Below are 57,671 nucleotides of genomic sequence, written 5' to 3' on the forward strand. Positions count from 1 at the left end.
GCGCCGAGTTCACGGGCTTCGTCGTCGACGATCTTCGCGGAGATACCGGGCAGCGGGGCCATCGCGGAACCGGGCTTGGTGGCGGTGATGCCGGGCAGCGGCGAGATCATGATCGCGCCGGTCTCGGTCTGCCACCACGTGTCGACGATCGGCGCGGTGCCGCCGCCGATGACGTCGCGGAACCAGCGCCATGCCTCCGGGTTGATGGGCTCGCCCACCGAACCGAGCAGCCGGATCGACGACAGGTCGTGCGCGTCGGGGATCTCGCGGCCCCACTTCATGAACGTGCGCACCAGCGTCGGCGCGGTGTAGTAGATGGAGACGCCGTACTTCTCGATGATCTGGAAGTGGCGGTGCTCGTCGGGGGAGTTGGGGGTGCCCTCGTAGACCACCTGCGTGACGCCGTTGCTCAGCGGCCCGTAGACGATGTAGCTGTGTCCGGTGACCCAGCCGATGTCGGCGGTGCACCAGTAGACGTCCTCACCGGCCTTGTGGTCGAACACGTTGTGGTGCGTGTACGACGCCTGCGTCAGGTAGCCGCCGGAGGTGTGGATGATGCCCTTGGGCTTACCCGTGGTGCCGGACGTGTAGAGGATGAACAGTGGGTGCTCGGCGTCGAAGGCCTGCGCCTCGTGCTTGTCGGACGCCTTCTCGACGGTGTCGTGCCACCACAGATCCCGGCCGTCGGTGATGTCGACGTCGGCACCGGTTCGCTTGACCACCAACACGTTCTGCACGGACTCGGCGCCCGCGACGGCCTCGTCGACGGCCGGCTTGAGCGGGGCGGCCTGGCCGCGACGCCACTGTCCGTCCACGGTGACGACGAGCTTGGCAGCGGCGTCGTCGATGCGTGAACGCAGCGCGGTTGCCGAGAATCCGGCGAACACCACCGAGTGGGTCAGGCCCAGGCGGGCGCACGCGAGCATCGTCACGATCGCCTCGGGGATCATCGGCATGTAGATCGCAACCCGGTCACCCGCGACGAGACCCAGCTCGGTGAAAGCGTTTGCTGCGCGGCTGACTTCGGCGAGCAGGTCGTTGTAGGTGATGTCGCGGCTGTCGCCGGGCTCACCCTCGAAGTGGATCGCGACGCGGTCGCCGTTGCCGGCGAGGACGTGCCGATCGACACAGTTGTAGGCGACGTTCAGCTCGCCGCCGACGAACCACTTGGCGACGGGGGCGTCGGACCAGTCCAGGACCTCGGTCCACGGCGTCGCCCAGTCCAGCCGGCGTGCCTGGGTGTCCCAGAAGGCGAGCCGATCCCGATCGGCCGCGGCCTGCAGTTCGGGGCCGGCATTCGCGGCGGCCGTGAACTCTGCGCTGGGCGGGTAGACCTCGTGGGCGTCGGTAGCACTGCTCGTCATCTCGGCTTGCCTTCTTTCGGTCGAGTCCTCGGGCGGAGCCTCGGGAAATGTCACTGCGACGGTTCTCGCACGTGTGAGGGTAGTCACACGTGACCGGCGTCGCAGGGTCGCCTCCCGCGGAGCGGTCGCTGCCTGCGACTACCGGTCGATTCTCTGCGACGGATGGTTCGCGCGCACGGTTTGCACCCGGACATCTCGCCGCGGATTCGGCGACGCGGCTCGGTACGACGTTGCGATCGGGCTTCGAAACGGTGCCGATCCGACCGGGGGCCACCGGACCCCGGCGGCCGCGATCGAAGGCTGTCTATCGTCGCAACCACCAACCGAGCACTTCGGGAGGTGGGCAGTGGCTGTTCGACGACGGATCGCACGCGCCGCGGTGTCGGCGCTGGTGGTGGCACTGGCCGCGTCGCTGCTCGCGGCGTGCACCGGCGGGGTGGGTTCGGGCACGGGCATCGTCTACGCGTGGAGCGGCGAACCGCAGAACCCGCTGATCCCGACGGACACGAGTGAGAACACCGGTGGTCGGGTCCTCGACGCGCTGTTCGCGGGCCTGGTCTCGTACACCGCCGACGGCGGGGTCGAGAACGAGGTGGCGCAGTCGATCGAGACGGCGGACGGGCAGAACTACACCGTGACGATCGAGGACGGGTGGACGTTCACCGACGGCACCGCCGTCACGGCGCGGTCGTTCGTCGACGCGTGGAACTATGGCGCCCTGTCCACCAACGCACAGTTGCAGTCGTCGTTCTTCGACCCGATCCAGGGCTACGACGACGTCGCGGTCGCGAATCCCACGGCGATGACGATGTCCGGGCTTCGGGTGGTCGACGACCGCACGTTGACGATCACGCTGAAGCAGCCGGAGGCGGCGTTCCCGATGCGGCTCGGGTTCGCGGCGTACTACCCCCTGCCGCGGGCCGCGTACGCCGACATGGCCGCGTTCGGGCAACATCCGATCGGAAACGGCCCGTATCGGCTCGCCAACGACGATGCGTGGCAACACAATGTGCGCATCGATCTGCTGTCCAACCCGGACTATCGCGGCAATCGTTCCGCCCGCAACGAGGGCGTGAGCTTCGTGCTCTACAGCAATCTCGACACCGCGTACACCGATCTGTTGTCGAACAACCTGGACGTCCTGGACGGGGTGCCGTCGAGTGCACTCGACACGTTCCAGGACGATCTGCCGGGGCGCACCGTCAACCAGCCGTCCGCGACGATCGAGACCTTCACGATCCCGGAACGCCTGCCGCGCTTCAGCGGCGAGGAGGGCAGGCTGCGCCGGCAGGCCATCTCGCAGGCGATCGACCGACAACAGATCACCGACCGGCTGTTCGCTGGCACCCGGACACCGGCACGGGACTTCACCAGCCCCGCCGTGCCCGGCTGGACCCCCGACCTGGTGGGAGTCGGCAACCTCGACTTCGCGCCCGACCGCGCCCGACAACTGTGGGCGCAGGCCGACGCGATCGCACCGTGGAGTGGGACGTTCGCGATCGCCTACAACTCCGACGGCGGACACCAGGACTGGGTGGACGCCGTCTGCAACAGCATTCGCAACACCCTCGGCATCGACGCCCGGGGTGCGCCGTATCCGACGTTCGCGCAGTTGCGGACCGAGGCCACCGAGCACACGATCCGGACGGCGTTCCGGTCCGGTTGGCAGGCCGACTACCCGCAGCAGTACGGGTTCCTGGCGCAGAACTATCAGACGGGAGGCAGTTCCAACGACGGCGAGTACTCCGACCCGGAGTTCGACGCCCTGCTGCGCGCGTCGGCGGGCGCGACCGATCCGGTCGAGGCGCAGCAGTTGATCGACCGCGCCCAGGAGATCCTGCTGCGGGACCTGCCTGCCGTGCCCAACTGGAACCGCAACGCGTCCGGCGGGTGGTCCGAGTACGTGACCAACGTCCGGATCGGATGGGACGGTGTGCCGCTCTACTACCTGGTCGAGAAGAAGTGACCGATGCTGCGATACACCGGCCGCCGTGTCCTGCAGATGATCCCGGTGTTCCTCGGGGCCACGTTCCTCATCTATGCGCTGGTGTTCCTGCTGCCCGGGGATCCGGTCGCCGCGCTGGCGGGTGACCGGGCGCTCACGCCGGCGGTCACCGAGCAGCTGCGCGCGCGGTACCATCTGGACCAGCCGTTCCTGGTGCAGTACCTGGAATACCTGAAGGGCATCCTCACCCTGGACTTCGGGACGTCGTACTCCGGGCGTCCGGTCAGTGAAGTTCTGGCACAGGCATTTCCGATCACCCTGAAGCTTGCGGTGATGGCGGTGGCGATCGAGACGGTGCTCGGCGTGGGGGCCGGACTGCTCGCGGGCCTGCGGCAGGGTGGCCTGTTCGACAGCACGGTGCTGATCCTGAGTCTGGTACTCATCGCGGTCCCCGTGTTCGTGATCGGGTTCCTCGCCCAGTTCTTCATCGGAATCCGTTGGGGCCTGGCCCCGCCCACGGTGGGCGCCGACACCAGCGTCGCGCGACTGTTGCTGCCCGCGTGTGTGCTCGCGTCGGTGTCGTTCGCGTACGTCCTGCGGCTCACGCGCACATCGGTCGCCGTCACCCTCACGGCCGACTACGTGCGGACCGTGACCGCGAAGGGGCTGTCCCGGCCGCGGGTCGTGTGGGTCCATGTGCTGCGCAACTCGCTGATCCCGGTGGTCACATTCCTCGGCGTGGACCTCGCGGCGCTGGTCGGCGGTGCCGTCGTCACGGAGGGCATCTTCAACATCAACGGCGTCGGCGGGACGATCTACCAGGCCGTCATCCGCGGTGAGGCGCCGACGGTCGTGTCGTTCGTGAGCGTGCTGGTGGTCGTGTACCTGGTGGCGAACCTGCTCGTCGATCTGTTGTACGCGGTGCTGGATCCCAGGATTCGCTATGTCTGATCCGTCCGGGGGCGGCGGCATGTGGGCATCGGCCTGGCAGCGACTGCGGCGGCGGCCGATGTTCTTCGTCGCGTGCCTGATCCTGTTCGTCGTGGCGGCGGTGGCGCTGTTCCCGTCGGTGTTCACGGACGTCGATCCGCACTACTGCACGATCGCGGACAGCCTCGCACCGCCGCGCGCCGGGCACTGGTTCGGGTTCGATCGTCAGGGTTGTGACGTGTACGCGCGGACGGTGTACGGCGCGCGGCCGTCGGTGACGGTGGGCGTGTGCGTCACGGTCGCGGTGACGGTGACCGGTGTGCTGTTCGGTGCGTTGGCCGGCTACTACGGCGGCTGGGCCGATTCGCTGCTGTCGCGCGTCGCCGACATCTTCTTCGGGATCCCGCTGATCCTCGCGGCGATCGTGCTGATGCAGTTGTTCGCCGACCGCACCATCTGGACGGTGGTTGCGGTGCTGGCGCTCTTCGGGTGGCCGCAGATGGCGAGAATTGCTCGTGGAGCGGTCATTTCGGCGAAATCGCACGACTACGTCCTCGCGGCGCGGGCGGTGGGAATGACTCGTCCGGGGATCCTGCTGCGCCACGTGCTGCCCAACGCGCTCGCCCCGATCATCGTCGTGGCCACGATGTCGCTGGGCACGTTCATCGTTGCGGAGGCGACGCTGTCGTTCCTCGGGATCGGGTTGCCGCCCAGCACCGTGTCGTGGGGCGGCGACATCAGTACCGCGCAGGTGACGCTGCGGCGGGGCTCGCCCATCCTGTTCTATCCGGCCGGAGCCCTGGCCGTCACCGTGCTGGGGTTCGTGCTGCTGGGGGACGCGCTGCGGGACGCCCTGGACCCGACCACGGCGAGGCGACGATGACCGATCCGGTGCTCGCGGTCGAGGGCCTCGCGGTGACCTTCGGGTCGGGTGCGGGCGCGGTGCACGCGGTGCGTGGCGTCGACCTGACGGTGCATCCGGGCCAGACGGTGGCTGTCGTCGGCGAATCCGGTTCCGGCAAGTCCACGCTCGCGCATTCGATCATCGATCTGCTGCCCGGCTCGGGGCGGGTGACCGGGGGCCGGATCCTGTTCGACGGCGTGGATCTGGCCCGGGCGTCGAAGCGCGAGTTCGTGCGCGTGCGCGGGAACGGGATCGGATTCGTGCCGCAGGACCCGGCCACCAACCTCGATCCGGTGTGGACCATCGGATTCCAGGTACGGGAGACGCTGGCCGCCAACGGGATTGCAAAGGGGCGAAGCGGGCGCCGGCGGGCGGCCGAACTGCTCGGGGAGGCGGGCCTCGACGACGCCGAGGCGCGGGAGGGGCAGTATCCGCACGAGTTCTCGGGCGGTATGCGTCAGCGGGTGTTGATCGCGATCGGCCTCGCGGCGCGTCCGCGCGTGCTGATCGCCGACGAGCCGACCTCGGCGTTGGACGTGACGGTGCAGCAGCGCGTCCTCGACCACCTCGCGGAGTTGACGGGCGAACTCGGCACGGCGGTGCTGCTCATCACGCACGACCTGGGCGTCGCCGCCGAGCGTGCCGAGCACGTGGTGGTGATGCGCGCGGGGTCGGTCGTCGAATCCGGTCCGGCCGAACGGATTCTGCAGGACCCGGAGCATCCGTACACGCGCCGGCTCGTGGCCGCGGCGCCGTCGTTGTCGGCGGGGTCGGTGCGGCCTCGTCCGCCGGCGCTGAGTGCCGCACCGCTGCTCGTCGTCGCCGGCCTCCGCAAGGTGTTCCGGCATCGCGGCGCGCGACGCGGCCGTCACATGGACGGCGGCGTCGTCACCGCCGTCGACGACGTCTCGTTCGCCGTCGAGCGGGGCACCACGACCGCGATCGTCGGCGAGTCCGGATCCGGTAAGTCGACGGTCGCGCGCATGGTCCTCGGACTCCTGACACCCGACGCCGGTTCGGTCGTGTTCGACGGCACGGACATCGCGGCACCGGAGCACCGGGAGAAGGGCTTCCGACGCCGGGTCCAGCCGGTGTTCCAGGATCCGTACGGCAGCCTGGATCCCACGTACTCGGTGTTTCGCATCGTCGAGGAGCCGTTGCGGGTGCACCGGATCGGTGGGCGCGGCGACCGAGTCGACCGAGTGCGTGAACTCCTGGATCGGGTCGCGTTGCCGGCGGAGATGATGCGACGCTTCCCCGCCGAGCTGTCCGGCGGTCAACGCCAGCGGGTCGCGATCGCGCGGGCGCTGGCGCTCGGGCCGGATCTGGTGGTGTGTGACGAGGCGGTGTCGGCGCTCGACGTCGTGGTCCAGGACCAGATCCTGCGGCTGCTCGACGAGCTGCAGCGCGAGCTGGGTCTGACGTACGTGTTCATCAGTCACGATCTGGCCGTCGTGCGCCGGATCGCCGACCGGGTGGTCGTGATGCACGAGGGTCGGGTGGTCGAGTCCGCGCCGACGGAGGAGGTGTTCGAGCGCCCCGGCCACGAGTACACCCGGCGGCTGCTCGACGCGATCCCCAGCGGCCGGCGGCCGCGACCGGACCGCGGAGGGGCGGGCGGGGCGGCGGGGTAGCGTCTGCAACCGTGAGTGATCCCGTGACTGATCCCCTGCAGCCGCTGTTGGACCTGCCCGGTGTGCGCGAGGCAGCGGACCGCGCGCGCGACGCGCTCGGCGAGGTGCATCGGCACAAGACGAACCGCCGAGGTTGGCCGCAGACCGCCACCGAGGCGTCCGTCCGCGCCGCCCGCGCGTCCGCGTCGATCGACGGCGGGTCGACCGAGCTGCCCCTCCCCGGGACCGTCGGCGATCCCGTGCTGTCCGGTGCGTTGCGCGTCGCGCAGGCCCTGGACAGGGATTCGCTGACGGTCATCCTCCCCACCTGGCAGCGCGCCCCGCTACAGGCCCTGGCCCGCCTGCACCTGCTCGCGGCCGCGGACCTCGTCGACGATCCGGAAGCGCTGGGACGCCCGCGCAGCGATCCGGGAGTGGGGGAGCGGCTGGACATGCTGGCCCAGCTGATCACCGGGGGCACCCGGGTTCCGGCGCCAGTGCTCGCAGCCGTCGTCCACGGCGAGTTGGCCGCACTCCGACCGTTCGGGGTCGCCGACGGCATCGTCGCCCGCGCTGCCTCTCGACTGGTGGCCACCTCAACCGGACTGGACCCGCACAATCTGGGTGTGCCGGAGGTGAGTTGGATGCGGCGGGCTCCGGCGTACCGGGACGGCATCACCGGATTCGCATCGGGCACGCCGGAGGGCGTGGGCAGCTGGGTGATCCTGTGCTGCGGCGCGCTCGAGGCCGGAGCGCGGGAGGCGATGTCGATCGCGGAGGCCGCCGCCGGCTGAGGTGTGATCGGGCGCGGGATCGTGCCCGCACATGCGAAGCGGGTGGTGTCACCGACGATGATCGGTGCCGCCACCCGCTAGCACGGACTGCCGGGTTACCAAGCGTGCAAATGTGGGTTGTGTGTCAACGGCCTCGGCGTGGGCTCGGGCGGTGCCGGGTCGTCCCCGCAACCAGTGCGGAGTCCTCACCGTCAGTCATCCGAGTCACGCAGGCCCACAACGCTTCTGCCCTTATAGTGGCTTGCTGCTTCGCGTGGGTGCCTGGTGTCCGTGCTGGGAAGTCCGTTTGGGGGATCGATCCTTCTCTTCCGGATCGGTCCTGGCCTGTGGCCTTCCGTAACTCCTTTGTACCCCGTGCTCCGACCCACTTCAAGTGGCAATTTTCCTTTGTGGCAGATGCGCGTTCATCGCTTCCGGCGTCGCATGCTGTAGGTGAACACGCCCGCGACGGCGGCGCTCGAGAGCACCGCCGCGGCCGCCGCTACGGTGGTGCGTGACGGCGACTGGAGCCGGGCGCGCAGCGAAACCGGATTGGAGAAAGACAATACGGGCCAAGCGCTTTCGGCGGCTGCTTTTCGCAGAGCCCTGTCCGGATTGACCGCGGTCGGGTGGCCGACGGCCTGCAGCATCGGTATGTCCGTCACCGAATCCGAGTACGCGTAGCACCGCGACAGGTCGTAGCCGTGCCGGTCGGCGAGCGCGTGCATCGCCTCGACCTTGCCGTCGCCGTAGCAGTAGAACTCGAGCTCGCCGGTGTACCGGCCGTCCTCGACCACCATGCGGGTCGCGGTGCTGTGCGTGGCGCCCAGGGCCTCGGCGATGGGCGCCACCACCTCCTCGCCCGACGCCGACACGATCACGATGTCGTGGCCGCGGAGCTTGTGGTCCGCGATGAGATCGGCCGCCTCGGCGTAGATCAACGGATCGACGATGTCGTGCAACGTCTCGGCGACGATGCCGCGGATCTGCTCGACGTCCCAGCCGGCCGTCATATTCGTCAGATGCGTACGCATCCGCTCCATCTGGTCGTGGTCGGCGCCGGAGAGGAGGAAGAGGAACTGCGCGTAGCTGCTCTGCAACACCGAGCGGCGGGTGATGAGCCCCTGCGCGAAGAACGGCTTGCTGAACGCCAGTGCGCTCGATTTGGCGATCACGGTCTTGTCCAGATCGAAGAACGCGGCCACGCGGCCGCGTTCGGTGAGTTCGCTCGGGGAGGCGTTCACCTGACCGAGGATAGGCGAGGGGCTGCGCGCCGCGATCGACGACACGGGATGTGGCGGGGCGGGCGGTGAGGTCTAATCGGACGTTCCGGGCGGGCCTGCGAATTGATGAACTTGCAAATAAACCTGGATCTGGGTGTATTATTGCTTCTACCTGGACGCGATCCAGGCGTGTTCAGCCCGACCCCCCGGGGCTGAACTCTGACGACCCCCGCCTCCTCCCCCCCTGGCGGGGGTCGTCCCCTAACTTCTCCTTTCCCGGTTCGAAATCGCGGTGATGACGCGCGCTCGCCGTCCGTCCGCGGTTCCGGATCCTGTGGTTCACCAAGGTTTCCGTCCGGCGTTATCCGGGGCATTTTCGCAGCGTTCCGTCGGGATTCCCGGGTTCCCGGCGTGCGGCCGCGGGCGGCAATCCGCTGCCGGGCGCGGTAATTCGGCCTCATCCGTGCCGATCGAAAAATTGTACGTCTGTACCAGAATTCATCCACAGCCCCCGATTCTGTGCACATTCCCCGAAACCTGCTTTTCTGTCGGGTCGGTGGTGCGCAGGCTTGCTGTCATGGACATCGATTCCCGCGCGCCGTCTGCCTCCGGGCGGCCCGGAGTGCTCGCGTTGGTGAGTGCTCGCGCCGTGGTGCAGACCCTGCGCTCGGTCGCGGCCGCCACCGATCAAACATTTGACTCGATGTCGGGGCTGCCCGGACGGCGAGCGTGGGAGCAGGCGGACCTGGTGGTGGTGGACACGACCGCGGCGCGGGAGTGCGCGGCGCGACTCCCGCGCCGCGACCGGGTGCTGCTCGTCTGCGACGGTCCACCCACGCTGCCCGACTGGCAGGCGGCCACGGCGGTCGGTGCCGAGAGTGTCCTCGGCGTCCCCGAAGACGAGGCCGCGCTCGTGACGGTGTTCGGCGATCGGGGTGCTGGACGGCAGGGCGACGGCACCGTCGTCGCGGTGATCGGCGGCTGCGGTGGCGCCGGCGCCTCGACGCTCGCGGCAGCCGTCGCGGTCGAATCGGTCGGGTCCCGGGCTCCCCGGCGGACACAGCGGCACGGGCCCGGAAGGAACACCGCATCGTCGACCTCGTCGACGATCCTGCTGGACGCGGACCCGATGGGCGGGGGAGTGGACCTGCTCCTGGGTCTCGAGAACGCGCCGGGGCCGCGGTGGTCGGGCCTGACCGTCGAGGGCGGGCAGGTCTCGGCCGAGGCCCTGCACGCGGCGCTGCCGTCGCCCCGTCCCGGCGTCGGTGTGCTCGCGTGCGACCGCGGCCGCGCCCACGTCGCTGGGCCCACGCCGGCCGCGGTGACGGCAGTTGCGGAAGCCGGCCGCCGGGCCGGCGAACTGGTGGTGTGCGACATCCCTCGGCAGGCGTCGGCGGCCAGTGACAGTCTGCTCGACATCGCCGACATCGTCGTGGTCGTGGTGCCGGCCACGGTGCGGGCGGGTCTGGCGGCCGAACGGGTCCTCGCACGGATCGCCGAGCGAAACCCCAATCAGGGCATCGTTGTTCGGGGTCCTGCTCCGGGCGGACTGCGCGGCGCCGACCTCTCCGAGACGCTCGGGGTGCCGTTGATCGCCGCGATGCGACCGGAGTCACACCTCGATGCGATGCTCGAACGGGGCGGACTCGACCTCGGCTCCCGGTCTCCGCTGGGCGCGGGGGCGCGCGCGGTACTCGACCTGCTCGGCGCCCGGCCGGGGCGGTGGTCCGCGTGAACGCGGTCAATACGCTCGAGTCCGCCGATCTGCTCGAGCGGGTGCGTGACCGCCTCGCGCTCACCGAGGGCGAGCTCACGCCGGCGACGGTGGCGGCGGCCATCCGCGCCGAATCGGGTGGGGTCCTCGGGGACACCGACCTGCTGGCCGCGCTGCGGATGTTGCAGACGGAACTCACCGGCGCGGGCCCGCTCGAGGCGCTGCTCGCGGTGCCCGGTGTCGCGGACGTCCTGGTGACGGCGCCCGACGAGGTGTGGATCGACCGCGGCACCGGACTCGAGCGGACCGCGGTGACCTTTCCCGACGAGGCCGCGGTCCGGCGGCTCGCGCAGCGGCTGGCACTGTCCGCGGGGCGCCGTCTGGACGACGCGCAGCCCTGGGTCGACGGCCGCCTTCCGTCGATCGGCCACGGCGACTTCGGGGTTCGCCTCCATGCCGTGCTCGCGCCGGTCGCGCAGGGCGGCACCTGCGTCTCGCTGCGGGTGCTTCGGCCCGCGACCCAAGGGCTCGACGAACTCACCGCAGGCGGTGCGGTGGACCCTGCGGCACGCGCGCTGCTCGACGCGATCGTGCGGGCGCGGCTCGCGTTCCTCGTCACCGGCGGAACCGGTGCCGGCAAGACCACCATGCTCGCGGCCATGCTCGGACAGGTCGGTGCCGCGGAGCGGATCGTGTGCGTCGAGGACGCCGCCGAACTCGCACCCGCGCACCCGCACGTGGTCCGCCTGGTCGCACGCGCACCGAACGTCGAGGGGGTCGGCGAGGTCACGGTGCGGGACCTGGTCCGGCAGTCCCTGCGTATGCGGCCCGATCGCATCGTCGTCGGTGAGGTCCGTGGTGCGGAAGTCGTCGACCTGCTCACCGCGCTCAACACCGGCCACGACGGCGGCGCCGGGACGGTGCACGCCAACTCTCCAGGGGAGGTCCCGGCGAGGCTCGAAGCTCTCGCGGCGCTCGGTGGGCTGGATCGGCAGGCCCTGCACAGTCAGCTGGCCGCAGCCGTCCAGGTGGTGATGCATGTCCGGCGGGATGCGTCGGGAGGCCGCAGGCTCGTGGAAATCGGGGTCCTGGAACGGGATTCGTCGGACGTCGTTCGCTTCGTCCCGGCGTGGACGTGGGAATCCGGCGCGGGACCGGGATCCCGGGCGTTGCGCGAGCTACTGGACGCCAGGTGTGCGCAGTGATCGCGGCAATACTGTGCCTGGCGGTGGCGATTCTGGCCGCCCCGAGCGGAAGCACGCGTCGGCGGCTGCGATCGATGTCGTCGGTCATGCCCAAGCCTTCGACTCCGTCGTGGATGTCGCGGCTGAGGCTCTCGCCGTTCGATCTCGCGCTCGCAGGGTGCATTCCGCTGGCCGTACTGGGCACGCCGACCGCCGCAGTCGCGGCGGCGGTCGGGGCGGCCACTGCGCGGGGACGCCGCCGCCGGCGCTCCGCATCGGCGCACCGGGAGCGGGAACGACGGAGCGTGCTGGCGGGCCTGGATGTCGTGATCGGTGAGCTGCGGGTCGGGGCGCATCCCGCTGCGGCGTGCGAATCTGCCGCGCAGGAATGCGACGGGGCGGCCGCGGAGGCGTTCCGGAGCGCGGCCGCGCGCGCCCGACTCGGTGGCTCCGCGGCGAGCGGCCTAGTGGCGAACGGGGGCGTCGTGGCCGATGACCTGCGGCGTATCGCGGATGCGTGGGCGGTCGCCGAGGCCCACGGTCTCGCGTTGGCCGAGCTTCTCCATGCCGCACGGACAGACCTGTTGGGACGCAGCCGATTCCGTACCCGTGCCGAAGCGGGATTGGCGGGGGCGCGGGCCACCGCGGCGGTCCTGGCCGGGCTGCCGGCCCTCGGAATCGGGCTCGGTCAACTCATGGGTGCGTCCCCGGTGCGGGTCCTCCTCGGTGGGGGCCTCGGCGGCGCGCTGCTCGTGACCGGCACCGTGCTGGTCGCGGTCGGGTTGCTGTGGACAGACCGCATCGTCGGCCGGGTGGTGAGCTGATGTGGCCGGCGTTGATCCTGGTGGCGGCGGCGGTCCTCGTCGTACCCGGATCGGGTCGGGCACGACGGCGGTTGTGGGCGTCCGGGGTGCCGAACATCGGAACATCGAACACCGGAACGGCGGACGTCCACATCCCGAACGCGGGCGCGACCGGTGGTCCGGCGGACCCGATGGCGGTCGCGGGCGCGTTCGACTTGTTGGCGGCATGCCTCAAGGCGGGGCTGCCGGTGTCGACGGCGGCCGCCGCCACCGCGCGGTCCGCACCGAGCCCGCTCGCGGATTCCTTGCGGCGTACGGCGGATCTGTTGGCGCTCGGTGCCGATCCGGCGACAGCGTGGGATGTCGTCGCGGCGGAACCCGCGACGGAGGCGCTCGCCCGGATGGCGCGGCGGTCGGCGCGATCGGGTGCCGCACTGTCGGCGGCGATCGGGGAACTGGCCGCGCAGCAGCGCGGCGATGCCGAGGACGCCGCGGTGGCCGCGGCAGAGCGGGCCGGCGTCCTCATCAGTGGTCCGTTGGGACTGTGCTTCCTGCCCGCGTTCATCTGCCTGGGAATCGTCCCGGTGGTGATCGGGTTGGCCGGTCAGGTGCTCCAGGGTGGGCTCCTGTGACCGGGGGAGGGGTGTCCGGCGCGGAAGGGCCGTGCCGGAATCGATCGAAAGGGAAGTCCAATGTGGGGGAAGAAGTTTCAGGAGATGCAGGCGCGACTCGTCCTCGCGGCGACTGCGGACGACGGCATGTCGACCGCGGAGTACGCGATCGGCACCATTGCCGCCGCTGCGTTCGGCGCCATTCTCTACACCGTCGTGACCGGAGACTCGATCGTCTCCGCGCTCACCGGCATCATCGACAAGGCGTTGGCCACGTCGGTGTGACGGCGCGGTCCGTCCTGCGGCGGGAGGACGGTGCGGTCACGGTGGAGGCGGCGATCGCGATCGCCTCCATCGTGACCGTGGTGGTGCTCTGTGTCGGGGCGATCGTCGCGGTCTCGGCGCAGGTGCGATGCATCGACGCGGCCCGGGAGGCGGCGAGGCTGGCCGCCCGCGACGACCGCGCCAACGCAGTGTCCGTGGCCGGCCGGGTCGCGCCATCCGGTGCGGAGATCACGCTCGACGACGACGGGGAGTTCGTCGTGGCCACCGTGCGGGCGCGCGCATCGCTGCTGCCGCTGGTCGAGTTGTCGGCCGAGGCGGTCGCGGTCCGCGAACCGAGGGTGACGGACGGGTGACGCGTCTTCGGGAGGACGAGTCCGGCGGTGCGACGGTGTTCGCGTGCTTCGCGCTGGCGGCGCTCGTCGCAGTCACGGCCGGACTCGTACACGTCGGCGGGGCGGTCGCCGCTCGTCATCGGGCGCAGGCGGCCGCGGATCTGGCGGCGCTCGCGGCGGCCTCCGCGCTGTCCGACGGCGACGAATCGCCCTGCGAGGCAGCCGTGTCGATCGCAGTCCGGATGGGCGCCACGGTGCCGAAGTGCACGGTGAGCGGCTGGGACGTGGTGGTCGGGGCGGAGGTGCGGGTGGGATCGGTGTCGTTCGTCGTCGGCCCCGCTCGCGCAATCGCGCGGGCCGGACCGGCCGAGTGAGCGCGTCAGGCCACCGTGCGGTCCGGGTCCACCGCCGCCAGCACCGCGGCGAGAACCCGGACCGCGCCGTCCTTGTCGAGCGGATGGTTGCCGTTGCCGCACTTGGGGGAGTGCACACACGAGGGGCAGCCGGCGGCGCACTCGCACGAGTCGATCGCGTCCCGGGTCGCGCTGAGCCAGCGGACCAGTTCGGCGTGGCCGCGGTCGGCGAACCCGGCCCCGCCGGGGTGGCCGTCGTAGACGAACACCGTCGGCAGGCCGGTGTCCGGGTGCAGCGCCGTCGAGACGCCGCCGATGTCGCCGCGGTCGCACGTTGCGACCAGTGGGAGCAGCCCGATCGCGGCGTGCTCGGCGGCGTGCAGCGCGCCGGGGACGCGATCGGCACCGATGCCCGACTCCTCCAGCAGTTCCGGTGTGATCGTGTACATCACGGCCCGGGTCTGCAGGGTCTGGGCGGGCATGTCGAGTTCCACCGAGTCCAGCACCTCGCCGGACGACAGCCGGCGCAGGTAGCCGACCACCTGGTGCGTCACCTCGACCTGCACCAGCGCGACGCCCACGTCGCCGTACGGCTTGTGTTCGGCGACGTCGCTGATCGCGATGTCTGTGATCTCGCGGGCAGATGTGGTCCAGTCCGGATCCTCGGAATGCACCAGGGCAATGCCCTCGTCGAGATCCAGATGGTCCACGACGAACGACTCACCCTGGTGGATATGGACGGCCCCCGGGTGCGCGGTCGCCGGGGCGCGGCCGGTGTCGACGGTGCCCAGCAGTCGCCCGGATTCGCCGTCTACGATGGCGACCTGGCCGCCGATGCCGCCGCGAATGTCGAGGTTGCTGTGCGGATCGGACTCGGCGGTGACGAACCAGCCGTGCGCCCGACGCCGGATCAGGCCCTGCGCGGCCAACTCGGTCAGCACTTCCGTCCCGCCGAAGTCGGTGACCTCGGCATCGGACAACGGCAGCTCCAGCGCCGCACACAACAACTGTGGGCCGAGGACGTACGGGTTGGTCGGGTCGGTCACGGTCGCCTCGACCGGACGATTCAGCAGCGCCGACGGGTGGTGCACCAGATAGGTGTCGAGTGGGTCGTCGCGCGCGACGAGCACCACGAGCGATCCCTCGCCGCGCCTGCCGGAACGCCCGGCCTGCTGCCAGAACGAGGCGACGGTGCCGGGGAAGCCGGCGACGACGACGGCGTCGAGTCCGGCGATGTCCACCCCGAGTTCGAGAGCGTTCGTCGTGGCGACGCCGAGTAGCCTGCCGTCGGCCAGCGCGGTCTCGAGCTCACGGCGGTCCTCGGCGAGGTATCCGGCGCGGTAGGCGGCCACGCGCCCGGCCAGGTCCGGGTCGATCTCGGTCAGCGCTCGACGGGTGCCCATTGCGGTGAGTTCCGCGCCGCGGCGCGACCGGACGAAGGTCAGCGTGCGGGCGCCTTCGACGAGCAGATCCGCCATGATGCGCGACGCCTCCGATCCCGCGGCCCGTCGGACCGGTGCGCCGTTCTCCCCGGTGACCGAGGTGAGCAGCGGCGGCTCCCACAGCGCGATGGTGCGGGGCCCGTGCGGTGAGCCGTCCTCGGTGACCTCGGCGCACGGGGCGCCGATGAGCCGAGACGCGGCCGCGCCGGGATCGGCGGTGGTCGCGCTGGCGAGGACGAACACCGGGTTCGCTCCGTAGCGTGCCGCAATGCGACGCAACCGACGCAGCACCAGGGCGACGTTGGATCCGAACACGCCGCGATAGGAGTGACACTCGTCGACCACGACGTACCGCAGATTGCGGAACAGGTGCGACCAGCGTTGGTGTGAACGCAGGATCCCGATGTGCAGCATGTCCGGGTTCGTGAAGATCCAGCGGGAGTTCGCCCGCGCCCACTGGCGGACCTCGGTCGGGGTATCGCCGTCGAAGCCGCTCGGGTGGATCGACCCGAGTTCGGGTTCGGACTCGGTGAGCGCGATCGCGGCGCGCAACTGATCGGCGCCGAGTGCCTTGGTCGGGGACAGATACAGCGCGGTCCCGCGGGAATCGCCCGCCAGGGCGGTGAGGACCGGGAGTTGATATGCCAGCGACTTACCGGACGCGGTACCCGTCGCGACGACGACGTGTTCGCCGGCCGCTGCGATCGAGGCCGCCTCGGCCTGATGGCTCCACGGTTGTGGAATACCGGCGGCCCGCAACGCGCGTACTGCGGCATCGGCAGCCCACTCGGGCCATTCGGCGAATCGGGAAACCCGCGGCGGAAGTTCGGCGGTGAACGTCAGAGGTTGTTCGCCCGCCGGTGTACCTGCCAGTACACGCTCGAGAAGTGTCCGCCCGAACGAGTTGTCGCCGTTTTCTCCCGTGTCGCGGGAGTGGGGCGAGGGGTTCACGGGGCCTCTTCCGGAATTGTCGTCGGTCGGCGTCCTGGGCGCGTTGCGCGCGCTGGACCTGCGGTTTTGATCCTATCCGCGGCCGGGGCTGGGTGTTCGGGAGGGGTGTACCCGACAGTAGTTGGAGTGGCACTTGGTGCAAGATCAACTATTTGCAGTTTTTGTTCGTCTTTCGACTGTTGCGGGCGCGTCGGACGTGGTTGACTATGACCTGGTCGCAGCTTCTGTGTTCGTTTAAACGCCCGCAGGATCGATGTTGCGAGCGCGGTGCTTATGCGTTCCTGAGGGGGAATCGAGAAAGTACAGCGGTCGGAACCGGCCCGATGGACCGGAAGTGCTGTCCATCGAATCCGGTGTAAGAAAGAGAAGGAAAAGCATGGCACAGGGCACTGTGAAGTGGTTCAACGCGGAAAAGGGCTTCGGCTTCATCGCACCCGAGGACGGCTCCGCTGACGTCTTCGTCCACTACTCGGAGATCCAGGGCAGCGGCTTCCGCACCCTCGAGGAGAACCAGCGCGTCGAGTTCGAGGTCGGCCAGGGCACCAAGGGTCCGCAGGCCACCGGCGTTCGCGCGATCTGATCTGTTCACCAACTGAACGATTGATTCAAGGTCGGTCCTACTGACCGCTGCCTGACTCGTCCCCTGCCACCGGCAACGGTGGTGGGGGACGAGTTCGTTGTGGGGTGATTCCCCGTCCCGCGTGGCAGATGCGCGATCCGCGGGAATGACGCGGGATCTTGGCCTACTGTCCACCTTGTGGCTCAGCTGTCGTTCTTCTCCGCCGAGTCGGTGCCGCCTGCGGTCGCCGACCTCGGTGGCCTGCTCGCGGCGCAGGGGCAGGTGGTCACCTCGAAGGAGGGGGCCCGGGTATCCGTCGTTGTCGACAGCAGGTGGCGGGCCGAGGCGATCGCCCAACTGATGCGGGACGCAGGCCTGGACGCCGAGATCAGTACATCCGAGGAGGGGCGCCCGCTGGTGCGCACGGCCCCGGTTCCGCAGCTGGCGGATCTGGCGACGCAGTGGACACGCGGCGCCGTCAAAGCGGTACCGGACGGTTGGATTCCGGGATCCCGGGAGCAACGAGCGTGGGTACTGGCATCGGGACGGGTCGAGGCGGACGGCCAGCGTTACGTGCTCGGCCTCGACCCGCACGCCCCCGACACGCACGTGGTGCTCGCCCAATCGCTGATGCGGGCGGGGGTGGCGCCGACGATCGTCGGAATTCGGGGGGCCTCCCCGGGATTGCGCATTTCGGGTCGAAGACGGCTCATGCATCTCGCCGAGAACATCGGTCTGCCGCCCGACGATGTCGATGCCCGACGTAACTGGCCGCACATTTGAGCGAACGGAGCGGGACGGATATGCGCGTTCATCTTCCTGGTGTGACACCCTGTAACTGACCGGACCCGGTATAACGGGGGCGGAGACGAGATTCGCATCAGGTGCGCAGCGGCACTGATCGAGCATGAAAGGTGCGGACAGCTGGTGGCATCACGGGAGAAGAGCACGGCGGACGGAGCGTCCGCCACGCGCCGCCTCGTCATCGTCGAGTCACCGACGAAGGCCAAGAAGATCGCGCCCTACCTCGGCAAGAATTACGTCGTGGAGGCCTCGGTCGGGCACATCCGCGACCTGCCGCGTGGCGCCGCCGACGTACCCGCGAAGTACAAGGGTGAGCCGTGGGCCCGGCTCGGTGTGAACGTCGACCACGACTTCGAGCCGCTGTATGTGGTCAGCCCTGAGAAGAAGTCGAAGGTCACCGAGCTCAAGAGTCTGCTGAAGGACGCCGACGAGCTCTACCTCGCAACCGACCCCGACCGCGAGGGCGAGGCCATCGCCTGGCATCTCCTCGAGACGCTCAAGCCCAAGATCCCGGTCCGTCGGATGGTGTTCCACGAGATCACCGAGCCCGCGATTCGCGCGGCCGCCGAGGACACCCGCGATCTCGACAACGATCTGGTCGATGCGCAGGAGACTCGCCGCATCCTCGACCGTTTGTACGGCTACGAGGTCAGCCCGGTGCTGTGGAAGAAGGTCATGCCGCGGCTCTCGGCGGGCCGTGTCCAGTCTGTTGCGACGCGCGTCATCGTGCAGCGCGAACGTGAACGGATGGCGTTCCGGTCGGCGTCGTACTGGGACATCTCGGCCACGCTCGACGCGGGCGCCGAAACCAGCCCCCGCAACTTCGGTGCGCGTCTGGTGGCGGTCGACGGCGCTCGTGTCGCGGCCGGTCGTGATTTCGGACCCGACGGCAAGCTCAAGTCCAGCGGCGTCACCGTGCTCGACGAGGCCTACGCGCGCCGGCTCGCGGAGGCGCTCGAGGGCGTCGACCTGGTCGTTTCGTCCGCAGAGGACAAGCCGTACACCCGTAAGCCGTACGCGCCGTTCATGACGTCGACGCTGCAGCAGGAGGCCGCGCGCAAGCTGCGCTTCACCTCGGAGCGGACGATGCGGATCGCGCAGCGTCTGTACGAGAACGGCTACATCACCTACATGCGAACCGACTCGACCACGTTGTCGCAGTCGGCGATCTCCGCGGCCCGCGCGCAGGCCACCGAGCTGTACGGCGCCGAGTACGTGCACTCGAGCCCGCGTCAGTACACCCGCAAGGTGAAGAACGCGCAGGAGGCACACGAGGCGATCCGCCCCGCCGGCGACGTGTTCCAGACCCCCGGCCAGCTGCATTCGCGTCTCGACAACGACGAGTTCCGCCTGTACGAGCTGATCTGGCAGCGCACGGTCGCGTCGCAGATGGCCGACGCTCGCGGCACCACTCTGACGCTGCGGATCACCGGCACCGCCGGCACCGGCGAGGAGTGCACCTTCTCGTCGTCGGGTCGCACCATCACGTTCCCGGGCTTCCTCAAGGCGTACGTGGAGAGCGTCGACGAGGAGGCCGGTGGCCAGTCCGACGACGCCGAGTCGCGCCTGCCCGCGCTGACGCAGGGCCAGGGGGTGACCGCCACCAAGCTCGACCCGGACGGCCACACCACCAACCCGCCGGCCCGCTACACCGAGGCCAGTCTCATCAAGTCCCTCGAAGAACTCGGGATCGGCCGACCGTCGACGTACTCGTCGATCATCAAGACCATCCTCGACCGCGGCTACGTCTACAAGCGCGGCAGCGCGCTCGTTCCGTCGTGGGTCGCGTTCGCGGTGATCGGCCTGCTCGAGTCGCATTTCGGTCGGCTCGTGGACTTCGACTTCACGGCTGCGATGGAGGACGACCTCGACGAGATCGCCGGCGGCCGCGAACAGCGCGGCAACTGGTTGTCGGGGTTCTACTTCGGCGACACGGCGGCGGCCGACGACTCGATCGCGCGCGCTGGCGGCCTGAAGAAGATGGTCGGTGAGAACCTCGAGGACATCGACGCACGCGAGATCAACTCGATCCGGCTGTTCGACGACGCCGAGGGCCGCGAGGTCCACGTGCGGGTCGGCCGTTTCGGTCCGTACCTCGAACGCATGGTGCAGAACCCGGACGACCCGGACGGCGATCCGATCTCGCAGCGCGCCAACCTGCCCGACGACCTGCCGCCGGATGAGCTCACCCCGGAGTACGCGGAGAAGCTGTTCTCGACCCCGCAGGAGGGACGCAAGCTGGGCGTCGATCCGCTCACCGGGCACGAGATTGTCGCGAAGGAGGGCCGTTTCGGCCCGTACGTGACCGAGATCCTGCCCGAGCCCGCCCGGGAGCCGGAGCCGGACATCGTCCCGGTCGAGACCTCAGCCGACGGCACCGTCAAGACCAAGGCCGCCGCGAAGAAGGCACCGGCAAAGAAAGCCGCGAAGAAGGCTGCCGGCCCCAAGCCGCGCACCGGCTCGCTGCTCAAGTCGATGGATCTGGAGACCGTCACGCTCGAGGATGCGCTGCGCCTGCTGTCGCTGCCGCGCGTCGTCGGTGTCGATCCCGAATCGAAGGAAGAGATCACCGCGCAGAACGGCCGCTACGGGCCGTACCTGAAGAAGGGCACCGATTCTCGTTCGCTGGAGAACGAGGAACAGATGTTCACGGTGACCCTCGAGGATGCGCTCAAGATCTATGCCGAGCCCAAGCGGCGCGGACGCCAGGCTTCGGCGGCGGCCCCGCTGCGCGAACTCGGCAACGATTCCGCGACCGGCAAGCCGATGGTGATCAAGGACGGCCGCTTCGGCCCGTACGTCACCGACGGCGAGACCAACGCCAGCCTGCGCAAGGGCGACGAGGTCGAGTCGATCACCGACGAGCGTGCGTCCGAACTGCTGGCCGACCGTCGGGCCCGTGGTCCGGTGAAGAAGAAGGCCGCGGCGAAGAAGGCGCCGGCCAAGAAGGCTGCCGCGAAGAAGACGGCGGCCAAGAAGGCGCCCGCGAAGAAAGCTGCGGCGAAGAAGACCACGGCCGAGAAGCCGTGACCCGACTCGTCGGCACGGATCGTTAGGCTCGGCGCGTGGCGGGTGTATTCGATCGACTGGTCGGCCAGGAGCATGTCGAGGCCGAGCTGACGGCTGCCGCCACCGCCGCGCGCGGGGGCGACGCCGGTTCGCGGATGACGCACTCGTGGCTGTTCACCGGCCCGCCCGGCTCCGGCCGCTCGGTCGCGGCGCTCTGCTTCGCGGCGGCACTGCAGTGCACCTCCGACGGCGCACCGGGCTGCGGCCACTGCCAGGCCTGCACCACGACGATGGCCGGCACCCACGGTGACGTCCGGCGGGTGGTGCCCGAGGGACTGAGCATCAGCGTCAGCGAGATGCGCGGCATCGTGCAGACGGCGTCGCGCCGGCCCAGCACCGGGCGGTGGCAGGTCGTCGTGATCGAGGATGCCGACCGGCTCACCGAGGGCGCCGCCAACGCGCTGCTCAAGGTTGTCGAGGAGCCGCCGGACCGTACCGTGTTCCTGCTGTGCGCGCCGTCGGTCGACCCGCAGGACATTTCCGTCACTCTTCGGTCGCGTTGTCGGCACGTTCCGCTGGTGACGCCGTCGGTCGACGCGATCGCCCAGGTTCTGCGCGAACGCGATCAGCTCGACCCCGAAACCGCAGACTGGGCGGCGTCCATCTGTGGTGGCCATGTCGGGCGTGCCCGACGCCTCGCGAGTGACGAGGACGCGCGGTCCCGCCGCAAGCGGGCGCTGTCACTGGCGAAGGCGGCGATGCGGCCGGGCACTGCTTATGCCGCGGCCGAGGAACTCGTCCAAGCCGCCGACCTCGAAGCCAAGGAGCTCACCGCCGAACGGGACGAGCGGGAGACCGAGGAACTGCGGACGGCGCTGGGTGCCGGCGGCACCGGCAAGGGTGCGGCCGGTGCGCTGCGCGGTTCGGCCGGTGTACTCAAGGATCTGGAACGACGCCAGAAGTCGCGGGCCACGCGAACCGGCCGGGATTCGCTCGATCGCGCGCTGATGGATCTTGCAGGTTTGTACCGCGATGCACTGGCCTACTCGTTCGGGTCGGGCGCGACGCCCAACCATCCGGACATGTCCGAGCAGGCCGCCGACCTGGCATCCCGGACGTCGCGGGAAGGATTGCTGCGCTGTATCGAGGCGATCCTCGACTGCCGGGAGGCGCTGGACATGAACGTCAAGCCCAAGTTCGCGGCCGACGCGCTCGTGGCGCGACTGGGCGCGGAGTTCGCGTAGAGACCCCGATTTGCTTTCGGGGCGGGGGTACACGCTAGACTCGCACGCGCCGAGAGGCACGCTGCCTTAGCTCAGTCGGTAGAGCATTTCACTCGTAATGAAAAGGTCGCGAGTTCGATTCTCGCAGGCAGCTCCGAAAGGGCCCCTCACCTGGGAAACCAGGTGAGGGGCCCTTTTTCGTCGGTGAGCGCGCACGCCGATCCGGGCTCCGGTGGAAGGAGCGGAGCCGGCCGTGCCCGCCGCGGACGCCATCACCACCGATGCGGTCCTCTGTCGGCGGACAATGGAGTGCACGGGAGGGTCCAGTCCCGACAGAAGGGTTGGCAGTGCTGATCGAGATCTTCTGGTTGATCTTGTTGATCGGTGCGCTCGTGATGCTGATCCCGACGGCGAAACGGGCGTTCCGACGAAACGATGACGACTGACCTGTCCGAACCGCTCGACAAGGGTGGTCGAGACCCGCCATGCTCGGAAGGTGAGCGAATCACTGAAGGTCCGCGTCCGGGAGAAGCTGTTGCGGCAGCTGGCGGAGAACGGCGGACACCCGGTCGAGGAGTTCGAGGGAGACGATCCGCGACTCGTCGCGATCGACGGCGACCTGGCCGCACTCGACGAAGTTGCGGAGGACGACCCTCTCGTCGAAGAGTTGGCCGCCAAGTACTGGGTCCCGTAGTCCCTCAGTACGCGATTGGCGGGCCTTTCGGGCCGTTCGGGGCCTCTGACCAGGCGGTTTGGCATTCGGTGACAGCTTCGCGTAACTTATTCCAGGTCAGAGCGACACGGACACCGACCCGGACCTGAGGGACTGGGAAAACGAGGTTGTACGGAGAGCGCCTGGCGAATCTGCTTCGATCGGTTCTGGTTCACGGATTTGCGTCCGGGTACGGATCTGGTTAGGCTGGAACAGTTGCCCCGAAACGAGGAGCCTGAGGGTTTCGAGTGGTGGTGTGCGTGTGTTCTTTGAGAACTCAACAGTGTGTCGATGAATGTCAGTGCCAATTTTTTGGTACCTCGCATCCTTTTTGGGTGCGGGTTTGCTGATCGTTCCATTCTTCCGTCTGGGATGGTCAGCGCAACAGCTAGTTTGAGTTTATTTTGCTAGTGATTTGACTCGATGTCTATGACTGATTGCCGGCTTTGGCTGGCCAATCTAGAGTCTTCAACGGAGAGTTTGATCCTGGCTCAGGACGAACGCTGGCGGCGTGCTTAACACATGCAAGTCGAGCGGTAAGGCCCTTCGGGGTACACGAGCGGCGAACGGGTGAGTAACACGTGGGTGATCTGCCCTGCACTTCGGGATAAGCCTGGGAAACTGGGTCTAATACCGGATATGAGCCTCCACTGCATGGTGGGGGTTGGAAAGGTTTACTGGTGCAGGATGGGCCCGCGGCCTATCAGCTTGTTGGTGGGGTAATGGCCTACCAAGGCGACGACGGGTAGCCCGGCCTGAGAGGGCGACCGGCCACACTGGGACTGAGACACGGCCCAGACTCCTACGGGAGGCAGCAGTGGGGAATATTGCACAATGGGCGAAAGCCTGATGCAGCGACGCCGCGTGAGGGATGACGGCCTTCGGGTTGTAAACCTCTTTCAGCAGGGACGAAGCGAGAGTGACGGTACCTGCAGAAGAAGCACCGGCCAACTACGTGCCAGCAGCCGCGGTAATACGTAGGGTGCGAGCGTTGTCCGGAATTACTGGGCGTAAAGAGCTCGTAGGCGGTTTGTCGCGTCGTCTCTGAAAACCAGCAGCTCAACTGCTGGCTTGCAGGCGATACGGGCAGACTTGAGTACTGCAGGGGAGACTGGAATTCCTGGTGTAGCGGTGAAATGCGCAGATATCAGGAGGAACACCGGTGGCGAAGGCGGGTCTCTGGGCAGTAACTGACGCTGAGGAGCGAAAGCGTGGGTAGCGAACAGGATTAGATACCCTGGTAGTCCACGCCGTAAACGGTGGGCGCTAGGTGTGGGTTTCCTTCCACGGGATCCGTGCCGTAGCTAACGCATTAAGCGCCCCGCCTGGGGAGTACGGCCGCAAGGCTAAAACTCAAAGGAATTGACGGGGGCCCGCACAAGCGGCGGAGCATGTGGATTAATTCGATGCAACGCGAAGAACCTTACCTGGGTTTGACATATACCGGAAAGCCGTAGAGATACGGCCCCCCTTGTGGTCGGTATACAGGTGGTGCATGGCTGTCGTCAGCTCGTGTCGTGAGATGTTGGGTTAAGTCCCGCAACGAGCGCAACCCTTGTCCTGTGTTGCCAGCGCGTAATGGCGGGGACTCGCAGGAGACTGCCGGGGTCAACTCGGAGGAAGGTGGGGACGACGTCAAGTCATCATGCCCCTTATGTCCAGGGCTTCACACATGCTACAATGGCCGGTACAGAGGGCTGCGATACCGTGAGGTGGAGCGAATCCCTTAAAGCCGGTCTCAGTTCGGATCGGGGTCTGCAACTCGACCCCGTGAAGTCGGAGTCGCTAGTAATCGCAGATCAGCAACGCTGCGGTGAATACGTTCCCGGGCCTTGTACACACCGCCCGTCACGTCATGAAAGTCGGTAACACCCGAAGCCGGTGGCCTAACCCTTGTGGAGGGAGCCGTCGAAGGTGGGATCGGCGATTGGGACGAAGTCGTAACAAGGTAGCCGTACCGGAAGGTGCGGCTGGATCACCTCCTTTCTAAGGAGCATTCTCCTTCTCGGACTCACACACTGGTGTGAGGGGAGTAAGGCAGAGGCCGTTTAGTGAACACATGTTTCACTGCGGTTGCTCATGGGTGGAACACTGACAAGCATTCTTCTTCGCTACCGCTGGCCACTGTGCCCGGCGGGAAGAGAGTTATATCGGCATACTGTTGGGTCCTGAGAGAACACGCGAGTGTTTTTCTCCAGGAAGAAACGATCCTGTTCGGATGTCAGGCAGACCGCGCTACTTCGGTGGTGGGCATGGTGTTGACGCGAGTTCGAGCGGGGTGTGTTGTTTGAGAACTGCACAGTGGACGCGAGCATCTTTGTTGTAAGTAATGAAGAGCGTACGGTGGATGCCTTGGCACCAGGAGCCGATGAAGGACGTAGGAGGCTGCGATAAGCCTCGGGGAGCTGTCAACCGAGCTGAGATCCGAGGATTTCCGAATGGGGAAACCCAGCCACAGTGATGTGTGGTTACCCGCGCCTGAATATATAGGGCGTGTGGAGGGAACGTGGGGAAGTGAAACATCTCAGTACCCACAGGAAGAGAAAACAATAGTGATTCCGTGAGTAGTGGCGAGCGAAAGCGGAAGAGGCTAAACCATGGATGTGTGATAGCCGGCGGGCGTTGCATTCGTGGGGTTGTGGGATCCATTTTGTCAATTCTGCCGGGTTGGCCAACAGTAAGAAATCATCGTGTTAGTCGAAGTGGTCTGGAACGGCCTGTCGTAGAGGGTGAGAATCCCGTAGACGAAAACATGGTGACTGTTGTAGTGGACACCCAAGTAGCAGCGGGCCCGTGAAATCTGCTGTGAATCTGTCGGGACCACCCGATAAGCCTGAATACTCCCTGGTGACCGATAGCGGACTAGTACCGTGAGGGAAAGGTGAAAAGTACCCCGGGAGGGGAGTGAAATAGTACCTGAAACCGTGCGCTTACAATCCGTCAGAGCCTTCGAACACTTCGGTGTTGGGGGTGATGGCGTGCCTTTTGAAGAATGAGCCTGCGAGTTAGCGGCATGTCGCGAGGTTAACCCGTGTGGGGTAGCCGTAGCGAAAGCGAGTCCGAATAGGGCGTCCGTAGTGGCATGTTCTAGACCCGAAGCGGAGTGATCTACCCATGGCCAGGGTGAAGCGACGGTAAGACGTCGTGGAGGCCCGAACCCACTTAGGTTGAAAACTGAGGGGATGAGCTGTGGGTAGGGGTGAAAGGCCAATCAAACTCCGTGATAGCTGGTTCTCCCCGAAATGCATTTAGGTGCAGCGTCGCGTGTTTCACTCTGGAGGTAGAGCTACTGGATGGCCGATGGGCCCCACAAGGTTACTGACGTCAGCCAAACTCCGAATGCCAGAGTGTGAGAGCGCGGCAGTGAGACTGCGGGGGATAAGCTTCGTAGTCGAGAGGGAAACAGCCCAGATCGCCGGCTAAGGCCCCTAAGCGTGTACTAAGTGGAAAAGGATGTGGGGTCGCGAAGACAACCAGGAGGTTGGCTTAGAAGCAGCCACCCTTGAAAGAGTGCGTAATAGCTCACTGGTCAAGTGATCCTGCGCCGACAATGTAGCGGGGCTCAAGTACACCGCCGAAGCCGCGGCATTCACATAACACCCATTTCCTCCTGCGGGGGGTTGTGCAGTGGTGTGGATGGGTAGGGGAGCGTCGTGCAGCCATGGAAGCAGCGGGGTGACCTAGTTGTGGAGGCTGCACGAGTGAGAATGCAGGCATGAGTAGCGAAAGACGAGTGAGAAACTCGTCCGCCGAATGACCAAGGGTTCCTGGGCCAGGTTAATCCGCCCAGGGTGAGTCGGGACCTAAGGCGAGGCCGACAGGCGTAGTCGATGGACAACGGGTTGATATTCCCGTACCCGTGTGAACGCGCCCCTGGTGAATCAGTGATACTAACCGTCCTGAAGCGTCCTTACTTCCCTTCGGGGAACCTGGATGTGGATGCACGGGACCTGATCTGGTAGTAGCCAAGCGATGGGGTGACGCAGGAAGGTAGCTGAGCCAGTCAGTGGTAATACTGGTGTAAGCGTGTAGGGCGTGGCCTAGGCAAATCCGGGTCACATACAGCCTGAGACGTGATGCGTAGCCGATTGAGGCGAATTCAGTGATCCTATGCTGCCGAGAAAAGCCTCTAGCGAGCTTTCACACGGCCCGTACCCCAAACCGACACAGGTGGTCAGGTAGAGAATACTAAGGCGATCGAGATAACTGTGGTTAAGGAACTCGGCAAAATGCCCCCGTAACTTCGGGAGAAGGGGGGCCTCGTCTGGTGATCCAACTTGCTTGGTGAGCTGGGTGGGGCCGCAGAGACCAGAGAGAAGCGACTGTTTACTAAAAACACAGGTCCGTGCGAAGTCGTAAGACGATGTATACGGACTGACGCCTGCCCGGTGCTGGAAGGTTAAGAGGACCGGTTAGCCAGCAATGGCGAAGCTGAGAATTTAAGCCCCAGTAAACGGCGGTGGTAACTATAACCATCCTAAGGTAGCGAAATTCCTTGTCGGGTAAGTTCCGACCTGCACGAATGGCGTAACGACTTCTCTGCTGTCTCAACCACAGACTCGGCGAAATTGCATTACGAGTAAAGATGCTCGTTACGCGCGGCAGGACGAAAAGACCCCGGGACCTTCACTATAGCTTGGTATTGGTGTTCGGTTCGGTTTGTGTAGGATAGGTGGGAGACTGTGAAGCGGGCACGCCAGTGTTCGTGGAGTCGTTGTTGAAATACCACTCTGATCGTATTGGACATCTAACCTCGGACCATGATCTGGTTCAGGGACAGTGCCTGGTGGGTAGTTTAACTGGGGCGGTTGCCTCCCAAAATGTAACGGAGGCGCCCAAAGGTTCCCTCAGCCTGGTTGGCAATCAGGTGTTGAGTGCAAGTGCACAAGGGAGCTTGACTGTGAGACTGACAGGTCGAGCAGGGACGAAAGTCGGGACTAGTGATCCGGCACCGGCAAGTGGAAGCGGTGTCGCTCAACGGATAAAAGGTACCCCGGGGATAACAGGCTGATCTTCCCCAAGAGTCCATATCGACGGGATGGTTTGGCACCTCGATGTCGGCTCGTCGCATCCTGGGGCTGGAGTAGGTCCCAAGGGTTGGGCTGTTCGCCCATTAAAGCGGCACGCGAGCTGGGTTTAGAACGTCGTGAGACAGTTCGGTCTCTATCCGCCGCGCGCGTTAGAAACTTGAGGAAGGCTGTCCCTAGTACGAGAGGACCGGGACGGACGAACCTCTGGTGTGCCAGTTGTTCCGCCAGGAGCACTGCTGGTTAGCTACGTTCGGAAGGGATAACCGCTGAAAGCATCTAAGCGGGAAGCCTGTTCCAAGATGAGGTTTCTCACCCCCCTCGGGGGTAAGGCCCCCCGGCAGACCACCGGGTTGATAGGCCAGAACTGGAAGCACGGTAACGTGTGGAGGTGACTGGTACTAATAGGCCGAGGACTTACCACAAAGAAGCTACGCGTCCACTGTGCGGTATCTGAAACAACACACAGATACCATTCACCCCCAACACCCCAGGTCTTGTGCCGGCGGGTGGTTCGGGCGGGGGAATTGAATGTGTGACAGTTTCATAGAGTTACGGCGGCCATAGCGGAGGGGAAACGCCCGGTCCCATTCCGAACCCGGAAGCTAAGCCCTCCAGCGCCGATGGTACTGCACCCGACAGGGTGTGGGAGAGTAGGACACCGCCGAACACCCTTTCACCGAAGGCCCCCACCCATCAGGGTGGGGGCCTTCGGCATTTCCGTACCACGACCCTTTTCGGTTATGCGTGGACAGGACCCGGACCCTGCCGACGATGGCCCGGCCCCGCCGAGCCGGCAGGTGCCGGCGCACTCCGTGGATGTCCTGCGCACGCAAGCTTCGGGATGTTTCGACCAAATCGCATGCCTTGACCAGGCGATTTGGTAATGCGCGTCGGGTTCGCGTAACTTATTCCAAGTCAGAGCGACACGGACACCGACCCGGACCTGAGGGACTGGGAAAACGAGGTAGTACGGAGAGCGCCTGAAAATCCGAGTGTGAAACATCCTGTAGGATGGTGGAGCGCGTTCGGGTGGCCGACAAAGTAGCGGATTTGCGTCCGAGACTTGGTTCGGTTAGGCTGGAACAGTTGCCCCGAAACGAGGAGCCTGAGGGTTTCGAGTGGTGGTGTGCGTGTGTTCTTTGAGAACTCAACAGTGTGTCGATGAATGTCAGTGCCAATTTTTTGGTACCTCGCATCCTTTTTGGGTGCGGGTTTGCTGATCGTTCCATTCTTCCGTCTGGGATGGTCAGCGCAACAGCTAGTTTGAGTTTATTTTGCTAGTGATTTGACTCGATGTCTATGACTGATTGCCGGCTTTGGCTGGCCAATCTAGAGTCTTCAACGGAGAGTTTGATCCTGGCTCAGGACGAACGCTGGCGGCGTGCTTAACACATGCAAGTCGAGCGGTAAGGCCCTTCGGGGTACACGAGCGGCGAACGGGTGAGTAACACGTGGGTGATCTGCCCTGCACTTCGGGATAAGCCTGGGAAACTGGGTCTAATACCGGATATGAGCCTCCACTGCATGGTGGGGGTTGGAAAGGTTTACTGGTGCAGGATGGGCCCGCGGCCTATCAGCTTGTTGGTGGGGTAATGGCCTACCAAGGCGACGACGGGTAGCCGGCCTGAGAGGGCGACCGGCCACACTGGGACTGAGACACGGCCCAGACTCCTACGGGAGGCAGCAGTGGGGAATATTGCACAATGGGCGAAAGCCTGATGCAGCGACGCCGCGTGAGGGATGACGGCCTTCGGGTTGTAAACCTCTTTCAGCAGGGACGAAGCGAGAGTGACGGTACCTGCAGAAGAAGCACCGGCCAACTACGTGCCAGCAGCCGCGGTAATACGTAGGGTGCGAGCGTTGTCCGGAATTACTGGGCGTAAAGAGCTCGTAGGCGGTTTGTCGCGTCGTCTCAGAAAACCAGCAGCTCAACTGCTGGCTTGCAGGCGATACGGGCAGACTTGAGTACTGCAGGGGAGACTGGAATTCCTGGTGTAGCGGTGAAATGCGCAGATATCAGGAGGAACACCGGTGGCGAAGGCGGGTCTCTGGGCAGTAACTGACGCTGAGGAGCGAAAGCGTGGGTAGCGAACAGGATTAGATACCCTGGTAGTCCACGCCGTAAACGGTGGGCGCTAGGTGTGGGTTTCCTTCCACGGGATCCGTGCCGTAGCTAACGCATTAAGCGCCCCGCCTGGGGAGTACGGCCGCAAGGCTAAAACTCAAAGGAATTGACGGGGGCCCGCACAAGCGGCGGAGCATGTGGATTAATTCGATGCAACGCGAAGAACCTTACCTGGGTTTGACATATACCGGAAAGCCGTAGAGATACGGCCCCCCTTGTGGTCGGTATACAGGTGGTGCATGGCTGTCGTCAGCTCGTGTCGTGAGATGTTGGGTTAAGTCCCGCAACGAGCGCAACCCTTGTCCTGTGTTGCCAGCGCGTAATGGCGGGGACTCGCAGGAGACTGCCGGGGTCAACTCGGAGGAAGGTGGGGACGACGTCAAGTCATCATGCCCCTTATGTCCAGGGCTTCACACATGCTACAATGGCCGGTACAGAGGGCTGCGATACCGTGAGGTGGAGCGAATCCCTTAAAGCCGGTCTCAGTTCGGATCGGGGTCTGCAACTCGACCCCGTGAAGTCGGAGTCGCTAGTAATCGCAGATCAGCAACGCTGCGGTGAATACGTTCCCGGGCCTTGTACACACCGCCCGTCACGTCATGAAAGTCGGTAACACCCGAAGCCGGTGGCCTAACCCTTGTGGAGGGAGCCGTCGAAGGTGGGATCGGCGATTGGGACGAAGTCGTAACAAGGTAGCCGTACCGGAAGGTGCGGCTGGATCACCTCCTTTCTAAGGAGCATTCTCCAGTGCAGGTGCAACACAGGTTGCTACTTGGCTGGCAGAGCCCGTTTCTGTTCCCACATGTGGAGCGGCGGGCGCTCATGGGTGGAACACTGACTACCTCATCCGCGTATCGGGTGGCCAACATGGCCGGCCGGCGGACGATATATCGGCATACTGTTGGGTCCTGAGAGAACACGCGAGTGTTTTTCTCCAGGAAGAAACGACAAGCGGGAAACGCAGGTCAAACCGCGGTGAGGGTGTGAGCCCATGCCGGTCCGGTGTCTGCATGAGTTTCCTGGTTGTGTGTTGTTTGAGAACTGCACAGTGGACGCGAGCATCTTTGTTGTAAGTAATGAAGAGCGTACGGTGGATGCCTTGGCACCAGGAGCCGATGAAGGACGTAGGAGGCTGCGATAAGCCTCGGGGAGCTGTCAACCGAGCTGAGATCCGAGGATTTCCGAATGGGGAAACCCAGCCACAGTGATGTGTGGTTACCCGCGCCTGAATATATAGGGCGTGTGGAGGGAACGTGGGGAAGTGAAACATCTCAGTACCCACAGGAAGAGAAAACAATAGTGATTCCGTGAGTAGTGGCGAGCGAAAGCGGAAGAGGCTAAACCATGGATGTGTGATAGCCGGCGGGCGTTGCATTCGTGGGGTTGTGGGATCCATTTTGTCAATTCTGCCGGGTTGGCCAACAGTAAGAAATCATCGTGTTAGTCGAAGTGGTCTGGAACGGCCTGTCGTAGAGGGTGAGAATCCCGTAGACGAAAACATGGTGACTGTTGTAGTGGACACCCAAGTAGCAGCGGGCCCGTGAAATCTGCTGTGAATCTGTCGGGACCACCCGATAAGCCTGAATACTCCCTGGTGACCGATAGCGGACTAGTACCGTGAGGGAAAGGTGAAAAGTACCCCGGGAGGGGAGTGAAATAGTACCTGAAACCGTGCGCTTACAATCCGTCAGAGCCTTCGAACACTTCGGTGTTGGGGGTGATGGCGTGCCTTTTGAAGAATGAGCCTGCGAGTTAGCGGCATGTCGCGAGGTTAACCCGTGTGGGGTAGCCGTAGCGAAAGCGAGTCCGAATAGGGCGTCCGTAGTGGCATGTTCTAGACCCGAAGCGGAGTGATCTACCCATGGCCAGGGTGAAGCGACGGTAAGACGTCGTGGAGGCCCGAACCCACTTAGGTTGAAAACTGAGGGGATGAGCTGTGGGTAGGGGTGAAAGGCCAATCAAACTCCGTGATAGCTGGTTCTCCCCGAAATGCATTTAGGTGCAGCGTCGCGTGTTTCACTCTGGAGGTAGAGCTACTGGATGGCCGATGGGCCCCACAAGGTTACTGACGTCAGCCAAACTCCGAATGCCAGAGTGTGAGAGCGCGGCAGTGAGACTGCGGGGGATAAGCTTCGTAGTCGAGAGGGAAACAGCCCAGATCGCCGGCTAAGGCCCCTAAGCGTGTACTAAGTGGAAAAGGATGTGGGGTCGCGAAGACAACCAGGAGGTTGGCTTAGAAGCAGCCACCCTTGAAAGAGTGCGTAATAGCTCACTGGTCAAGTGATCCTGCGCCGACAATGTAGCGGGGCTCAAGTACACCGCCGAAGCCGCGGCATTCACATAACACCCATTTCCTCCTGCGGGGGGTTGTGCAGTGGTGTGGATGGGTAGGGGGAGCGTCGTGCAGCCATGGAAGCAGCGGGGTGACCTAGTTGTGGAGGCTGCACGAGTGAGAATGCAGGCATGAGTAGCGAAAGACGAGTGAGAAACTCGTCCGCCGAATGACCAAGGGTTCCTGGGCCAGGTTAATCCGCCCAGGGTGAGTCGGGACCTAAGGCGAGGCCGACAGGCGTAGTCGATGGACAACGGGTTGATATTCCCGTACCCGTGTGAACGCGCCCCTGGTGAATCAGTGATACTAACCGTCCTGAAGCGTCCTTACTTCCCTTCGGGGAACCTGGATGTGGATGCACGGGACCTGATCTGGTAGTAGCCAAGCGATGGGGTGACGCAGGAAGGTAGCTGAGCCAGTCAGTGGTAATACTGGTGTAAGCGTGTAGGGCGTGGCCTAGGCAAATCCGGGTCACATACAGCCTGAGACGTGATGCGTAGCCGATTGAGGCGAATTCAGTGATCCTATGCTGCCGAGAAAAGCCTCTAGCGAGCTTTCACACGGCCCGTACCCCAAACCGACACAGGTGGTCAGGTAGAGAATACTAAGGCGATCGAGATAACTGTGGTTAAGGAACTCGGCAAAATGCCCCCGTAACTTCGGGAGAAGGGGGGCCTCGTCTGGTGATCCAACTTGCTTGGTGAGCTGGGTGGGGCCGCAGAGACCAGAGAGAAGCGACTGTTTACTAAAAACACAGGTCCGTGCGAAGTCGTAAGACGATGTATACGGACTGACGCCTGCCCGGTGCTGGAAGGTTAAGAGGACCGGTTAGCCAGCAATGGCGAAGCTGAGAATTTAAGCCCCAGTAAACGGCGGTGGTAACTATAACCATCCTAAGGTAGCGAAATTCCTTGTCGGGTAAGTTCCGACCTGCACGAATGGCGTAACGACTTCTCTGCTGTCTCAACCACAGACTCGGCGAAATTGCATTACGAGTAAAGATGCTCGTTACGCGCGGCAGGACGAAAAGACCCCGGGACCTTCACTATAGCTTGGTATTGGTGTTCGGTTCGGTTTGTGTAGGATAGGTGGGAGACTGTGAAGCGGGCACGCCAGTGTTCGTGGAGTCGTTGTTGAAATACCACTCTGATCGTATTGGACATCTAACCTCGGACCATGATCTGGTTCAGGGACAGTGCCTGGTGGGTAGTTTAACTGGGGCGGTTGCCTCCCAAAATGTAACGGAGGCGCCCAAAGGTTCCCTCAGCCTGGTTGGCAATCAGGTGTTGAGTGCAAGTGCACAAGGGAGCTTGACTGTGAGACTGACAGGTCGAGCAGGGACGAAAGTCGGGACTAGTGATCCGGCACCGGCAAGTGGAAGCGGTGTCGCTCAACGGATAAAAGGTACCCCGGGGATAACAGGCTGATCTTCCCCAAGAGTCCATATCGACGGGATGGTTTGGCACCTCGATGTCGGCTCGTCGCATCCTGGGGCTGGAGTAGGTCCCAAGGGTTGGGCTGTTCGCCCATTAAAGCGGCACGCGAGCTGGGTTTAGAACGTCGTGAGACAGTTCGGTCTCTATCCGCCGCGCGCGTTAGAAACTTGAGGAAGGCTGTCCCTAGTACGAGAGGACCGGGACGGACGAACCTCTGGTGTGCCAGTTGTTCCGCCAGGAGCACTGCTGGTTAGCTACGTTCGGAAGGGATAACCGCTGAAAGCATCTAAGCGGGAAGCCTGTTCCAAGATGAGGTTTCTCACCCCCTCGAGGGGGGTAAGGCCCCCGGCAGACCACCGGGTTGATAGGCCAGAACTGGAAGCACGGTAACGTGTGGAGGTGACTGGTACTAATAGGCCGAGGACTTACCACAAAGAAGCTACGCGTCCACTGTGCGGTATCTGAAACAACACACAGATACCATTCACCCCCAACACCCCAGGTCTTGTGCCGGCGGGTGGTTCGGGCGGGGGAATTGAATGTGTGACAGTTTCATAGAGTTACGGCGGCCATAGCGGAGGGGAAACGCCCGGTCCCATTCCGAACCCGGAAGCTAAGCCCTCCAGCGCCGATGGTACTGCACCCGACAGGGTGTGGGAGAGTAGGACACCGCCGAACACCCTTTCACCGAAGGCCCCCACCCATCAGGGTGGGGGCCTTCGGCATTTCCGTACCACGACCCTTCTCGGCCATTCTCGGTTCGCAATGCACGAGATTTCGACGCCATTCGGCGGCATCAGAAATCGAGAAATCCCGGGACGACAATCTGGGCCGCCCCCTTGCTGTCGAGTCGCCCGTAGAAGTACACCGAGCCGTAACCGAACAGGTATTCCTCGACGAATTCCGGGTCCGGTGCGTCGGAGACCGGCCACCCCTCCTCGTTCACCTGGAACAAGAATCGATACCCGTCGGCCTCCACGGCGTGCGCATAGGACGGTTCGTTCTGGATCAGGACGGGATCCCCGGCGATCCGCACGAACGGCGCTTCCTCCGCGTCGACCGGTGCGGAGATCAGCGCAGCGCTGCCCAGTCCCGGGTGCCGGCCAACGATCCCGTCGCCGCGACCGGACGGCTCGTGCAGGACCGCGTGCACCCCGATATCGGGGTACTCCAGGTCGTCGTCGCCGATCGTGAACCCTCGCCGGACGAACACCGACAGTTCCCGTCCCAGGAGCCACTCGGCCGCACTTGCCGCCAGGGTGAGCAGGTAGTCGTGGGTCTCGACCAGTGTGTCGCCGGCGAAACACCGCGGCGGATTCCCGCCGACCCGTGATCCCTCTCGTCGGTCGACGGGGGCGATCGCGAGATGCACTGGTTCCATTCGTCGAATAGTAGGTTCAGGCCCCTCGCGGCATAGACATCAGACGTCTGATGTCTATACGCTGGCGATCGGAGGTGGTCGTCGTGACCGAGCACGCATTGCACAGTGGGCCGTTGGTTCCGCAGCTGGAAGCGTTGCTGGCGCAGCGGATCCGTACCGGTGAATGGGCGGTCGGCGAGCGGATACCGAGTGAGACGGAACTGGCAACCGAGATCGGTGTCGGCCGATCCTCCGTCCGGGAGGCTGTCCGGTTGCTCGTCCGCGACGGACTGCTGGATGTACGCCGTGGAATCGGGACGTTCGTCGTGGAGCCTCAGACCGGCGATCCAGGTCTGGAGCAGTTGTTGCGCCGCTCGCGCATCCTCGAGGTCCTGGAGGTGCGCCGCGCACTCGAGGCGGAGGCGGCCCGGCTCGCCGCCGAGCGTGCTCACCCGGAGGGTCTCGCAAAGGTCCGGCGTCAGCTGGCCGAGCGTCATGCCCGGCAACCGCTCGACGCCGAGGCGTTCGTCGAAGCCGATCTCGACTTCCACCAGGCGGTCGTCGAACTCGCCGGCAACTCGGTGCTGTCCGCGCTCTTCGCCTCCGTACGGCCGGTGCTGCACGAGGTGCTCGTCGAGATGGTCCGGAACGAACCGATACCGGACACCGCCTGTGCGCACGACGCGCTGGTGCACGCCCTCGAGGAGGGCGACCCGACGGCCGCGGTCGCCGCGACGGAGGCGAACCTCGATCCCGTGATGGCCACGCTCCGTGAGGAAGGACCACGCCCGTGAGTACCCGGATCCACCGAGAGGTCGTGCTGAGCGCCGAGAACGTCGACCTCGTGCGCGACGGACGTCCGCTGCTGAACGGGATCGACGTCCAGATCGAGCAGGGGCAGCACTGGGTGTTGCTGGGCGCCAACGGTGCCGGCAAGAGCACGCTGCTGAGCCTGCTCGGTGCGGTCGCCCATCCCACCCGAGGCACCGTGCACGTGCTCGGCCACCGACTGGGCCGCGTCGACATGCGTGAACTGCGCTCGCACATCGGGCACGTCAACCCGCGGCACGTCGTCGAACGTCCGCTGACCGTGCGCGACATCGTCCTCACCGGGCTGACGAACACCCCCGAGTTCGCGCAGCGGTGGCAGCCCACCGAGGCGGACCGGGAGCGGGCGGAGGAATTGATCGCGATGATGGGCATGTCGGAGCGGCTCGAAGCGCGCTGGCCGGTCCTGTCGCAGGGGGAGCGGGGCCGGGCATTGATCGCGCGGGCGTTGATGCCGGACCCGCCGGTCCTGCTGCTCGACGAGCCCGCCACCGGGCTGGACCTCGCGGCTCGGGAGCAGTTGCTGACCGCGCTCGACGAGATGCGTGCGCAGCATCCGTCGATGGCCAGCATCCTGGTGACCCACCACATCGAGGAGATCCCGACGACCACCACGCACGCGATCCTGATACGTGACGGCGTCATCATCGCGCAGGGGTCCGCAGCGTCGGTGATCACCACCGAGCGCATCAGCGAGTGCTTCGACCATCCGATCGACATTCTTCGCAACGGTGGGCGGTATTCCGCGCAGGCTCGTGCTCCGAAGGTGGGCTCGACAGCCTGACCCCCGGGTCCCGGGAGATCCTTCGCAAGGCGTATAAATACATCTTGTGTCTAAGTTGTATTCGGCTGCCGAGCTCGCGTACCGCGAGGTGAAGGAACTCATCCTGTCCGGGGAGCTCCCGGGCGGTGAGCTGATCAGCGAGGGCGAGATCGCCACGCGGATGGGCTCGAGTCGGACGCCGGTACGTGAGGCGTTCCTGCGGCTCGAGGCCGAGGGCTGGATGCGGCTGTACCCGAAGCGCGGTGCGCTGATCGTGCCCGTCGCGGAGGGGGAGGCTGAGCACGTCGTCGATGCGCGTCTGCTCATCGAGGTCCATGCCGCGCAGGTCGCCGCCGCGAGCCCGCGTACCCGAGAGGCGCTGGTCGCGGCGCTGCGGGCCAATCTGGAGGAGCAGCGCGACACGGCCGCGCAGGGGGATGCCGCGCGGTTCAGCACGCTGGATGCCAACTTCCACCGCGCGCTGGTGCGCGCCGGCGGCAACCCGCTGCTCGAGAGTTTCTACGACGGTCTGCGCGAGCGGCAACGCCGGATGACCGCGCATTCCCTGGCTCGGGATCCCGACCAGATCACCAAGATCGTCGACGATCACACCCGCCTGGCGGACCTGATCGAGGCCGGTGATGCCGAGGGCTTCGCGTCGGCTGTCGGACGACACATGCGTGAGGTGCACTCACTGGGGAACGGAGGGATCCGATGACCGCGGTCGACGAGTCCACCACCACCACCGCGTCGGCGAAGCCGACCCGGACGCGGTCCTGGGCGCTGGTGGCCGCGGGCATGTTCGCCGTCGCGTGGGGCGGCAACGAGTTCACCCCGTTGCTGGTGATGTACAAGCTCGATCACGGTTTCACGCAGGTCGTCGTCGACACCTTTCTGTTCGCGTACGTGTTCGGCATCGTTCCGGCGCTGCTGATCGGCGGACCGCTGTCGGATCGACTCGGTCGGCGGGCGCTGATGCTGCCCGCGCCGTTCATCGCGGTGGCCGGGTCGCTGGTGCTGGCGTCCGCGCCCGATTCGGCACCGATGCTGATCGTGGGTCGCATCCTGTCCGGTGTGGCGCTCGGCCTCGGCATGGCCGTCGGCGGCAGTTGGGTCAAGGAACTCTCGAGTCCGGAATACGACCCGAAGGCCGGGCCGGGGTCGGGTGCGCGACGGGCCGCGATGAGCCTGACCGCCGGATTCGGTGTCGGCGCCGGCATCGCCGGTGTGCTCGCGCAGTGGGGGCCGTGGCCCAGTGCGTTCCCGTACGCGGTGCACATCGCGATCGCGTTGGCCGCGGGCATCGCGATGCTGCGCGCACCGGAGACCCGGGCGGCGGTGCCGAGGGCCGACCGCGGACGACTGGCCGCCGATCTGAAGATCCCGTCCGCCGGACACCGCCGGTTCCTGTACGTCGCGGCGCCGGTGGCGCCGTGGGTGTTCGGTGCGGCCGCGTCGGCGTATGCGGTGCTGCCCGCGCTGATGACGTCGCGCAGCGGTGGGGCGCCCATCGCGTTCTCGGCGCTGCTGTGCGTGATCGGACTCGGATCCGGGTTCGCGATCCAGGCCGTCGGCCGTCGGATCGACACCCCGCTGAACGCGCGGGCCGTCGCGGTGGCGCTCGCGGTCCTGGTCGCGGGCATGTCGCTCGCAGCCGTCGCATCCAGTGCGTTGACGGTGCCGCTCGCGATGATTGCGGCCGCGGTCCTCGGCTGTGGCTACGGCATGGCGCTGGTGTCGGGGCTGCAGGAGATCCAGCGGATCGCCGGCCCGGACGATCTCGCCGGTCTCACCGCGGTCTTCTACTCGCTGAGCTACCTCGGGTTCGCCGTGCCCGCGGTGATGGCGGTGATCGCCGAGACCAACCCGGCGCTGACGTACCCGATGATGTTCGTGATCGGCGCGATCGTGGCCGCCGCGAGCCTCGTCCTGGTCGTCGTGAAGTGGCGTGCGGACCTGCCGGCGGCGGTCGCCGCGGAGGCGTCAGAGCGCCGGTAGCGGCTTCGCCGCGAGCCACGCGTCCCACAGCGGGCGCAGCGGCTTGTCGGTGAAATGCGCTGCCAGGTCGGTGAACTGCTCGGTGGAGACCGTCGAGTGCCGGTACTTCGCGGTCCACTTCTGCAGCAGCGCGAAGAAGGCGTCGTCGCCGATCTGCCGCCGCAACGCATGCAGGGTGAGGGCGCCGCGCTTGTAGATGCGGTCGTCGAACATCAGCCGCGGTCCGGGATCGCCGAGCAGGATGTCCTGCGGTTTACCGGCGAGCCCGCGGTGCGCCTGCTGCGCGTGGGTGTGGGCGTCGGGGCCACCGGAGTTCTCCGACCAGAGCCACTCGGCGTAGCAGGCGAAACCCTCGTGCAGCCAGATGTCCTTCCACATGCCGAGGGTGAGGCTGTTGCCGAACCACTGGTGCGCAAGCTCGTGCGCGACAAGACGTTCGGAGCCGCGTACGCCGTCGCAATGGTTGGCGCCGAAGATCGACAGGCCCTGCGCCTCGATCGGGATCTCCAGTTCGTCGCCGGTCACGACCACGGAGTAGTCCTCGAACGGGTAGGGGCCGAAGAGCCTCTCGAAGACGTCCATCATCTCGGGCTGCCGGGCGAAGTCGTGGTCGAACGGCACCCGCAGTTCCTTGGGGTGCAGTGCGTGGATCGGCACCCTGCCGTGGCCGACGCGTCGGCGCTCGTACGGTCCGATCTGGATGGTCGCCAGGTAGCTCGACATCGGCTCGGCCTGCTCGTACACCCACGTGGTGTGGCTCGCGCGGGTCTGCTTCCTGACCAGCGTCCCGTTCGCGACGGCGTGGTACGGCGAGTCGGTGGTGATCGAGATGTTGTAGCTGGCTTTGGAACTCGGATGGTCGTCGCACGGGAACCACGACGCGGCGCCGTTGGGCTGGCTCGCGACGAGGGACCCCTCGTCCAGCTCCTCCCAGCCGACGTCGCCCCACATGGTGACGATCGGTTCGGGGTTGCCCCCGTACTGGACGGTGATCGCGAGCAGGCCGCCCGCGGGGATCTTCTGCGCCGGAGTGATCGTGAGCTTGCCGCCGCGGTGCGTGTACTTGGCCCCGCGGCCACCGTTGACCGACACCTTCGACACCTGCATCGTCTGCGCGAGATCGAGCGAGAACTTGCCTCGGACGTCGGTGGTGGTGGCCGTGATCGACGCCTTGCCGGACAACCGGTTGCTGGGGACCTTGTACGTGAGGTCGAGTTCGTATCGGGAGACCCGGTAGCCGCGGTTGCCGTTCTGCGGCAGGTACGGATCGATCGGTTCCTCGTAGAACTTGCCGGGCTTCATCGAGTACCCCCGTTCGTCGTCGAATCCGGCCACGGTGCAATCGGATTGCCCTGCCAGCGGGTGGACGGCGGGACGGTGTCGCCGCGCATCACGAGCGAGGCCGGGCCGACGGTGGCGCCGTCGCCCAGTCCCGCGGCGGGCAGTGCGACACAGTGCGGCCCGAGGGTGGCGCCGGCGCCCAGCGTGACGGTGTCCATGGACATGATCCGATCATGGAACAGGTGCGTCTGCACGACGCACCCTCGCTCGACGGTGGCGCCGTCGCCGAGGGTCACCAGGTCGGCCTCGGGCAGCCAGTACGTCTCGCACCACACGCCGCGGCCGATCGTCGCGCCGAGTCCGCGCAGCCATACGTTCATCACCGCGGTGCCGTTGGCGGCCCGCGCGAACCACGGTGCGGCAACGGTTTCGACGAACGCGTCGGACACCTCGTTGCGCCACACGAACGAACTCCACAGCGGATGTTCGACCGCGCCGATCCGGCCGACGACCAGCCACTTGGCCGCCACCGATACCGCGCCGGCGACGGCGCCCGCGATCATCAGGACCACGCCGCCGCCGAGCGCCGCGAGAGCGAACCCGCCGACCGACACCAGCCACGCGAGGGCGAACAGGACGCCGAGACCGATCCCGAACGTCACCATCACCGGGATCAGCCGGCACGTCTCGACCACCGCGCGGGCGATCTTGAGCCGCAGCGGCGGGGCGAACGTGCGGGACGCGTCGGACTCGGTGGCCGCCCGGCGCAGCCGCACCGGCGGGCTGCCCAGCCACGACGATCCCGACTTCGCCTTGCTGGGCGCTGCGGACAGCACCGCGACGAGGCCGTTCTTGGGCACGCGTCGGCCCGGGCCGGCCATGCCGGAGTTGCCGAGGAACGCGCGCTTGCCGACCTTCGCGGGCTCGACCCGCATCCACCCGCCGCCGAGTTCGTAACTCGCGACCATGGTGTCGTCGGCGAGGAATGCGCCGTCGGCGACGGTGGTGAACTTCGGCAGCACCAGCGCCGTCGAGATCTCGGTGTTGCGGCCGACCTTGGCGCCGAGCAGTCGCAGCCAGAGCGGCGTGAGCAGGCTCGCGTACAGCGGGAACAGGAAGGTGCGGGCCGAGTCCATGAGCCGCTCGGTGGCCCAGACCTGCCAGCCGACCCGGCTTCGGACGGGGTGGTAGCCCTCGGTGAGTCCGATCGACAGCAGCCGCACCGCGATCACCGTCAGCGCGGCGAAGACGAACAGCGACAGAACCGTCGCGACCGGCAGGATCGCCAGGGACCACAGGGCCGCATCCCCGAGGTCGGCGGCGTCGCGGATCCACCAGCCGACGAGCAGGATGCCGACGGCGAGGCCGAAGATCGGCATGCCCGCCAGCACCACGGACGTGACGCCGAAGATCGGCACCCAGTGCGGGGCGCGGCGCGGTGTGTGGTCGGGCCACGGGTGCGTCGCCTTGCCCACCTTCACCGCCGGGGACCCGGCCCAGTGCTGCTCGGCCTTGACCTTCCCGAACACCGCCGAGCCGGGCGCGACCTCGGCGCCGCGGCCGATCCGGGCGCCGGGCAACAGCGTGGAGCGGGCGCCGACGGTGGCGCCGTCGCCGATCCGGATCTCACCGATGTGCACGACGTCGCCGTCGATCCAGTGCCCGGACAGGTCCACTTCGGGTTCGACCGAGCAGCCGTCGCCGAGTACGAGCATGCCCGTGACCGGTGGCAGGGTGTGCAGGTCGACGCCGTTACCCACCCGCGCGCCGAGGGCGCGCGCGAAGTACAGCATCCACGGCGCACCCGACAGGTTGTCGGCACCGCTGGCCTCGACCAGGCGCAGCGCGATCCACAGCCGCAGGTGTTCGCTGCCGCCGCGTCGATAGGTGCCCGGATTCAGGCCGCGCAGCAGCGTGCGCGCCCCGAGTACCGCGATGCCCATCCGTCCCAGCGGGGTGATGAACAGGAAGAAGGCGAGCGCCACCCACCACCACGACAGTGTCGGTGCCCACGGCACATCCAGCCACGACAGCACGTTGCCGGCGATCGCCAGCCACGTGACCCACTGCAGACCCGTGAGCGTCGTGAGCGGCACCGTGGCCGCGATCTGCGCGAGCTGCGCGCGCAGCGGCGTCGGCGCGACGTGGCGCGGTTCGACGGTCTCGGTGGGGGAGAGTTCGTCGAGGAAGCCGGCGAGCGAGCCGAGCCGCGGATGGTCGTACAGCTGGGCGACGGTGATCTCGGGGAAGCGCTCGCGCAGCGCCGTGACGAGCTGCGCCGCGGACAGTGAGCCGCCGCCCATCTCGAAGAAGTCGTCGTCGGGGCCGGTGACACCCGCGCCGAGGATCGACGCCCACAGCCCGGCGACCCAGGCGGCGGTGCCGTCGAGGCTGAGGGCCGGATCGACCGTGTCTTCGCGGGCACCGGGCAGCGGCCACGGCAGCGCGTTCCGATCGACCTTGCCCGACGTACGCGTGGGCAGCTCGTCGACCAGCGCGAGCCGCGGCACCAGGGCCGCGGGCAGCTGCTCGGCCAGCTGGTCCCGCGCCGCCCTGACGTCGAAGTCCGGATCGGTGCTCGCGAGGTACCCGACGAGGACAGAGGTGCCCGCCGCGGTCTTGCGGACCGCGGCCGCGGCGCCGCTGACGCCGGGCAGGTTCTGCAGCGCGTTGTCGACCTCGCCCAGTTCGATGCGCCGGCCACCCAGCTTCACCTGGTCGTCGGCGCGGCCCTGGAACAGCAGACCGGCCGTGTCGAGGCGGACCAGGTCGCCGCTGCGGTACGCGCGGTCCCAGCCCAGGGTCGGCATCGGCGCGTACTTCTCGGCGTCCTTCGCCGGGTCGAGGTACCGGGCGAGCCCGACACCCCCGATGACGAGTTCGCCCACGTCGCCCTCGGCGACCGGTTCGCCGGCCCCGTCGACCACGGCGAGGTCCCAGCCGTCGAGCGGCAGCCCGATCCGGACCGGGCCGGTGCCGTCCATGAGCGCGCCGCACGCGACGACGGTGGCCTCGGTGGGCCCGTACGTGTTCCACACCTCGCGTCCGGGCACCGCGAGCCGCTCGGCCAGGTCCGGCGGGCAGGCCTCGCCGCCGAAGATCAACAACCGCACGGCCTCGAGCGCCTCGGCCGGCCACAGCGCCGCGAGCGTGGGGACGGTGGAGACGACCGTGACATCGCGCGAGACCAGCCACGGGCCGAGATCCATGCCGCTGCGCACCAGCGAGCGCGGTGCCGGCACCAGGGCGGCGCCGTGCCGCCACGCCAGCCACATCTCCTCGCACGACGCGTCGAACGCCACCGACAGGCCCGCGAGGACGCGATCCTCGGGCCCGATCGGGCTGTCCTGCAGGAACATCCGAGCCTCGGCGTCGACGAACGCCGCGGCGTTGCGGTGCGTGACCGCGACCCCCTTCGGGGTGCCGGTGGAGCCGGACGTGAAGATGATCCAGGCGTCGTCGTCGGGGGTCGGACGACGGACCTCCGGGGCTGCCGCACGCGCAGGTGCGGTGCCGGGTTGCACGCCGTCGGCGGTGAGGATCGCCGCCACCTGCGCCTCCCCGAACACCAGGTCGGCGCGCTCGTCGGGATCGTCGGCGTCCACCGGCACGTACGCCGCGCCGGCCGCGAGCACCGACAGGATCGCGACGTACAGGTCGCGGGAGCCCGACGGCATCCGGACACCCACCCGATCGCCCGCGCCGACGCCGGCATCGGCGAGCCAGCGGGCGCCCGTCTCCAGTTGCCCGATCAGTTCGCGGTACGTCAGAGGCAGGTGGCCGTCGTCGATCGCCGTGGCCTCCGGGTACGCCTCGGCAGTTGCGGTGAGGATGTCGATGAGCGTGCGTGGCGCGGGCGCGAGCGCGGACCGGAGCATCTCGGCGGGTATCCGGTGCATCCGGTGCGGATCAGTCTGGTTTGTCGATGGCTGGGCAGACAATCCGGGGCGTCCCTCTCTGGTCCTGGCTGTGCGGGCACCTGGTTGTCTCACGACCAGGTGTCCGGCTGATGAACACGCTCCGACGGCGTGGACATCCTCCAGGGGTCGGTTCTTCGTGACGATTCTCCACCGGTTGTGTCGAAATCGGCGCGTCGCGCACGTCGTGTTGACGAAAGTGGGGTGAAGGGCCCCGCATCGTCGGAAGGAGACGACATGTACTACCTGGCATTGCTGGCAGCGGAGGAGGACGGTCGCACCTCGATCCCGGGCACCGATGAGCACAAGGCGTCGATGGCGCGGCACCAGGAGTTCTGGACCAAGGCGCAGGAGGCCGTTGCCGGTGGCGGGCTGTATCCCTCCAGTGAGGGAGCGGCCATTCGGCACGACGGCGGACGCACCCTCGTCGCCGACGGCCCGTTCACCGACGCCGCCGAGGTCGTGCGCGGGTACTACGTGTTCGACGCCGCCGACCTCGACGCCGCGCTGAGCCTGGTGCGGCAGATCCCCGAGGTCTCGACCGGGCACGTGGAGCTGTGGCCGATGGTGTTCTGGAATTCGGTGGACGAACCGAATGACACGTGGTGGGCTGCGCTGCTGCGTGAACCTCTCGGGTCCGCCAACGAACCGGGGTCGGCCGAGTGGGACGCGCGCGTGGCCGAACATCAGCGGTTCGGCGAGATCGCGGGCGACCGGATCAAGGGTTCCGGGGCGCTGTATCAGCCGGCGTCGGCAACGACCGTACGACTGCGCGACGGGGAAATGCTGCTGACGGACGGGCCGTTCACCGAGGCCAACGAGATCGCGAACGGTCTCTACGTGCTGTCCGCGCCCGATCAGGAGACCGCGGTGGCGCTGGCCTCGCAGATCCCGCTCGGGCCCAAGGGGTGCGTCGAACTCCGGCAGATCGTCGCCGAGTGAGCGCATGACCTCCGAGGCGGCGACGGTGGCACTGACGCGCGTGTTCCGGGAGGAATCCGGGCGGGCGCTGGCCACCGTCGCCCGACTGGTCGGGGACATCGAGATCGCCGAGGACGCGGTGCAGGATGCGTTCACGGAGGCGCTGCGGACGTGGCCCGTCGACGGCGCCCCGCAAACCGGGGGCATGGATCACGACGGTCGCCCGGAACCGCGCGATCGACCGGCTGCGGCTGATCTTCACGTGTTGCCATCCGGCGTTGTCCGCACCGTCACAGGTGGCGCTGACGCTGCGGCTGGTGTGTGGGCTGACCACGCCCGCGCGTTCATGCAGCCGGGGCCCACCGTCGGGCAGCGGCTGAGTCGGGCGAAGGCGAAGATCCGGACCGCGGGCATCCCACTGCGGGTGCCGTCCGACGGCCTGCTCCCCGAACGTCTGCCCGCCGTGCTCGCATGCGTCTATCTCGTTTTCACGGAAGGGTATTCGGCCACCGCAGGTGATGCGAGCGTGCGCGGCGAGCTGTGTGACGAGTCGCTGCGGCTCGGTCGTCTGCTGTGTGAACTGATGCCCGACGCGCCGGAGGTCTGGGGGCTCACGTCCCTGATGTGCCTGCAGGACAGTCGCCGCCGCGCACGCGTCGACAGTTCCGGCGAAGCCGTTCCGCTCGACGAGCAGGACCGTGGCCGATGGGATCGGTCTCGGATCTCGGAAGGATTGGCGCGCTTGATCGTTGCCCGCGCGGGCGGTGGCGGGCGCTATACCGTCGAGGCCTCCATCGCCGCGGCACACGCCGTCGCTCCCACCTTCGCCGATACCGACTGGTCTGCGATCGTCGCCGCCTACGACCGTCTCCTCGGGTTCGGACAATCCCCCGCCGTGCAACTGAATCGGGCTGTCGCAGTGAGATTTCGGGATGGGCCCGAGGCCGGAATCGTCGCGGTGGACGAGATCGGGGGAGTGGGTGCGGCCGGGTTCGATCACACGGTGGCCGCGGTGCGCGCCGACCTGCTGCGCCGCTCCGGCCGGCGCCGAGACGCCGTCGCCGAGTATCGGCGCGCGGCGTCCTCGGCGCGGACCGCGTCGTCGCGACGATTCCTCGAACGGCGCCTCGCCGAACTCGGCGAGATGTGACCACCGTCTCGTTCCGGAAGGGTTGACGATGGGTTGACATGGCGCGGACGCCTCTGCCATTCTCGTTGCCAGGTCACGAGTACCAGCGTCAAGCCCCGGCTAGCTGGTCGGCAACCCTCCAACCGCGGTGGGGTGCTCCGGGTGACGACCAGGCTGTCGGCCACAAGGCCGCGGCAAGCGCGGACTCCGATGGCGTCAACTCTCATCGCCGACGAGTCCTGAACTCGAAGGATGTCGTGATGACTGCTGTACTGACTGCCGATACCTGCTGCGCCACCGCCCCGATTGCTCGGGTGTCGGGCTGTGACCTGCAGGTTCCGCTTGTCGGGGGTGGAACCTGCACCTATGCGAACTTCGACTACGCGGCCAGCGCGCCGGCCCTGGCGCAGGTCACCGACCGGGTCCAGGAACTGCTGCCCTTCTACGCAAGCGTGCATCGCGGCGCCGGCTACGCCTCCCGCGTGAGCACCGAGGCCTACGAGAACGCCCGCGGATCGGTGGAGCGCTTTGTCGGAGCCGACACCGACCAGGTCGTCGTCTTCACCCGCAACACCACCGACTCGCTCAACCTGCTCGCGAACTGCGTGCCCGGCGATGTCGTCGTCCTCGACATCGAGCACCATGCAAACCTGTTGCCGTGGAAGAACTCCCGCATCGTCGAGGCTGCCGACACGGTCGCCGAGACGATCCGTCGCCTGGTCGCCGAACTGTGCGCCAAGCCCGCCGCGCTGCTCGCGATCACCGGGGCCTCCAACGTCACCGGTGAGGTGCTGCCGATCGCCGAACTGGCCGACATCGCGCACCGCTGCGGCGCCCGGATCCTCGTCGACGGCGCGCAGTTGACCCCGCACCGCCGCGTGAACCTCGCCGAGTGCGGCGTCGACTACCTGGCCTTCTCCGGCCACAAGCTGTACGCACCCTTCGGTGCGGGCGTACTGGTCGGCCGCCGTGACTGGCTCGACGACGCGCAGCCGTACCTCGCCGGTGGCGGCGCTGTCCGCGAGGTGACGATCGACGAGACCTGCTGGGCGCCCGCCCCCGCCCGCCACGAGGCCGGCAGCCCCAACGTCCTCGGTGTCGCCGCGCTCGCGGCCGCGTGTGACGCGCTGTCCGCCTTGGACTTCGACCGTGTCGTCGAGCACGAGCGTGTGCTGTCGACCCGCCTCGCGGACGGCCTCGCGGAGATCGACGGTGTGCACCTGCTGCGCCTGTGGTCGGATGCGCCGGACAGCGTCGGCATCGTCACCTTCACGATCGACGGCTTCGAGCCGGGCCGGATCGCCGCGTTCCTGTCCGCCGAACACGGAATCGGCGTGCGCGACGGCCGCTTCTGCGCTCACCCGCTGCTCAGCCGCATCGGCCACGCCGGCGGTGCCGTGCGTGCCAGCCTCGGGCTGGGCACCAGCTCGGCCGACGTCGAGCGCCTGATCGCGGCCGTCCGCCAGCTCGCCGCCGGCGAGGAGACCTGGAACTACGGCAAGACCGATGGACTGTGGAACCCGGTCCCCGAGACCCGCGGGTTCTCCGGGCGGACCTCCGGCGCCGCCGAGTGCGTGTAGACGGCACGTCCGAAATCGCCGTGATTCGAACTGTGGTGGGGACGCGAAGGGACGGCTAGCGTGACGCACATGGAGTCGACGAACACGGGCGGTCAATGGTCCCGCCGGCACGTCGACCTGTGCCGCACCTCGTCCGGCATGTGTACGCGCTGATCGCTCCGCGCCCTGTACCTGCCTTCCTGCGAGGAATTGCCATGTCCGAGAACTTCTTTGCCTCCGTCTCCTCGGCCGCGCACCGTCGCCCACTCCGCGTCGCCGTCGAACTGACCGGTGCGGGACACCACCCGGCCGCAGCCCGTATCGCCGGCAACGTCCCGCTCACCGGCCCCGACTACTGGGTCGACCTGACCGTCGGCCCCGATGACCTCGACCTGGCCGCGCAGCCGCCCGTCGTCTACCGGGTCCAGGCATCAGATCTGCGCGAGGCACAGCAGACCCGGACCCGGATCCGAGCCGAGGTGGCCGCCGAGGGGCGCGACCCCGACGGCATCACCGTGCTGGTCGATGTCGAGACGCTCCTTGCCGTCGATTCCCGAAGCGCGCGTTCCGAACTCGCGTTGCTCGACGAGACCCTCGGAGTGCCCCACCTGCCGACGTCGTTGTCCTACATCGGGACCGCCGACGGCCTCGCGAGCCTGATCGCCGACATCCACGCCGCCGACGTCGCGGACGGGGTGACGCTGGTGCCGCTCGCACTCCCGAGGGTGCTCGAGCGTGTGGTCGACGGCACGCTGCCGTGGCTCGAACGCCGCGGGCTCGTCGCCGCGTCCGAGACCGCCGACGAGGCGCTGGCCAAGTTCGGGCTGCATCGTCCCGCACGCGCGTCCTGAGACCGCTCCGTCAGTCCGGCTTGCGGGCCTCGATGAGAAATCGGGTGGAATGGGCGACGAACGACCCCTCCGCGCGGATGTGTCGGTCGAGGTCCCGCAACCGGTCACGGCAGGCGTCGACCGTGAAGCCCGGAACTATCCAGATCACCTTCCGTAGGAAGTAGACCACCGTTCCGATGTCGAAGAACTCCATGCGCAGTCGCTCGAAACGCAGATCCATGATCTCGAGCCCGGCGGCGCACGCCTCGGACGCGGCCGTGTCCGGATGCCTCGATCGCCGCGCCGCGGGTTGCGGACCGAGGAAGAACTCGGCGAGTTCGAAGACGCTCTCGTGACCCACGTGCTGGGCCAGATAGGTTCCGCCGGGGACGAGCACCCGCGCGATGTCCGGCCACGACACGGTATTGGGATGTCGGCTGCTGACCAGATCGAAGGCGTTGTCCGCGAACGGTAGTGGTGGCTCGTCCGAGGCCGCGACCACCACCACACCCAACGGGTGCAGCACCGCGGTGGCCTTCGCGAGGTTGGGCGGCCAGGACTCCGTCGCGGCCATCGTCGGGGGAATCGCGCCGGCGCCCGCGAGAACCTCCCCTCCGCCGGTCTCGATATCGAGTGCAGCCGTCGCTCGTGCGAGGCGCTCGCCCAGCAGGCGCTGATAGCCCCACGACGGGCGCTGTTCGGTGGCGCGGCCGTCGAGCCAGGAGAATTCCCAGCCGTCGACCGATGCGGCCTCGGCTTCGGCAACCAGACTGTCGAAGGTGCGCTCCATGTCCGTGATTGTCCCAGTGCTCACAGCGTTTTGATCAGCCCGCCGTCGATGACGACGTCGGCCCCGGTGATGTTGCCGGCCCTCTCGCTCGCGAGGTACAGCACCAGATCCGCCACCTCGTCGGGGCGGGTGAAGCGTCCGGTCTCGGACCCTGCGGCGGCGGCCTCGACGACCGCCTCCGCCGTGCTGCCGCTGACCCGGGCCACGGTGGACGCGACCCCGTCGTCGGCGAGCCACAGCGCAGTGGTGACCGGTCCGGGGCTGACCGTGTTGACCCGAATCTTCTGACCGGCAACCTCTTTGGAAAGCGATTTGCAGAAGTTGGTGAGTGCGGCCTTCGCGGCGGAGTAGTCGACCACCCCGGGATCGGGCAGGAACGCGTTGACCGAGCTGACGGTCACGACGGCCCCGCCGCCGCGCCGGACGAGTTGGGGGAGCGCGGCGCGGGTGGTCCGCACCGCGGACAGGAACGTCAGGGTCAGCGATGCCAGCCAGTCCTCATCGGAGATGCTCGCGAATCCGCCGGTCCGCGGCGTCACGGCGCCGGCGTTGTTGACGAGGATGTCCACGCCGCCGCGCTCGGTGGCCGCCTCGATCAGGGTCGCCGGGCCCTCGGCCGTGGACAGGTCACACGGAACGAACGTGACGTTGCCGTCGTTCTCCAGCGACTCGATTTCCGCAGTGCGAGTGCGTGATCCGGCGACGACGTGAGTGCCCTCGGATGCCAGGGCTGTGGTCACCGCAAGCCCGATGCCCTTGCTCGCGCCCGTGACGACGGCGGTCTTGCCGGCCAGGTGCAGGTCCATGACTTCTCGATCCCGTGGATCGGATGTGGTCGGCTCAATGCTACTGCCGGTCTCTGCGCGGGATCGCGGATCGGCACGGATCCCGGGCATAGAGCTGCCACGCCATCCCCATCTCCATGTTGTGTGCGGTCCCGGGTCTCGACGTCCTCGTGCCCGTTTCGAGAGGATTCGACGAAGCACTATCGCTGCAGAATGTAGTAGGTATGCTACAAATCATCGAAGGATCGTGACTGGGGAGGGTTCATGGCTTTGAGTAACGACGTTGTTCTCGACGTCGGCGCGTTGCGAATGCGCTACGCCGACGTCGATGTTCTGCGCGACGTGGCATTCCAGGCGCGGCGCGGCGAGGTGCTGGTCATGCTCGGCCCGAACGGCGCGGGCAAGACGACCACGATCGAGATCCTGGAAGGCTTCCGCAGACGCTCGGCGGGCCGCGTCGCCGTCCTGGGCGCCGATCCCGAACACGGCGACGAACAGTGGCGATCCCGGATCGGTGTCGTCCTCCAGTCCTGGCGCGACCACGCCAAGTGGCGGGTACACGAACTGCTCGACCATCTCGGCGCGTTCTACCGCCCCTATCTCGCGGAGCGATCTCGCGAGCCCTGGGACACAGACGAACTCATCGCCCTGGTCGGGCTCACCGCGCAGGCGGACGCGAAGGTCGCCGCACTGTCCGGTGGTCAGCGCCGCAGGCTGGACGTGGCGATCGGCATCGTGGGCCGTCCGGAACTGCTGTTCATGGACGAGCCGACCGCGGGCTTCGACCCCGCGGCCCGCCGGGACTTCCACGACCTGGTGCACCGCCTGTCCGATCTCGAGAACACGACGGTGCTGCTCACCACCCACGACCTCGACGAGGCGGAGAAGATCGCCGACCGGATCCTGATCCTGGCGGGCGGCCGCATCATCGCCGACGGTTCCGCCGACGAACTGTCACGCACGATCGCCGGCGAAGCCGAGGTGCGGTGGACCGTCGACGACCAGCGTTTCGTCCACACCACCACCGAGTCCACGAAGTTCGTCCACGAACTGTTCAAGCAGCACGGCGAGCGAATCGAGGACCTGGAGGTGCGCCGCGCCTCGTTGGAAGACACCTACATGACGCTGGTCCGTCGCCAGGAATCAGGCGAGGCCGAGGCCGCCGTCCACACACTCTCGGAGGTCGCACGATGAGCCCGACAGGTACCGCTGTCCGCGCCGGTTTCACCCGTGGATGGATCGAGTTCCGTCAGCTGTACACCAACGCCCCCGACCTCATCGGCCAGTTCGCGATGCCGGTGATCGCGCTCGCCGCGCTCTACCTGCTGCGGAACCGGGAGTACGCGGGCAGCGATCTCTCGATCGCCGAGCTGGCACTGCCCGGCCTCATCGGCAGCATCATCGCGTTCAATGGCGTGTTCGCGATAACCAACGTGCTGGTGCTCGACCGGGAGGACGGCACACTGCTGCGGGCCAAGGCGGCACCCAACGGCATGATCGGCTATTTCATCGGCAAGATCCTTTCCGCGTCCGGATCGGTTCTGGTGCAGGTGGCCATCGTGATGGCGGCGGGGATGGTGATCATCGGCGGGTCTTCGCTGGACGGGGTGGGCGCGTGGACGACCTTCGTCTGGGTGGTGCTGCTCGGCCTGCTCGCCACGCTGCCGGCCGGGGCGATCCTCGGCGGCGTCCTCGAAGGTCCGCGCGCCACCTTCCTGCTGACGATGCCGATGATGGCGCTCGTCGCCATCTCGGGCATCTTCTATCCGATCACCGCACTGCCCGGCTGGCTCCAGGGCGTGGGTCAGGCGTTCCCGATCTACTGGGTCGGCCTGGGCATGCGTTCGGCGCTGCTGCCCGACGACGCGGCCGCGATCGAGATCGGCCAGTCCTGGCGGCACCTCGAGACGGCCGCGGTGCTGGGCGTTTGGGCGGTCGCGGGGCTGCTGATCGCGCCGGTAGTGTTGCGACGCATGGCGCGTCACGAATCAGGATCGAGCATGGCCGAGCGGCGGGACAAGGCGATGCAGCGTGCCTTCTGAAGTCATCTACAACCGGATCGCGATGCTGCGCGCCGAGCGGGGGATATCGCGGCGGGAACTGGCCGAGGCGCTCGGCGTGCACTATCAGACCGTCGGCTACCTCGAGCGCGGCGAATACAGTCCCAGCCTGCATCTGGCGTTGCGGATCGCCGCCTACTTCGACGTGGCGGTGGAGGTCGTGTTCTCCACCGAACCCTTTCCCCGACTGGGGTCGGCCGCCGAAACGGCGTGACGCTCCGGCCCGTGAACGGCTCCGGCCAGGCTCGTCGTGGACGAGCCTGGCCGGAACTCTGTCGAAGCGTCTAGTCGAGCGGTGCGGCGCGGTGGTAGCGGCCCTCGTGGTACAGCAGCGGAGCGGCCGCGGCCTCGTCGTCGTTCTCGTTGTGGATGCGGGTGATCAGGCCGATCACGAGGGTGTGATCGCCCGCGGGGATGAGCTGGTGGACCGTGGTGCGCATCCAGATCGGGGTGCCGTGCAGCACCGGCTCGCCCGTCTCGAGGCGGGACCACAGTGACTCGTCGCTGAAACGCTGGTCGGCGCTGCGTGAGAAGCGCTGCGACAGGTGCTGCTGGTGCTCGCCCAGCAGGTGCACGACGATCGAATCGGCGGCCTGCAGCGCGTTGATGCTCGACGAGTTCAGCGCGATGTTGAACGAGATCAGCGGCGGATTCATCGACAGCGACGCGAACGACGTCGCGGTGAAGCCGACCGGACCGGACTCCGAGTCGAGGGTGACGATCGTGACGCCGGCCGGGTGGCGGCGCATGGCCGCCTTGTACTCGTCGTTGCCGATGCCCTCCTCGCTCGGGACGACGGTGAGGTCGGGCGCATTCTCGACGTGCTGTGACAAGGCATTCTCCGATTCGGACCTGATTGACTGCCGTCACTATAGGGCCGGGCTCACAGACCAGGCATGCTTACGCTCACTCAGCGGGCAACTGGTTTTCGTGTCCCATCGCGGCGTCCTCGGCCGGTCGGCCCATGTCGACGGCCAGACCCGCCGTCACCCGCAGCAACTCCGGGAAGGTGGTCCGGAAGACCGTGTCCGGGTGCCCGGCCGCCGCCCACAGATCCGGATGGCCGGCCAGGGCGCTGTCGAGGTAGGTGGGCAGATTGGTGGGATGCCCCAGCGGCGCGACCCCGCCGATCGGTTGGCCGGTGACCTCCCGGACCACGTCGAGCGGGGCCCGCGACAGCGTGCCCTGCAGACGGACGCCCGTGGCGGCCACGTCCACCTCGTGCGCCCCCGACACCAGCAGCAGCACCGGTTCGTCGTCGAGCAGGAACACCAGCGACTTGACGATGGCACCGAGTTGCACGCCCAGCGCCTCCGCCGCCTCCGCGGCACTGTGCGTCGGCGCGGGCTGGGTGACGATGACCCCGTGGTGTCCGCGCGCGATCAGCGTGTCGGCGACGTGCGCCGCATTGGGATGCAGCAGCCTGGGCATGTTCTCAGGGTAGGACTAACTCGCGGCATGGGTAGGCGTATGCGTGAGCGAAGTCCGGGTCCGGCGTGTTCGCCGCGCGGTGAAGCCGAGCAGCATCGCCGCACCGACCGCGGCGTACAGCGCGAGGGCGAGCGCCGGCTGGCCGAGACCGACGTTGTCGAAGTACACGATGCTGCGCACACCCTCGGTGCCCGCGCCGGGGGTGATCCACTGCCCGATCGCGGCGTAGAAGCTGGGAATCACGTTCGCGCCGAATGCGCCACCCGCGCTCGGATTGCCCAACACCACGAACACCGCGATCGCGAGCGGGACCGCGAGAATGCCCACCGCGGCCCGCAGTCCGAGCGTGAACAGCGCCGTCGCGAACACCACGCCCGTGCCCAGCAGCCACAGCGGGAACCAGTGTCCGGCAAACGTTCCCAGCAGGTGCGTCGTGATCAGCGCGCCCAGGGCGCCCGACACCACCGAATAGCCGAACAGGACCGCGATGTGCGTCCACGCCTGACGCATCGTCGACGGCGCTCCGATGATGAGGCCGATCGCCGCGGCCAGCAGGTAGCCGCCGACGACCCAGCCGATCGACAGGTAGAAGCCCGAGAGCCCGCGGTTGTCGTGGGCGCCGACGGGGATCTCGTCGCGCACCACCAGCTGCCGGTCCTGATCCGCCGCGACCCGGTCGAAGACCGCCTCGAGCGCGGATGCGATCGAGCTGCCACCGGCGCTCGCGGTGATCAGGGTGTCCGTTCCGCTCGGGTCGATGACGTATGCGCCCTGGATCTCGCGGTCCCGCAGCAGGCGTCGGACCTCCGAGGTGTCGGACGCGACGCGTGCGTCCAGCGGATGTCCGTCGAGCGCGTTCAGCTTGTCCACCGACTGCTGTCCGACGCCCTCCGGGATGCCGCGGGCCGTGACGACGGCGACCGTGATGTCCCGTGGCGTCGGCTGATGGAACGCGGCGACGTAACTGAGGATGAAGCCGAGCTGCAGCGCCAGGACGCCGATGACCAGCGCGGCCATGACCTTGCCGCTGCCGAACCGCTCGAGCGGGCTGCGGTGCGCGGGCGGGGGCGTGGCGGTTGCCGCGGGGATGGTCGGTGTCTCGGTCGATGTGGTCACGGGCGTCCTCGAAGTCTGGGTGGGCCCCGGCGGTCTTGTCGATACCGCGGGTATTGAATACCGTAGGTATCGTGACTGGTAGTCGTCAAGACGAGGTGGCCGCAACGGCGCGTCCGGCCCGGGATGTGGTGCGCGGACGCATTCTGGACGCGGCCGCCGACGAGTTCGCCGAACGCGGCTTCGCCGCCGCCCGCCTCGCCGAGATCGCGCGTCGGGCAGGGTTCACGAAGGGCGCGGTGTACTCGAACTTCGAGTCCAAGCAGGACCTGTTCGCGGAGCTGTTCGCACAGCGGTCCCTCGAACTCGCCGGCCGGGTCCTCGCCGAGATCTCCGGACTCGACCCCGCCGACGCGGTGGGCAAGGGCGGCGCGGAGGTGGCGTCGGCCCTCATCGCGGATCCGGGATGGTCGCTGCTGGTCCTCGAGTTCGGGGTCCAAGCGGGCCGCGACCCGAACATCAAACAGGCCTATCTACGCGAACGCCGTTATCTGCGCGGCAAACTCGTCGAACTGATCGGCGACCGCGCCCGCGAGTGGGGCGTCGACCTCGACGTGCGGACCACCGCGATCTCGTTGATGGCGCTCATCTCCGGCCTGGTCCTCGAGCACTCCGTCGATCCCGAGGAAGTGGACCAGCGCGCGATGGGCGCCGCCGTGACCGCGCTGTTCGCCGGCGCCGTCGCCCGGGCCACCCGTCGTCAGTAGTCCGGGAACCCGCCCTCCGGTCCGAGCATCCGTTCGAGCCGCGTGCGGGTGATCGTCGCGAGCTCCGCGGTGCGGACATCACGCTCGGTCTCGAGATCGTGGCTCATCCGGGCCGCGAGATTCGCCAGCAGTGCGCGCCCGTCCCGGCCGTCGGCGCACCAGACGTACCGGAACCCGAACCGCTCCTCGTACGCGGAACCGGCCTCGTCGAGCATGCCCATCGAGGCCGCGTCCTCGACCCACACCGCGCACTGCTCCCGATACGACTGCAGGCTCCGGGCCCGGGACCCGATCCGGGGGTGGCCCTGCAGGACCTGCTGGATCTCCTGCTCGGGCAGGATTCGCAGTTCCTTCTCCGCTCGGCTCAGCAGATCGGTGTGCGTGGCATACGCGCGGCCGTCGGCCAGGCGGGCCGACCACGGCAGGCTGGAACAGCACTCGAACAGTGCGTGCACCGCGCGTCGGCGCGGCAGGTCGTTGAACCGGTCCAGGCCGATTCCCTGGTGCATCAGCATGCGCATCCTCCGCTCGGCGTCGCGGACGTGCCCGTGCGGGCAGTTCGATCATCCGCCGTTCGCGGGCGGGAACCGGCCGGTCGGCGCTGATGTTTGCACACAATTAACGAGTCGCACCGGATTGTGCGGATTCGGTGACGATCGAACCGCCGGTCTGGTCCAGCCGGGTCCACTCGGCGAAACCAAATCGCGCGGTGCGCTTGCTTGCTGCGATGCGCAGGATGTCGTCGAGGTCGAAACCGTGGAACGCGGCGATTCCGAGCTGCGGTCAGTTGCCGCACCACCGGCGTCTCTCCGTTCGAACGGATGATCTCCGGGATTCGACCTCTCACAAGCTTGCCCAAGACCGATCTGCCTCCTTCGTGCGCCTTGCCCCGGTAGTTCTTCAGGCGGGCACCGACAGAGGAATCACGAGTCGGGCGCACCGGTTCCCTCGAACGGGGAGAATCGAATGCGTCCGTCCACGCCTGGGGCAGGAGGACTTCATGCGCGTCACCCGTATCACCGCCAATCTTCGTGTGCCCGACGTCGATGCTGCCAAACGCTTCTACACGGACTACCTCGGGTTGAGCACCGAGGAATTCGACATGGGCTGGGTCGCTCGTTGCACCGCGCCGGGCACCGGGGCGAGCGTCCAGCTCGTCACGAAAGATGCTTCCGCTCCTGAGGATTCGGTCGTATCGGTTCACATCGACGACGTGGACGCGGCATACGCGGAAGCGCAGGAGCACGGTTACGAGATCGTGTACCCGCTGACCACCGAGCCGTGGGGAGTTCGCAGATTCTTCGTCCGAGCACCGGACGGCAACATTCTGAATATCGTGAGACATCGGGAAGGGCCACATCGGTAACGACCCCGTCGGACGTGCCTGCGTCGAAAGGAATCCGCATGAGCTCCGTGAACCTCAGCAAGCAGCACCCGGACGCGTACAAGCAGTTGGGCGCCTTGAACGCGCGGGCCGAAACGGCCGTGCAGGAGTCGGGGCTGGACCAGCTGCTGGCCGAACTGGTCAAGATCCGCGTCTCGCAGATCAACGGCTGCGCGTTCTGTCTGCGCATGCACACCCGCGACGCCATCTCGAAGGGGGAGACCAGCGATCGTCTGGCGGTCGTGGCGGCGTGGTGGGAGTCGCAGTACTTCAGTGCGCGGGAGCGCGCCGCCCTGGCCCTGGCGGAACAGGTCACCCGGCTCTCGGTCCCGGACACACGTACGTGGGACGACGGATCCCTGACCGCCGAGCAGGCGTCGGCGGTCAGCTGGCTCGCCGTCGTGATGAATGCGTGGAACAGGGTCGCGATCACCAGCCACTACCCGGTTGCCCCCTGACGACCGGGTCTTCGCCTGCCCGAGCCGCAAAGGTTACTCTCGAGTAATGACGGAAAAGCAGAGCTGGAAGGCGTTCACAGTCGAGCGCAAGGACCACGTCGCCCAGGTGACGCTCATCGGCCCCGGCAAGGGCAATGCGATGGGCCCGGACTTCTGGGAGGAACTGCCCGACATCTTTGCCGAACTCGACGCCGACCCCGAGGTCCGTGCCGTCGTGCTCGCCGGATCTGGTAAGCACTTCTCCTTCGGCCTGGACCTGCCCGCGATGAGCGGCGGCTTCGGCGCCGTCCTCGCCGACAAGGCCCAGGCCGGACCTCGTACCGATTTCCACAACCTCATCAAGCGGATGCAGTCCGGCATCAACGCCGTCGCGGACTGCCGCAAGCCCGTCGTCGCCGCGATCCAGGGCTGGTGCATCGGCGGCGGCGTCGACCTGATCTCGGCCGCCGACATCCGATACGCGAGCGCCGACGCCAAGTTCAGCATCCGCGAGGTCAAGGTGGCCATCGTCGCCGACATGGGCAGTTTCGCCCGCCTGCCCGCGATCATCGGTGACGGGCACCTGCGTGAGCTCGCGCTGACCGGCAAGGACATCGACGCCGCCCGCGCGGAGAAGATCGGTCTGGTCAACGACGTGTTCGAGGACGCCGACGCGGTCCTGGCCGCGGCTCACGCGACCGCCGCCGACATCGCGGCGAAC

General features: G+C 66.9%; 44 protein-coding genes, 1 tRNA gene, 6 rRNA genes, 1 pseudogene and 1 riboswitch (2 of these 53 only partly in view). Of the genes and pseudogenes, 40 read left to right on the forward strand and 12 right to left on the reverse strand.

Annotated features, from left to right (window positions below; translation table 11 throughout):
• Nucleotides 1–1,364, reverse strand: the 5' portion of a protein-coding gene (acs, locus tag HUN07_RS03180) for an acetate--CoA ligase (RefSeq protein WP_114721066.1). It extends 565 nt beyond the left edge of the window; the window shows 1,364 of its 1,929 coding nt (coding positions 1–1,364); the start codon lies at nucleotides 1,362–1,364; its stop codon lies beyond the left edge, outside the window.
• 346 nt (nucleotides 1,365–1,710) lie between these two features.
• Between acs and HUN07_RS03185 the strand changes: the two genes are divergently transcribed.
• From HUN07_RS03185 to HUN07_RS03205, 5 genes are read left to right on the forward strand one after another with little or no spacing between them, the layout of a single operon-like run.
• Nucleotides 1,711–3,330 carry a peptide ABC transporter substrate-binding protein gene (locus tag HUN07_RS03185; protein ID WP_174907883.1) on the forward strand — a complete coding sequence of 540 codons (1,620 nt, stop codon included), beginning with the start codon at nucleotides 1,711–1,713 and terminating at the stop codon, nucleotides 3,328–3,330.
• Between the two features lie 3 nt (nucleotides 3,331–3,333).
• Nucleotides 3,334–4,260 carry an ABC transporter permease gene (locus tag HUN07_RS03190; RefSeq protein WP_174907885.1) on the forward strand — a complete coding sequence of 309 codons (927 nt, stop codon included), beginning with the start codon at nucleotides 3,334–3,336 and terminating at the stop codon, nucleotides 4,258–4,260.
• Nucleotides 4,253–5,122, forward strand: coding sequence for an ABC transporter permease (locus HUN07_RS03195; RefSeq protein ID WP_397484594.1), 870 nt, complete (start codon nucleotides 4,253–4,255; stop codon nucleotides 5,120–5,122). The genes HUN07_RS03190 and HUN07_RS03195 overlap by 8 nt, the downstream gene beginning before the upstream one ends.
• Nucleotides 5,119–6,777 carry a dipeptide ABC transporter ATP-binding protein gene (locus HUN07_RS03200; RefSeq protein ID WP_174907887.1) on the forward strand — a complete coding sequence of 553 codons (1,659 nt, stop codon included), beginning with the start codon at nucleotides 5,119–5,121 and terminating at the stop codon, nucleotides 6,775–6,777. The genes HUN07_RS03195 and HUN07_RS03200 overlap by 4 nt, the downstream gene beginning before the upstream one ends.
• Nucleotides 6,778–6,800: 23 nt before the next feature.
• On the forward strand, nucleotides 6,801–7,550 hold the full coding sequence (locus HUN07_RS03205) for an oxidoreductase (protein ID WP_174914390.1): 750 nt from the start codon (nucleotides 6,801–6,803) through the stop codon (nucleotides 7,548–7,550).
• Between the two features lie 404 nt (nucleotides 7,551–7,954).
• Here the strand turns inward: HUN07_RS03205 and HUN07_RS03210 are convergent, their stop codons facing one another.
• The gene (locus tag HUN07_RS03210) at nucleotides 7,955–8,773 is read right to left on the reverse strand and encodes an HAD-IB family hydrolase (RefSeq protein ID WP_114721374.1); all 819 of its coding nucleotides are present in this window, start codon (nucleotides 8,771–8,773) and stop codon (nucleotides 7,955–7,957) included.
• 556 nt (nucleotides 8,774–9,329) lie between these two features.
• On the opposite strand from HUN07_RS03210, the gene ssd reads away from it, so the two are divergent.
• The 7 genes from ssd to HUN07_RS03245 are packed head-to-tail and all read left to right on the forward strand — an operon-like array spanning nucleotide 9,330 to nucleotide 14,055.
• Entirely contained in the window at nucleotides 9,330–10,487 is a 1,158-nt protein-coding gene (gene ssd / locus HUN07_RS03215) for a septum site-determining protein Ssd (protein ID WP_174907889.1), read from the forward strand.
• Nucleotides 10,484–11,671: a TadA family conjugal transfer-associated ATPase gene (locus HUN07_RS03220; protein ID WP_174907891.1), complete on the forward strand. Its 1,188-nt coding sequence runs from the start codon at nucleotides 10,484–10,486 to the stop codon at nucleotides 11,669–11,671. Before ssd ends, HUN07_RS03220 begins: the two co-directional genes overlap by 4 nt.
• On the forward strand, nucleotides 11,668–12,474 hold the full coding sequence (locus tag HUN07_RS03225) for a type II secretion system F family protein (RefSeq protein WP_174907893.1): 807 nt from the start codon (nucleotides 11,668–11,670) through the stop codon (nucleotides 12,472–12,474). The genes HUN07_RS03220 and HUN07_RS03225 overlap by 4 nt, the downstream gene beginning before the upstream one ends.
• Nucleotides 12,471–13,085, forward strand: coding sequence for a type II secretion system F family protein (locus HUN07_RS03230; protein ID WP_441346814.1), 615 nt, complete (start codon nucleotides 12,471–12,473; stop codon nucleotides 13,083–13,085). Before HUN07_RS03225 ends, HUN07_RS03230 begins: the two co-directional genes overlap by 4 nt.
• 60 nt (nucleotides 13,086–13,145) lie before the next feature.
• A complete protein-coding gene (locus tag HUN07_RS03235) occupies nucleotides 13,146–13,349 on the forward strand; it encodes a DUF4244 domain-containing protein (RefSeq protein WP_114721041.1) in 204 nt (67 codons plus the stop codon).
• Nucleotides 13,346–13,702: a TadE family type IV pilus minor pilin gene (locus HUN07_RS03240; RefSeq protein WP_174907897.1), complete on the forward strand. Its 357-nt coding sequence runs from the start codon at nucleotides 13,346–13,348 to the stop codon at nucleotides 13,700–13,702. Before HUN07_RS03235 ends, HUN07_RS03240 begins: the two co-directional genes overlap by 4 nt.
• Nucleotides 13,699–14,055: an Rv3654c family TadE-like protein gene (locus HUN07_RS03245; RefSeq protein WP_174907899.1), complete on the forward strand. Its 357-nt coding sequence runs from the start codon at nucleotides 13,699–13,701 to the stop codon at nucleotides 14,053–14,055. The genes HUN07_RS03240 and HUN07_RS03245 overlap by 4 nt, the downstream gene beginning before the upstream one ends.
• A gap of 5 nt (nucleotides 14,056–14,060) precedes the next feature.
• Here HUN07_RS03245 and HUN07_RS03250 read toward each other — a convergent pair whose 3' ends face one another.
• Nucleotides 14,061–16,427 (reverse strand): DEAD/DEAH box helicase, encoded by a 2,367-nt coding sequence (locus HUN07_RS03250; protein ID WP_114721036.1) that lies wholly within the window; start codon nucleotides 16,425–16,427, stop codon nucleotides 14,061–14,063.
• Between the two features lie 376 nt (nucleotides 16,428–16,803).
• Between HUN07_RS03250 and HUN07_RS03255 the strand changes: the two genes are divergently transcribed.
• The 12 genes from HUN07_RS03255 to rrf (HUN07_RS03310) all read left to right on the forward strand — a co-directional run bounded on the left by HUN07_RS03255 (nucleotide 16,804) and on the right by rrf (HUN07_RS03310) (nucleotide 34,335).
• Complete coding sequence (locus HUN07_RS03255; RefSeq protein ID WP_005515803.1) at nucleotides 16,804–17,007, forward strand: cold-shock protein; 204 nt, start codon at nucleotides 16,804–16,806, stop codon at nucleotides 17,005–17,007.
• A gap of 177 nt (nucleotides 17,008–17,184) precedes the next feature.
• Nucleotides 17,185–17,769 (forward strand): hypothetical protein, encoded by a 585-nt coding sequence (locus HUN07_RS03260; protein WP_114721033.1) that lies wholly within the window; start codon nucleotides 17,185–17,187, stop codon nucleotides 17,767–17,769.
• 144 nt (nucleotides 17,770–17,913) lie between these two features.
• Nucleotides 17,914–20,820 (forward strand): type I DNA topoisomerase, encoded by a 2,907-nt coding sequence (topA, locus tag HUN07_RS03265; RefSeq protein ID WP_174907901.1) that lies wholly within the window; start codon nucleotides 17,914–17,916, stop codon nucleotides 20,818–20,820.
• Between the two features lie 35 nt (nucleotides 20,821–20,855).
• Nucleotides 20,856–22,043 carry a DNA polymerase III subunit delta' gene (locus HUN07_RS03270; protein ID WP_174907903.1) on the forward strand — a complete coding sequence of 396 codons (1,188 nt, stop codon included), beginning with the start codon at nucleotides 20,856–20,858 and terminating at the stop codon, nucleotides 22,041–22,043.
• A gap of 60 nt (nucleotides 22,044–22,103) precedes the next feature.
• A tRNA-Thr gene (locus tag HUN07_RS03275) sits at nucleotides 22,104–22,176 on the forward strand.
• A 342-nt stretch (nucleotides 22,177–22,518) separates the two neighbouring features.
• Nucleotides 22,519–22,716, forward strand: a complete 198-nt coding sequence (locus HUN07_RS03280) for a hypothetical protein (protein ID WP_031939866.1) — start codon at nucleotides 22,519–22,521, stop codon at nucleotides 22,714–22,716.
• A 486-nt stretch (nucleotides 22,717–23,202) separates the two neighbouring features.
• Nucleotides 23,203–24,720 (forward strand): 16S ribosomal RNA (locus tag HUN07_RS03285).
• A gap of 334 nt (nucleotides 24,721–25,054) precedes the next feature.
• Nucleotides 25,055–28,186 (forward strand): 23S ribosomal RNA (locus HUN07_RS03290).
• A gap of 128 nt (nucleotides 28,187–28,314) precedes the next feature.
• Nucleotides 28,315–28,431, forward strand: a 5S ribosomal RNA gene (gene rrf / locus HUN07_RS03295).
• 671 nt (nucleotides 28,432–29,102) lie between these two features.
• Nucleotides 29,103–30,619, forward strand: a 16S ribosomal RNA gene (locus tag HUN07_RS03300).
• Between the two features lie 337 nt (nucleotides 30,620–30,956).
• Nucleotides 30,957–34,090 (forward strand): 23S ribosomal RNA (locus tag HUN07_RS03305).
• 128 nt (nucleotides 34,091–34,218) lie between these two features.
• A 5S ribosomal RNA gene (rrf, locus tag HUN07_RS03310) occupies nucleotides 34,219–34,335 on the forward strand.
• Together the 16S, 23S and 5S rRNA genes form the textbook arrangement of a ribosomal RNA operon.
• A gap of 118 nt (nucleotides 34,336–34,453) precedes the next feature.
• Here the strand turns inward: rrf (HUN07_RS03310) and HUN07_RS03315 are convergent.
• Nucleotides 34,454–35,038: a hypothetical protein gene (locus HUN07_RS03315; protein WP_174907905.1), complete on the reverse strand. Its 585-nt coding sequence runs from the start codon at nucleotides 35,036–35,038 to the stop codon at nucleotides 34,454–34,456.
• 83 nt (nucleotides 35,039–35,121) lie between these two features.
• Between HUN07_RS03315 and HUN07_RS03320 the strand changes: the two genes are divergently transcribed.
• Genes HUN07_RS03320 through HUN07_RS03335 form a run of 4 tightly spaced genes read left to right on the forward strand, consistent with a single transcriptional unit; the run spans nucleotide 35,122 to nucleotide 38,606 of the window.
• Nucleotides 35,122–35,811 carry a FadR/GntR family transcriptional regulator gene (locus HUN07_RS03320; RefSeq protein WP_441346796.1) on the forward strand — a complete coding sequence of 230 codons (690 nt, stop codon included), beginning with the start codon at nucleotides 35,122–35,124 and terminating at the stop codon, nucleotides 35,809–35,811.
• On the forward strand, nucleotides 35,808–36,629 hold the full coding sequence (locus HUN07_RS03325) for an ABC transporter ATP-binding protein (protein ID WP_254622777.1): 822 nt from the start codon (nucleotides 35,808–35,810) through the stop codon (nucleotides 36,627–36,629). The genes HUN07_RS03320 and HUN07_RS03325 overlap by 4 nt, the downstream gene beginning before the upstream one ends.
• Nucleotides 36,630–36,675: 46 nt before the next feature.
• The gene (locus HUN07_RS03330; protein ID WP_174907908.1) at nucleotides 36,676–37,326 is read left to right on the forward strand and encodes a GntR family transcriptional regulator; all 651 of its coding nucleotides are present in this window, start codon (nucleotides 36,676–36,678) and stop codon (nucleotides 37,324–37,326) included.
• Nucleotides 37,323–38,606 (forward strand): MFS transporter, encoded by a 1,284-nt coding sequence (locus HUN07_RS03335; protein WP_174907910.1) that lies wholly within the window; start codon nucleotides 37,323–37,325, stop codon nucleotides 38,604–38,606. Before HUN07_RS03330 ends, HUN07_RS03335 begins: the two co-directional genes overlap by 4 nt.
• On the opposite strand, the gene HUN07_RS03340 is transcribed toward HUN07_RS03335, so the two are convergent.
• Together HUN07_RS03340 and HUN07_RS03345 are read right to left on the reverse strand one after the other, a co-directional pair.
• Entirely contained in the window at nucleotides 38,592–39,908 is a 1,317-nt protein-coding gene (locus HUN07_RS03340) for a M1 family metallopeptidase (protein ID WP_174914392.1), read from the reverse strand. The genes HUN07_RS03335 and HUN07_RS03340 overlap by 15 nt on opposite strands.
• The gene (locus HUN07_RS03345; protein ID WP_174907912.1) at nucleotides 39,905–43,786 is read right to left on the reverse strand and encodes a Pls/PosA family non-ribosomal peptide synthetase; all 3,882 of its coding nucleotides are present in this window, start codon (nucleotides 43,784–43,786) and stop codon (nucleotides 39,905–39,907) included. The genes HUN07_RS03340 and HUN07_RS03345 overlap by 4 nt, the downstream gene beginning before the upstream one ends.
• A gap of 255 nt (nucleotides 43,787–44,041) precedes the next feature.
• Here HUN07_RS03345 and HUN07_RS03350 point away from each other — a divergent pair, with 255 nt between their 5' ends.
• The 5 genes and pseudogenes from HUN07_RS03350 (at nucleotide 44,042) to HUN07_RS03365 (ending at nucleotide 48,264) form a co-directional block, all read left to right on the forward strand.
• Complete coding sequence (locus HUN07_RS03350) at nucleotides 44,042–44,746, forward strand: YciI family protein (RefSeq protein WP_174907914.1); 705 nt, start codon at nucleotides 44,042–44,044, stop codon at nucleotides 44,744–44,746.
• A 4-nt stretch (nucleotides 44,747–44,750) separates the two neighbouring features.
• A pseudogene (locus HUN07_RS03355) lies at nucleotides 44,751–45,875 on the forward strand (RNA polymerase sigma factor).
• A gap of 71 nt (nucleotides 45,876–45,946) precedes the next feature.
• A riboswitch (SAM riboswitch) is annotated at nucleotides 45,947–46,061 on the forward strand.
• A gap of 53 nt (nucleotides 46,062–46,114) precedes the next feature.
• Entirely contained in the window at nucleotides 46,115–47,434 is a 1,320-nt protein-coding gene (locus tag HUN07_RS03360; protein WP_174907916.1) for an aminotransferase class V-fold PLP-dependent enzyme, read from the forward strand.
• Between the two features lie 69 nt (nucleotides 47,435–47,503).
• Nucleotides 47,504–47,587 (forward strand): putative leader peptide, encoded by an 84-nt coding sequence (locus HUN07_RS27355; protein WP_368077044.1) that lies wholly within the window; start codon nucleotides 47,504–47,506, stop codon nucleotides 47,585–47,587.
• Between the two features lie 41 nt (nucleotides 47,588–47,628).
• On the forward strand, nucleotides 47,629–48,264 hold the full coding sequence (locus HUN07_RS03365; protein WP_174907918.1) for a hypothetical protein: 636 nt from the start codon (nucleotides 47,629–47,631) through the stop codon (nucleotides 48,262–48,264).
• Between the two features lie 10 nt (nucleotides 48,265–48,274).
• Here the strand turns inward: HUN07_RS03365 and HUN07_RS03370 are convergent, their stop codons facing one another.
• Complete coding sequence (locus HUN07_RS03370) at nucleotides 48,275–49,033, reverse strand: methyltransferase domain-containing protein (protein WP_174907920.1); 759 nt, start codon at nucleotides 49,031–49,033, stop codon at nucleotides 48,275–48,277.
• 20 nt (nucleotides 49,034–49,053) lie between these two features.
• The gene (locus HUN07_RS03375) at nucleotides 49,054–49,839 is read right to left on the reverse strand and encodes an oxidoreductase (RefSeq protein WP_174907922.1); all 786 of its coding nucleotides are present in this window, start codon (nucleotides 49,837–49,839) and stop codon (nucleotides 49,054–49,056) included.
• A gap of 243 nt (nucleotides 49,840–50,082) precedes the next feature.
• On the opposite strand from HUN07_RS03375, the gene HUN07_RS03380 reads away from it, so the two are divergent.
• Genes HUN07_RS03380 through HUN07_RS03390 form a run of 3 tightly spaced genes read left to right on the forward strand, consistent with a single transcriptional unit; the run spans nucleotide 50,083 to nucleotide 52,092 of the window.
• Nucleotides 50,083–51,012 (forward strand): ABC transporter ATP-binding protein, encoded by a 930-nt coding sequence (locus HUN07_RS03380; RefSeq protein ID WP_174907924.1) that lies wholly within the window; start codon nucleotides 50,083–50,085, stop codon nucleotides 51,010–51,012.
• Nucleotides 51,009–51,860 carry an ABC transporter permease gene (locus HUN07_RS03385; protein WP_174907925.1) on the forward strand — a complete coding sequence of 284 codons (852 nt, stop codon included), beginning with the start codon at nucleotides 51,009–51,011 and terminating at the stop codon, nucleotides 51,858–51,860. Before HUN07_RS03380 ends, HUN07_RS03385 begins: the two co-directional genes overlap by 4 nt.
• Nucleotides 51,850–52,092 (forward strand): helix-turn-helix transcriptional regulator, encoded by a 243-nt coding sequence (locus HUN07_RS03390; RefSeq protein ID WP_174907927.1) that lies wholly within the window; start codon nucleotides 51,850–51,852, stop codon nucleotides 52,090–52,092. Before HUN07_RS03385 ends, HUN07_RS03390 begins: the two co-directional genes overlap by 11 nt.
• A 70-nt stretch (nucleotides 52,093–52,162) precedes the next feature.
• Here the strand turns inward: HUN07_RS03390 and HUN07_RS03395 are convergent, their stop codons facing one another.
• From HUN07_RS03395 to HUN07_RS03405, 3 genes are all read right to left on the reverse strand, one after another.
• Entirely contained in the window at nucleotides 52,163–52,711 is a 549-nt protein-coding gene (locus HUN07_RS03395; RefSeq protein WP_174907929.1) for a flavin reductase family protein, read from the reverse strand.
• Between the two features lie 73 nt (nucleotides 52,712–52,784).
• Entirely contained in the window at nucleotides 52,785–53,309 is a 525-nt protein-coding gene (locus tag HUN07_RS03400) for a YbaK/EbsC family protein (RefSeq protein ID WP_174907931.1), read from the reverse strand.
• 15 nt (nucleotides 53,310–53,324) lie between these two features.
• Nucleotides 53,325–54,425 carry a hypothetical protein gene (locus HUN07_RS03405; RefSeq protein ID WP_441346797.1) on the reverse strand — a complete coding sequence of 367 codons (1,101 nt, stop codon included), beginning with the start codon at nucleotides 54,423–54,425 and terminating at the stop codon, nucleotides 53,325–53,327.
• Nucleotides 54,426–54,553: 128 nt separating this feature from the next.
• On the opposite strand from HUN07_RS03405, the gene HUN07_RS03410 reads away from it, so the two are divergent.
• On the forward strand, nucleotides 54,554–55,129 hold the full coding sequence (locus HUN07_RS03410) for a TetR/AcrR family transcriptional regulator (RefSeq protein WP_174914395.1): 576 nt from the start codon (nucleotides 54,554–54,556) through the stop codon (nucleotides 55,127–55,129).
• Here HUN07_RS03410 and HUN07_RS03415 read toward each other — a convergent pair.
• Nucleotides 55,123–55,644: a 2-oxo-4-hydroxy-4-carboxy-5-ureidoimidazoline decarboxylase gene (locus HUN07_RS03415; RefSeq protein WP_174907933.1), complete on the reverse strand. Its 522-nt coding sequence runs from the start codon at nucleotides 55,642–55,644 to the stop codon at nucleotides 55,123–55,125. The two genes, HUN07_RS03410 and HUN07_RS03415, sit on opposite strands and share 7 nt — an antisense overlap.
• 485 nt (nucleotides 55,645–56,129) lie before the next feature.
• Here HUN07_RS03415 and HUN07_RS03420 point away from each other — a divergent pair, with 485 nt between their 5' ends.
• The 3 genes in view from HUN07_RS03420 to HUN07_RS03430 are tightly spaced (at most 46 nt apart) and all read left to right on the forward strand, a layout consistent with a single transcriptional unit that may run on beyond the window.
• The gene (locus HUN07_RS03420) at nucleotides 56,130–56,495 is read left to right on the forward strand and encodes a glyoxalase superfamily protein (RefSeq protein ID WP_174907935.1); all 366 of its coding nucleotides are present in this window, start codon (nucleotides 56,130–56,132) and stop codon (nucleotides 56,493–56,495) included.
• Between the two features lie 38 nt (nucleotides 56,496–56,533).
• Nucleotides 56,534–56,971: a carboxymuconolactone decarboxylase family protein gene (locus tag HUN07_RS03425; protein WP_174907937.1), complete on the forward strand. Its 438-nt coding sequence runs from the start codon at nucleotides 56,534–56,536 to the stop codon at nucleotides 56,969–56,971.
• A gap of 46 nt (nucleotides 56,972–57,017) precedes the next feature.
• Nucleotides 57,018–57,671, forward strand: partial view of a crotonase/enoyl-CoA hydratase family protein gene (locus tag HUN07_RS03430; protein WP_114723453.1) — the 5' portion only. The gene runs 177 nt beyond the window's last position; the window shows 654 of its 831 coding nt (coding positions 1–654); its start codon is at nucleotides 57,018–57,020; its stop codon lies off the right edge, out of view.

It is taken from the genome of Rhodococcus sp. W8901 (assembly GCF_013348805.1).
In the GTDB taxonomy this organism is placed as follows: Bacteria; Actinomycetota; Actinomycetes; order Mycobacteriales; family Mycobacteriaceae; genus Prescottella.

Coding starts and splice junctions, on each gene's coding strand:
- HUN07_RS03190 (WP_174907885.1), top strand. CDS start 3,334: ATGCTGCGATACACCGGCCGCCGTGTCCTGCAGATGATCCCGGTGTTC.
- HUN07_RS03195 (WP_397484594.1), top strand. CDS start 4,253: ATGTCTGATCCGTCCGGGGGCGGCGGCATGTGGGCATCGGCCTGGCAG.
- HUN07_RS03200 (WP_174907887.1), top strand. CDS start 5,119: ATGACCGATCCGGTGCTCGCGGTCGAGGGCCTCGCGGTGACCTTCGGG.
- ssd (WP_174907889.1), top strand. CDS start 9,330: ATGGACATCGATTCCCGCGCGCCGTCTGCCTCCGGGCGGCCCGGAGTG.
- HUN07_RS03235 (WP_114721041.1), top strand. CDS start 13,146: ATGTGGGGGAAGAAGTTTCAGGAGATGCAGGCGCGACTCGTCCTCGCG.
- HUN07_RS03255 (WP_005515803.1), top strand. CDS start 16,804: ATGGCACAGGGCACTGTGAAGTGGTTCAACGCGGAAAAGGGCTTCGGC.
- HUN07_RS03315 (WP_174907905.1), bottom strand. CDS start 35,038: ATGGAACCAGTGCATCTCGCGATCGCCCCCGTCGACCGACGAGAGGGA.
- HUN07_RS03335 (WP_174907910.1), top strand. CDS start 37,323: ATGACCGCGGTCGACGAGTCCACCACCACCACCGCGTCGGCGAAGCCG.
- HUN07_RS03340 (WP_174914392.1), bottom strand. CDS start 39,908: ATGAAGCCCGGCAAGTTCTACGAGGAACCGATCGATCCGTACCTGCCG.
- HUN07_RS03345 (WP_174907912.1), bottom strand. CDS start 43,786: ATGCACCGGATACCCGCCGAGATGCTCCGGTCCGCGCTCGCGCCCGCG.
- HUN07_RS03350 (WP_174907914.1), top strand. CDS start 44,042: ATGTACTACCTGGCATTGCTGGCAGCGGAGGAGGACGGTCGCACCTCG.
- HUN07_RS03360 (WP_174907916.1), top strand. CDS start 46,115: ATGACTGCTGTACTGACTGCCGATACCTGCTGCGCCACCGCCCCGATT.
- HUN07_RS27355 (WP_368077044.1), top strand. CDS start 47,504: ATGGAGTCGACGAACACGGGCGGTCAATGGTCCCGCCGGCACGTCGAC.
- HUN07_RS03365 (WP_174907918.1), top strand. CDS start 47,629: ATGTCCGAGAACTTCTTTGCCTCCGTCTCCTCGGCCGCGCACCGTCGC.
- HUN07_RS03370 (WP_174907920.1), bottom strand. CDS start 49,033: ATGGAGCGCACCTTCGACAGTCTGGTTGCCGAAGCCGAGGCCGCATCG.
- HUN07_RS03375 (WP_174907922.1), bottom strand. CDS start 49,839: ATGGACCTGCACCTGGCCGGCAAGACCGCCGTCGTCACGGGCGCGAGC.
- HUN07_RS03380 (WP_174907924.1), top strand. CDS start 50,083: ATGGCTTTGAGTAACGACGTTGTTCTCGACGTCGGCGCGTTGCGAATG.
- HUN07_RS03385 (WP_174907925.1), top strand. CDS start 51,009: ATGAGCCCGACAGGTACCGCTGTCCGCGCCGGTTTCACCCGTGGATGG.
- HUN07_RS03400 (WP_174907931.1), bottom strand. CDS start 53,309: ATGCCCAGGCTGCTGCATCCCAATGCGGCGCACGTCGCCGACACGCTG.
- HUN07_RS03415 (WP_174907933.1), bottom strand. CDS start 55,644: ATGCTGATGCACCAGGGAATCGGCCTGGACCGGTTCAACGACCTGCCG.
- HUN07_RS03420 (WP_174907935.1), top strand. CDS start 56,130: ATGCGCGTCACCCGTATCACCGCCAATCTTCGTGTGCCCGACGTCGAT.
- HUN07_RS03425 (WP_174907937.1), top strand. CDS start 56,534: ATGAGCTCCGTGAACCTCAGCAAGCAGCACCCGGACGCGTACAAGCAG.